The sequence below is a fragment of the Gordonibacter massiliensis (ex Traore et al. 2017) genome, from assembly GCF_019731765.1.
Taxonomy (GTDB): domain Bacteria; phylum Actinomycetota; class Coriobacteriia; order Coriobacteriales; family Eggerthellaceae; genus Gordonibacter; species Gordonibacter massiliensis.
On record NZ_JAASIO010000004.1, the window covers coordinates 255,085 to 312,022 of the forward strand.

General features: G+C 59.4%; 52 protein-coding genes, 1 tRNA gene and 1 other RNA gene (2 of these 54 running past the window's edge). 38 read left to right on the forward strand and 16 right to left on the reverse strand.

The genetic code is table 11. The features are described 5' to 3' along the window. From HCH03_RS07085 to HCH03_RS07095, 3 genes are all read right to left on the reverse strand, one after another. On the reverse strand, positions 1-30 hold the beginning of the coding sequence (locus HCH03_RS07085) for a hypothetical protein (RefSeq protein ID WP_221688924.1). 198 nt of this gene lie to the left of the window's left edge; 30 of the gene's 228 nt are visible here — the first part of the coding sequence; the start codon lies at positions 28-30; its stop codon lies off the left edge, out of view. Between the two features lie 12 nt (positions 31-42). After that, positions 43-261, reverse strand: coding sequence for a DUF4332 domain-containing protein (locus HCH03_RS07090; protein WP_221688925.1), 219 nt, complete (start codon positions 259-261; stop codon positions 43-45). A gap of 162 nt (positions 262-423) precedes the next feature. Next, entirely contained in the window at positions 424-2,652 is a 2,229-nt protein-coding gene (locus tag HCH03_RS07095; RefSeq protein WP_221688926.1) for a molybdopterin-containing oxidoreductase family protein, read from the reverse strand. 430 nt (positions 2,653-3,082) lie between these two features. On the opposite strand from HCH03_RS07095, the gene HCH03_RS07100 reads away from it, so the two are divergent. The 3 genes from HCH03_RS07100 to HCH03_RS07110 all read left to right on the forward strand — a co-directional run bounded on the left by HCH03_RS07100 (position 3,083) and on the right by HCH03_RS07110 (position 8,256). Beyond that, positions 3,083-6,160 (forward strand): type I restriction endonuclease subunit R, encoded by a 3,078-nt coding sequence (locus HCH03_RS07100; RefSeq protein ID WP_221688927.1) that lies wholly within the window; start codon positions 3,083-3,085, stop codon positions 6,158-6,160. Between the two features lie 8 nt (positions 6,161-6,168). Further along, a complete protein-coding gene (locus HCH03_RS07105) occupies positions 6,169-7,677 on the forward strand; it encodes a type I restriction-modification system subunit M (protein ID WP_221688928.1) in 1,509 nt (502 codons plus the stop codon). A gap of 123 nt (positions 7,678-7,800) precedes the next feature. Further along, the gene (locus HCH03_RS07110; RefSeq protein WP_246599867.1) at positions 7,801-8,256 is read left to right on the forward strand and encodes a restriction endonuclease subunit S; all 456 of its coding nucleotides are present in this window, start codon (positions 7,801-7,803) and stop codon (positions 8,254-8,256) included. Here HCH03_RS07110 and HCH03_RS07115 read toward each other — a convergent pair. From HCH03_RS07115 to HCH03_RS07125, 3 genes are read right to left on the reverse strand one after another with little or no spacing between them, the layout of a single operon-like run. Beyond that, the gene (locus HCH03_RS07115) at positions 8,222-9,337 is read right to left on the reverse strand and encodes a restriction endonuclease subunit S (RefSeq protein WP_221688930.1); all 1,116 of its coding nucleotides are present in this window, start codon (positions 9,335-9,337) and stop codon (positions 8,222-8,224) included. The genes HCH03_RS07110 and HCH03_RS07115 overlap by 35 nt on opposite strands. Continuing rightward, positions 9,334-10,305, reverse strand: a complete 972-nt coding sequence (xerA, locus tag HCH03_RS07120) for a site-specific tyrosine recombinase/integron integrase (RefSeq protein WP_221688931.1) — start codon at positions 10,303-10,305, stop codon at positions 9,334-9,336. The genes HCH03_RS07115 and xerA overlap by 4 nt, the downstream gene beginning before the upstream one ends. Then, entirely contained in the window at positions 10,302-11,081 is a 780-nt protein-coding gene (locus HCH03_RS07125) for a restriction endonuclease subunit S (protein ID WP_221688932.1), read from the reverse strand. The genes xerA and HCH03_RS07125 overlap by 4 nt, the downstream gene beginning before the upstream one ends. 47 nt (positions 11,082-11,128) lie before the next feature. Between HCH03_RS07125 and HCH03_RS07130 the strand changes: the two genes are divergently transcribed. Beyond that, complete coding sequence (locus tag HCH03_RS07130; protein WP_221688933.1) at positions 11,129-12,274, forward strand: hypothetical protein; 1,146 nt, start codon at positions 11,129-11,131, stop codon at positions 12,272-12,274. A gap of 45 nt (positions 12,275-12,319) precedes the next feature. On the opposite strand, the gene ade is transcribed toward HCH03_RS07130, so the two are convergent. Then, positions 12,320-14,125, reverse strand: coding sequence for an adenine deaminase (gene ade / locus HCH03_RS07135; protein ID WP_221688934.1), 1,806 nt, complete (start codon positions 14,123-14,125; stop codon positions 12,320-12,322). Between the two features lie 419 nt (positions 14,126-14,544). Here ade and HCH03_RS07140 point away from each other — a divergent pair, with 419 nt between their 5' ends. From HCH03_RS07140 to HCH03_RS07160, 5 genes are all read left to right on the forward strand, one after another. Continuing rightward, a complete protein-coding gene (locus HCH03_RS07140; RefSeq protein WP_221688935.1) occupies positions 14,545-15,183 on the forward strand; it encodes a thermonuclease family protein in 639 nt (212 codons plus the stop codon). Continuing rightward, entirely contained in the window at positions 15,174-15,656 is a 483-nt protein-coding gene (locus HCH03_RS07145) for a GIY-YIG nuclease family protein (protein WP_221688936.1), read from the forward strand. Before HCH03_RS07140 ends, HCH03_RS07145 begins: the two co-directional genes overlap by 10 nt. Continuing rightward, positions 15,653-16,189: a hypothetical protein gene (locus HCH03_RS07150; protein ID WP_221688937.1), complete on the forward strand. Its 537-nt coding sequence runs from the start codon at positions 15,653-15,655 to the stop codon at positions 16,187-16,189. Before HCH03_RS07145 ends, HCH03_RS07150 begins: the two co-directional genes overlap by 4 nt. Positions 16,190-16,336: 147 nt before the next feature. Further along, complete coding sequence (locus HCH03_RS07155) at positions 16,337-16,792, forward strand: YhcH/YjgK/YiaL family protein (protein ID WP_221688938.1); 456 nt, start codon at positions 16,337-16,339, stop codon at positions 16,790-16,792. Further along, positions 16,789-17,385 carry a hypothetical protein gene (locus tag HCH03_RS07160; protein ID WP_221688939.1) on the forward strand — a complete coding sequence of 199 codons (597 nt, stop codon included), beginning with the start codon at positions 16,789-16,791 and terminating at the stop codon, positions 17,383-17,385. The genes HCH03_RS07155 and HCH03_RS07160 overlap by 4 nt, the downstream gene beginning before the upstream one ends. Positions 17,386-17,406: 21 nt before the next feature. Here the strand turns inward: HCH03_RS07160 and HCH03_RS07165 are convergent, their stop codons facing one another. Beyond that, positions 17,407-19,716: a bifunctional alpha,alpha-trehalose-phosphate synthase (UDP-forming)/trehalose-phosphatase gene (locus tag HCH03_RS07165; protein ID WP_246599815.1), complete on the reverse strand. Its 2,310-nt coding sequence runs from the start codon at positions 19,714-19,716 to the stop codon at positions 17,407-17,409. Positions 19,717-19,927: 211 nt separating this feature from the next. On the opposite strand from HCH03_RS07165, the gene HCH03_RS07170 reads away from it, so the two are divergent. From HCH03_RS07170 to HCH03_RS07185, 4 genes are all read left to right on the forward strand, one after another. After that, the gene (locus HCH03_RS07170; RefSeq protein ID WP_080143407.1) at positions 19,928-20,209 is read left to right on the forward strand and encodes a hypothetical protein; all 282 of its coding nucleotides are present in this window, start codon (positions 19,928-19,930) and stop codon (positions 20,207-20,209) included. A 183-nt stretch (positions 20,210-20,392) separates the two neighbouring features. Next, positions 20,393-21,559, forward strand: coding sequence for a M42 family metallopeptidase (locus HCH03_RS07175; protein ID WP_185906348.1), 1,167 nt, complete (start codon positions 20,393-20,395; stop codon positions 21,557-21,559). Between the two features lie 5 nt (positions 21,560-21,564). Continuing rightward, positions 21,565-22,029 carry an SsrA-binding protein SmpB gene (gene smpB / locus HCH03_RS07180; RefSeq protein WP_080143405.1) on the forward strand — a complete coding sequence of 155 codons (465 nt, stop codon included), beginning with the start codon at positions 21,565-21,567 and terminating at the stop codon, positions 22,027-22,029. Between the two features lie 50 nt (positions 22,030-22,079). Beyond that, positions 22,080-22,820, forward strand: coding sequence for a hypothetical protein (locus tag HCH03_RS07185; RefSeq protein ID WP_221688941.1), 741 nt, complete (start codon positions 22,080-22,082; stop codon positions 22,818-22,820). A gap of 149 nt (positions 22,821-22,969) precedes the next feature. Here HCH03_RS07185 and HCH03_RS07190 read toward each other — a convergent pair whose 3' ends face one another. Further along, the gene (locus HCH03_RS07190) at positions 22,970-23,389 is read right to left on the reverse strand and encodes a winged helix-turn-helix transcriptional regulator (RefSeq protein ID WP_221688942.1); all 420 of its coding nucleotides are present in this window, start codon (positions 23,387-23,389) and stop codon (positions 22,970-22,972) included. 120 nt (positions 23,390-23,509) lie between these two features. On the opposite strand from HCH03_RS07190, the gene HCH03_RS07195 reads away from it, so the two are divergent. Beyond that, positions 23,510-24,040, forward strand: coding sequence for a nitroreductase family protein (locus HCH03_RS07195; protein ID WP_221688943.1), 531 nt, complete (start codon positions 23,510-23,512; stop codon positions 24,038-24,040). 165 nt (positions 24,041-24,205) lie between these two features. On the opposite strand, the gene HCH03_RS07200 is transcribed toward HCH03_RS07195, so the two are convergent. The 3 genes from HCH03_RS07200 to ssrA all read right to left on the reverse strand — a co-directional run bounded on the left by HCH03_RS07200 (position 24,206) and on the right by ssrA (position 25,408). Next, positions 24,206-24,481, reverse strand: a complete 276-nt coding sequence (locus tag HCH03_RS07200; RefSeq protein ID WP_221688944.1) for a type II toxin-antitoxin system RelE family toxin — start codon at positions 24,479-24,481, stop codon at positions 24,206-24,208. Continuing rightward, positions 24,482-24,703 (reverse strand): type II toxin-antitoxin system RelB family antitoxin, encoded by a 222-nt coding sequence (gene relB / locus HCH03_RS07205; protein ID WP_221688945.1) that lies wholly within the window; start codon positions 24,701-24,703, stop codon positions 24,482-24,484. A gap of 336 nt (positions 24,704-25,039) precedes the next feature. Then, positions 25,040-25,408, reverse strand: a transfer-messenger RNA (tmRNA) gene (gene ssrA / locus HCH03_RS07210). 361 nt (positions 25,409-25,769) lie between these two features. Between ssrA and HCH03_RS07215 the strand changes: the two genes are divergently transcribed. Next, on the forward strand, positions 25,770-27,455 hold the full coding sequence (locus tag HCH03_RS07215) for a L,D-transpeptidase family protein (protein WP_246599816.1): 1,686 nt from the start codon (positions 25,770-25,772) through the stop codon (positions 27,453-27,455). A gap of 93 nt (positions 27,456-27,548) precedes the next feature. Here HCH03_RS07215 and ybaK read toward each other — a convergent pair whose 3' ends face one another. Further along, a complete protein-coding gene (ybaK, locus tag HCH03_RS07220) occupies positions 27,549-28,037 on the reverse strand; it encodes a Cys-tRNA(Pro) deacylase (RefSeq protein ID WP_221688946.1) in 489 nt (162 codons plus the stop codon). Between the two features lie 223 nt (positions 28,038-28,260). Further along, complete coding sequence (locus HCH03_RS07225; RefSeq protein ID WP_080143398.1) at positions 28,261-28,497, reverse strand: helix-turn-helix domain-containing protein; 237 nt, start codon at positions 28,495-28,497, stop codon at positions 28,261-28,263. A 309-nt stretch (positions 28,498-28,806) separates the two neighbouring features. On the opposite strand from HCH03_RS07225, the gene loaP reads away from it, so the two are divergent. Genes loaP through HCH03_RS07290 form a run of 13 tightly spaced genes read left to right on the forward strand, consistent with a single transcriptional unit; the run spans position 28,807 to position 42,666 of the window. After that, positions 28,807-29,319, forward strand: coding sequence for an antiterminator LoaP (gene loaP, locus HCH03_RS07230; RefSeq protein ID WP_221688947.1), 513 nt, complete (start codon positions 28,807-28,809; stop codon positions 29,317-29,319). After that, positions 29,319-30,113: a sugar transferase gene (locus HCH03_RS07235; protein ID WP_246599869.1), complete on the forward strand. Its 795-nt coding sequence runs from the start codon at positions 29,319-29,321 to the stop codon at positions 30,111-30,113. Before loaP ends, HCH03_RS07235 begins: the two co-directional genes overlap by 1 nt. Before the next feature lie 46 nt (positions 30,114-30,159). After that, on the forward strand, positions 30,160-30,975 hold the full coding sequence (locus tag HCH03_RS07240; protein WP_221688948.1) for a glycosyltransferase: 816 nt from the start codon (positions 30,160-30,162) through the stop codon (positions 30,973-30,975). Next, complete coding sequence (locus tag HCH03_RS07245) at positions 30,972-32,345, forward strand: sugar phosphate nucleotidyltransferase (RefSeq protein ID WP_221688949.1); 1,374 nt, start codon at positions 30,972-30,974, stop codon at positions 32,343-32,345. Before HCH03_RS07240 ends, HCH03_RS07245 begins: the two co-directional genes overlap by 4 nt. Continuing rightward, complete coding sequence (gmd, locus tag HCH03_RS07250) at positions 32,342-33,388, forward strand: GDP-mannose 4,6-dehydratase (RefSeq protein ID WP_221688950.1); 1,047 nt, start codon at positions 32,342-32,344, stop codon at positions 33,386-33,388. The genes HCH03_RS07245 and gmd overlap by 4 nt, the downstream gene beginning before the upstream one ends. Continuing rightward, positions 33,385-34,578, forward strand: a complete 1,194-nt coding sequence (locus tag HCH03_RS07255) for a DegT/DnrJ/EryC1/StrS family aminotransferase (RefSeq protein ID WP_221688951.1) — start codon at positions 33,385-33,387, stop codon at positions 34,576-34,578. Before gmd ends, HCH03_RS07255 begins: the two co-directional genes overlap by 4 nt. Before the next feature lie 4 nt (positions 34,579-34,582). Then, a complete protein-coding gene (locus HCH03_RS07260) occupies positions 34,583-35,521 on the forward strand; it encodes a GDP-L-fucose synthase family protein (protein WP_221688952.1) in 939 nt (312 codons plus the stop codon). Continuing rightward, on the forward strand, positions 35,518-36,741 hold the full coding sequence (locus tag HCH03_RS07265) for a polysaccharide pyruvyl transferase family protein (protein WP_221688953.1): 1,224 nt from the start codon (positions 35,518-35,520) through the stop codon (positions 36,739-36,741). The genes HCH03_RS07260 and HCH03_RS07265 overlap by 4 nt, the downstream gene beginning before the upstream one ends. After that, positions 36,738-37,949, forward strand: a complete 1,212-nt coding sequence (locus HCH03_RS07270; protein ID WP_221688954.1) for a Coenzyme F420 hydrogenase/dehydrogenase, beta subunit C-terminal domain — start codon at positions 36,738-36,740, stop codon at positions 37,947-37,949. Before HCH03_RS07265 ends, HCH03_RS07270 begins: the two co-directional genes overlap by 4 nt. Before the next feature lie 58 nt (positions 37,950-38,007). Next, complete coding sequence (locus HCH03_RS07275; protein WP_221688955.1) at positions 38,008-39,180, forward strand: hypothetical protein; 1,173 nt, start codon at positions 38,008-38,010, stop codon at positions 39,178-39,180. Then, positions 39,140-40,234: a glycosyltransferase family 2 protein gene (locus HCH03_RS07280; protein ID WP_221688956.1), complete on the forward strand. Its 1,095-nt coding sequence runs from the start codon at positions 39,140-39,142 to the stop codon at positions 40,232-40,234. The genes HCH03_RS07275 and HCH03_RS07280 overlap by 41 nt, the downstream gene beginning before the upstream one ends. Further along, complete coding sequence (locus HCH03_RS07285; RefSeq protein ID WP_221688957.1) at positions 40,231-41,292, forward strand: glycosyltransferase; 1,062 nt, start codon at positions 40,231-40,233, stop codon at positions 41,290-41,292. Before HCH03_RS07280 ends, HCH03_RS07285 begins: the two co-directional genes overlap by 4 nt. 3 nt (positions 41,293-41,295) lie before the next feature. Further along, entirely contained in the window at positions 41,296-42,666 is a 1,371-nt protein-coding gene (locus HCH03_RS07290; RefSeq protein ID WP_221688958.1) for an MATE family efflux transporter, read from the forward strand. A 270-nt stretch (positions 42,667-42,936) separates the two neighbouring features. On the opposite strand, the gene HCH03_RS07295 is transcribed toward HCH03_RS07290, so the two are convergent. Continuing rightward, on the reverse strand, positions 42,937-43,095 hold the full coding sequence (locus HCH03_RS07295; RefSeq protein ID WP_246599817.1) for a hypothetical protein: 159 nt from the start codon (positions 43,093-43,095) through the stop codon (positions 42,937-42,939). Between the two features lie 251 nt (positions 43,096-43,346). On the opposite strand from HCH03_RS07295, the gene HCH03_RS16365 reads away from it, so the two are divergent. After that, the gene (locus HCH03_RS16365) at positions 43,347-43,520 is read left to right on the forward strand and encodes a helix-turn-helix domain-containing protein (protein ID WP_281421094.1); all 174 of its coding nucleotides are present in this window, start codon (positions 43,347-43,349) and stop codon (positions 43,518-43,520) included. A 56-nt stretch (positions 43,521-43,576) separates the two neighbouring features. Beyond that, the gene (locus HCH03_RS07305; protein ID WP_221688960.1) at positions 43,577-44,137 is read left to right on the forward strand and encodes a VanZ family protein; all 561 of its coding nucleotides are present in this window, start codon (positions 43,577-43,579) and stop codon (positions 44,135-44,137) included. A gap of 279 nt (positions 44,138-44,416) precedes the next feature. Here the strand turns inward: HCH03_RS07305 and HCH03_RS07310 are convergent, their stop codons facing one another. Next, positions 44,417-45,031 (reverse strand): flavodoxin family protein, encoded by a 615-nt coding sequence (locus HCH03_RS07310; protein ID WP_221688961.1) that lies wholly within the window; start codon positions 45,029-45,031, stop codon positions 44,417-44,419. Positions 45,032-45,151: 120 nt separating this feature from the next. Here HCH03_RS07310 and murI point away from each other — a divergent pair, with 120 nt between their 5' ends. The 8 genes from murI to HCH03_RS07350 all read left to right on the forward strand — a co-directional run. After that, positions 45,152-46,084: a glutamate racemase gene (gene murI / locus HCH03_RS07315; protein ID WP_221688962.1), complete on the forward strand. Its 933-nt coding sequence runs from the start codon at positions 45,152-45,154 to the stop codon at positions 46,082-46,084. A gap of 55 nt (positions 46,085-46,139) precedes the next feature. Next, positions 46,140-46,742, forward strand: a complete 603-nt coding sequence (gene rdgB, locus HCH03_RS07320) for an RdgB/HAM1 family non-canonical purine NTP pyrophosphatase (RefSeq protein ID WP_221688963.1) — start codon at positions 46,140-46,142, stop codon at positions 46,740-46,742. A gap of 91 nt (positions 46,743-46,833) precedes the next feature. Beyond that, positions 46,834-50,958, forward strand: coding sequence for a hypothetical protein (locus tag HCH03_RS07325; RefSeq protein WP_221688964.1), 4,125 nt, complete (start codon positions 46,834-46,836; stop codon positions 50,956-50,958). 216 nt (positions 50,959-51,174) lie between these two features. Further along, positions 51,175-51,251: transfer RNA gene (locus HCH03_RS07330), tRNA-Pro, on the forward strand. A gap of 301 nt (positions 51,252-51,552) precedes the next feature. Beyond that, complete coding sequence (locus HCH03_RS07335; protein ID WP_221688965.1) at positions 51,553-53,814, forward strand: molybdopterin-dependent oxidoreductase; 2,262 nt, start codon at positions 51,553-51,555, stop codon at positions 53,812-53,814. Then, on the forward strand, positions 53,787-54,158 hold the full coding sequence (locus HCH03_RS07340; protein WP_246599821.1) for an oxidoreductase: 372 nt from the start codon (positions 53,787-53,789) through the stop codon (positions 54,156-54,158). Before HCH03_RS07335 ends, HCH03_RS07340 begins: the two co-directional genes overlap by 28 nt. 429 nt (positions 54,159-54,587) lie before the next feature. After that, the gene (locus tag HCH03_RS07345) at positions 54,588-55,823 is read left to right on the forward strand and encodes an MFS transporter (RefSeq protein WP_221688966.1); all 1,236 of its coding nucleotides are present in this window, start codon (positions 54,588-54,590) and stop codon (positions 55,821-55,823) included. Positions 55,824-56,331: 508 nt separating this feature from the next. Next, a protein-coding gene (locus HCH03_RS07350; protein ID WP_221688967.1) for a molybdopterin-dependent oxidoreductase crosses the window boundary here: on the forward strand, positions 56,332-56,938 show its 5' end (the start). 1,838 nt of this gene lie beyond the right edge of the window; 607 of the gene's 2,445 nt are visible here — the first part of the coding sequence; it begins with the start codon at positions 56,332-56,334; the stop codon falls past the right edge of the window.

Consider the following 56,938-nt stretch of genomic DNA (forward strand, 5'->3'; position numbering starts at 1 on the left):
CGCTTCCGCCGTGGGTGGTCTGAAGCACATGGCGCTACCTCCTTACCATTCGCAGTTCGACATGAGGATGAAGTTGCCGGCCGTCGAGGACCATTCCTCCAGCTTGAAGGGGTCGACGTCGATCTTCTCCGCGAGCTCCGCGCGGGAATCGGCGTGCTTGGCCACTTCGTAGAAGTCCTCGATGGTGTCGATGCCCAGGTCCTTGAGCTTCGCCACTGCGTCGGGGTCGATACCGAACAGCTTGTCGAGATCGGCAGCCATGGAGATCATCCGCCTTTCTTGGTCGTCCGCGCGGCGGAGCGCCGCGCGGGAATCGTCAACATGCCAGCGCGCCCGCCCCCGATCCTCGTCGGACGGGGGCGGGCGATGGCGCGCGCCGCGCGGGCGGTCGAAACCGGCCCGACCCGCTGCCGCGTCGTTTTCCTACCGGTCCTGCTCCTCGCACTTGTACACCCTTGCGGCCACGCCGGTTTGCTGCCAGGCGCCGATGAGCTGGTCGAGCGTTTCGGGGTCGTCGTCCAGAAGCACGTTCGCGTTCGACTCGAACGCTCCGAACAGGCTCGGCAGGGCCTCCTCCTTCTCCGGGAACCACCAGTCGTGCTGCACGCTGATGACGCGCGGGTCCACGATGGACGTCTTGCGGGCGCGCTGTTTGATGCGGCCCATGTGCGTTTCTATCCAGCACCAGTCGCCGTCGCGGATGCCCAGGTCGATGGCCGTGTCGGGGTGGATGTCGAAGATCGGGTCGGGGTGCAGGTCGCGGTACGGCCCGGGCTGGCGGTGCTCCGAATGGTAGAACGGCATGAAGCGCGCGCCGGTGATCATGACGAGCGGGTAGACGCCTTCCCATTCGGGGTGCTTCTCCACGCTGAGGCCCGGGTACTCGAAGTGCGGCAGCGGGTCGAACGGCAGCCCTGTTTCCGCGGCCAGCTTCTCCACCACGCTCGACTTCAGCTCCACCTTGCCCGAGGGCGTGAGGAACTTGTAGCCGGGCTCTTTGTACTTCTCGAACTTCTTCTGGCCGGCCATGTACTTCACGTCGTTGTAGAACTTCTCGTGCGTCATGCCCATGGGCGCCAGCTGGAAGTCCAGCATGCCCTCGGTGGTCGGTCCCCACCACTTGTCCTCCTGGCCCAGGCGGCAGGCCAGGCCGTAGAAGAACTCGTAGTCGTCGCGGAAGTCCACGTCGGCGCCGCCCTCGAACCGCTCGATCACGCGCGCCTGCGCGCCGAAGTACATGGGACGGTGGTTCATGACCGCGTAGCAGTTGTCGGGGCGCTCGAGCCAGGTGGCCGCCGGCAGCGCGTAGTCGGCGAGCGCCGCGGTGGGCGTGAGGAAGTAGTCGTGCACCACCAGAAGCTCCAGGTTCATGAGCGCTTCGACCACGAGCTTCGTGTTCGAGAACGCCATGACCGGGTTGTCGGCCTGCACGATGAGCGCCTTCACGGGGTAAGGGTCTCCGTCGCGCATGGCGCGGAACAGAAGCGGCGCGTTGCTGTACGGGTAGAACGACGGGTACGCCTGCGAGATGACGTCCCAGCCCTTGAACGTGAGGCCGGGGAAGCGGTCGTTGCCGATCATCTTGTCGCGCTGCTCCTGCGAGAGCGCGTAGTGCTCGTAGAACGCCGGGGGGAAGCGCGACGGGGGCGCCAGCTGGTCGCCGCCCTTCTTGTCGATGTTGCCCGTGATGGCGCGCAGGATGGCCTTGGCTTGGATGGCGCTGGAGGCGTTGATGCCGCTCGCGTCGCCGCCCTTCTGGCCCCAGGGCAGGCAGGCCGACGGCGCGGTGGCGTACAGGCGCGCCGCCTCGCGGATCTTGTCGGCGGACACCCAGGTGATCTCGGCCACCTTCTCGGGAGGGTATTCCTTCGCGCGCTCGCGCAGCTCGTCGAAGCCGATGCACCACTCGTCCACGAACTCGTGGTCGTAGAGGTTCTCTTCGATGATGACGTTGATGAAGCCGAGCGCGAGCGCCGCGTCGGTGCCGGGGCGCAGCTGCAGGAACAGGTCGGCCTGCTGGGCCACCTCGCTGAAGCGCGGGTCGATGACCAGCAGCTTCGCGCCCCGCTCCTTGCGGTTCGTGTCGACCCAGTGCCACAAAAGCGGCTCCGACGCGATGGTGTTGCGCCCCCACAGCACCACGAGGTCGGCGTTCACCCAGTCGGCCTTGTCGGAGCAGAAGCCGCCGTAGGTGCAGGGCTCGAGCCACATGTCGGAGCTGTAGCAGATGGTGCCGTTGCCGCCGGTGTTCGGGCTGCCGAACAGGTTGGTGAACTTGTAGTGCAGCCAGCTCCACGTGCGCGCCGTGCCCTCGGTGAAGGCCAGCGTTTCGGGGCCGTACTCGTCGCGCAGCTCTGCGAGTTTCGCGGCTATCTCGTCGAACGCCTGGTCCCACGAGATCTCCTTCCACTGCCCGCCGCCGCGCTCTCCCTTGCGCTTGAGCGGCTTCTTCAGGCGGTTCGGATTGTAGACGAACCCCTCGAGGTAGCGCTCCTTGTCCAAGCGGGAGCACGTGTAGCCCTTGTTGTGCGGGCAGTCCGGGTCGCCCTCGATGTTCGTGATCCTGCCGTTGACCTTCGTCACCAGCACGCCGCAGCGCACGTGGCAGAAGAAGCAACCTGCTCGCAGTACCTCCACCTTGTCTTCAGCCATGAGTCCTCTTCCTCTCGTCTTGTCGGTCGACGATTGCGGATGATCGTTTCGCCTTCGGTCCACTCCTTTCCGAACGGGGCTTGCCATGCCGTGTGCCCGCTTCGCGGTGCCTGCGGGCGCCTACCTTCGAAAAACGTGCGACGTGCGGTCGATCTGAGGTGCAGCTAGGGGAATGACGTTAGGGACAGTATGGCCGGCGGAGGATGGCGGCACCATGTCCAAAAGCGCGCGGGAGGATAGTTTTGGGGGAGGGGATTGAGCGTTTGAGGCTGTTGGGGGTTGTTGTGCTGATCAGATATTTGGTCTTCAGATGGTCGGCCATGCGCAGATCATATGCAATATCGGGAAATAGGTGATCAGGCCACATAAGGCGTTGCGGACACGATGATCTATAATCATTATTGTCCAGAATCGACGTCGAAGGATCATTATGGGCACATACGAATATGGTGTGATCAGCATGAACGAGGATTTTTACGAGCAGGTCATTATAGATTACCTGGTTGATCGCCTTGGCTATTCATTTTTGCACGGTCCGGACATCGAGCGTACTACAAGCGAATACCGGGATGTTTTCCTTCCTGGGGAATTCCCCAGAAGCCTTCGTCGAATTAATCCCCGTTTGCCTCAACAGGCCATAACCGAAGCTGTTCTTAAGCTGAATAATCTCGAGAATGGGCCGCTTGAGCAACGCAACGAAACGTTTGCGGAACTGCTGCAGTCGGGTGTCGAGGTCCGCTATTTCGATGGGGTAGAAGACCGCGACGACATTGTCTACCTTCTCGATTACGACGTTCCGGACAACAACTCCTTCTATGCTGTCAATCAATGGACTTATGTCGAGTATTCGGAAAAGCGGCTTGATCTGGTCGTGTTCGTGAACGGTATCCCTCTTGTCGTATTCGAGTTGAAGTCGCCGTCACGGGAGGAAACGGATTCTTCTGACGCTTATTTGCAACTGCGAAACTATATGAAGCAGGTACCGTCGCTTTTCGTGCCGAACGCTTTTTGCGTTATGAGCGACATGTCCGATACGCGGGTTGGGACTATTACCGCCTCCGAAGACCGCTTCAGCGAGTGGAAAAGCGTCGACGGCGATTACTCAAACACGAAAAACGCCACATGGGAGACGATGATGGAAGGCATGTTCAGAAAAGATCGCCTTCTCGATATCGTTCAGAATTTCCTCTGCTTCAACGATGCTTCGGATAGAACCGTGAAGATACTCGCCGGCTATCATCAGTATTTCGCAGTGAGGAAGGCGGCCGACCGCGCTGTCGAAGCCATCGCTGGCGATGGGAAGATTGGCGTGTTCTGGCATACTCAGGGAAGTGGAAAGTCGCTCTCGATGGTGTTCTTGGCTCATCTCATGCAGCAGAAACTCGAAAGCCCCACGATTGTGGTAATCACGGATCGAAACGATCTGGACGATCAACTCTACGGGCAGTTCTGCCGATGCAAAATGTTCTTACGGCAGACTCCCGAAAAGGCAAAAAGCAGAGAAGACTTGAAGGGTCTTCTTATGGGCCGCGAGGCGAACGGCATCGTCTTTACCACCATGCAGAAATTCATGGACGGCGACGAACCGCTGTGCGAGCGCAACAACGTCGTTGTTATGGTGGACGAGGCTCATCGCGGCCAATACGGGCTTACCGAGAAGATGGATGAAAAGGGCAACGTCTCCATTGGGGCGGCAAGACTCGTTCGAAAAGCTTTGCCGAATGCTTCGTACATAGGTTTCACGGGTACGCCTATTGCGAAAGAGGATAAGAACACGCGGGAAATATTCGGCGATTATATCGACGTGTACGATATGACCCAAGCAGTAGAGGATGAAGCAACGCGTCCAGTCTATTACGAGAGCCGTGTGGTCGCCCTGCATTTGGACCAGGAGGTGCTTGGGCAGATCGATCTCGAATATGCCGAGTTTGCCGAATACGCCGATGAAATGAGTATCGAAAGGAGCAAGAGATATCTTGCGGGACTCGACGGTGTGCTATCCGCTCCTGAAACGATCGATTCGCTATGTCGGGATATCGTTGCGCATTACGAGGAAAATCGGGAAGACGTTCTTACCGGCAAAGCGATGATCGTGGCTTACTCGCGTCCGGTTGCCATGAAAATCTACTACAAGCTGCTTGAGCTCCGTCCGAACTGGAAAGAAAAGCTCGGCGTGGTGATGACCATGAGTAATCAGGATCCCGAAGATTGGTTCGATGTGGTCGGCGGCAAGGATCGTAAAAAAGAGATGGAACGTAAATTCAGGAATGACGACGATCCCCTTAAGATAGCCATAGTCGTCGATATGTGGCTTACGGGCTTCGATGTTCCTTCGCTTGCGACCATGTACGTGTTCAAGCCCATGAAAGGCCATAACCTCATGCAAGCCATTGCTCGCGTCAACCGCGTCTACAAAGGCAAAGAAGGAGGCTTGGTCGTAGACTACATCGGTATTGCCGGCGCGTTAAAAAGGGCGATGAAGGAGTACACGGATCAAGACCAGCGCAATTATGGAAACATGGACATCGCGCAGACCGCGTATCCGAAGTTTCTGGAGAAGCTCGATGTCTGCCGAGATCTGTTGTACGGATTCGATTACGCCGATCGAATATTCACCGACAGTAAAATGGAGCTTGCTCGCGCGATTACCGACGGGACGAACTGGCTGCTTGATCTGGCGCGTCAAGACGTTTGCGAGGATCTGCTGAAACAGGCTCAGCTTATGGGCCAAGCTTTGAGTCTGTGCAAGAGCTTAGTCAACGAAAGGGATCAGCATGAAGCTGCTTTCATAAGTGTCTTGCGTGTGCAGGTGCTACGTGTAACAGGGAAAACGAACCCCGGCGGCAACCGCATGGCTTATGCCGAATTCAATAAACGCGTCTCCTCTATTCTTGAGCAGACGGTCAAATCGGATGGGATCATCAATATTTTCGACAAGGACGAAGTCGAGATATCGTTGTTCGACGAGGCATTTCTCGAAGAGCTTTCGAAGATGGAGCAGAAAAACATTGCCCTTGAAACCCTTAAACGTCTGATCAAAGAGGCCGTTCGTTCGTATCAGCGCACAAGTGTGGTGAAGGCTCAGAAGTTCAGCGACATGCTTCAAAAATCCGTCAATGCGTATTTGAACGGGATGCTGACCAATGCCGAAGTCATCGAAGAGTTGTTGGACATGGCCAAGGAGATGATGGGAGAGAGGGAGGAAGGCCAAAAGCTCGGATTAAACGAGGAAGAGTTAGCATTCTACGATGCCTTGACCAAGCCGCAGGCCGTCAAGGACTTCTACGATAACGATCAATTGGTGGCGATTACCCGTGAATTGACGGAAGAGATGAGAAAGAACTCTACAATTGATTGGCAGCGTAAGGAGAGTGCTCGTGCTGGGATGCGTCGTGCGATCAAACGCCTGCTGAGGAAATACAAATATCCGCCAGAAGGCGTTGAGGATGCGATGGAAACCGTTATGGCTCAGTGTGAACTCTGGGCCGACACCAAATTGTACGATTAGGAAACCACATGGCCAAGAAAACCGAAAACACCGCGGAGATTGGGTTCGAGCAGCAGATTTGGAAAGCAGCCGATAAGCTTCGTGGCAATATCGACGCTTCCGAATACAAGAGCGTTGTTCTCGGATTGATCTTTTTGAAGTACATCTCGGACAAGTTCGAGCAGCGTTATCTTGAGCTCGTGAGCGAAGGGGAAGGCTTCGAAGAAGACCGCGACGAGTACACGTATCAGGGTATCTTCTTCGTTCCTCAAGAGGCTCGCTGGAACGCCATCGCGAAAGCAGCTCATAATCCTGAAATCGGCAAGGTCATCGATAACGCTATGCGCCAGATTGAGGCCGAGAACGACAAGCTCAAGGGCGTTTTGCCTAAAAATTTCGCACGACAGGAATTGGACAAGAGACGCCTAGGCGATGTCGTAGACCTGTTCACCAACGTGAAGATGGCCGAGAAAGGCGATACGCGCGACATTCTGGGCCGCGCCTACGAATATTGCTTGTCAAAGTTCGCGGAACAAGAGGGGAAGAATGCAGGCGAGTTCTATACGCCAACATGCATCGTTAAAACGCTGGTCGAGGTCATTCAGCCTTTTCATGGCCGTGTGTACGATCCGTGCTGCGGTTCTGGGGGCATGTTCGTGCAGTCGGCGGAGTTCGTGAAGAATCATGCGGGCAATATCGGCGATCTATCTATCTTCGGCCAGGAGAGCAACCCCACTACCTGGAAGATGGCGACGATGAACCTGGCTATTCGCGGGATCGATGCCGATCTGGGTACTTTTAATGCCGATACGTTCTTTAAGGATTGCCATAAAGACAAGCGGTTCGATTTCGTCTTGGCGAATCCTCCGTTCAACTTGAAGGATTGGGGCGGCGACAAGCTTAAAGATGATCCGCGTTGGGAATACGGCACTCCTCCGGAAGGCAATGCTAACTTCGCGTGGCTCCAGCACATGATTCACCACTTGAACGAGCATGGGCGCATGGGCATGGTTTTGGCCAATGGGTCGCTTTCGTCTCAAACGAGCGGCGAGGGCAACATACGTAAAAACATAGTGGAAGACGATCTTGTCGAGGGGATTGTCGCAATGCCTCCGCAGTTGTTCTACAGTACGGGCATTCCGGTGTCTCTGTGGATTATCAACAGGAAAAAGAAGCAACCTGGCAAGACCCTGTTTGTTGATGCCCGCGCGATGGGCACCATGGTGACTCGCAAATTGCGCGAATTCACTACGGAGGACATTCAGAAGGTTGCGGAGTCCTTTAATAAGTTCAGGGAAGGTACGCTGGAGAACGAGAAAGGATTCTGCGCCGCTGTTGAAACAGCCGAGATCGCCAAGCAAGATTACATCCTGACTCCTGGCAGGTACGTCGGAATAGCCGATCAAGAGGAAAATGACGAGCCGTTCGAGGAGAAGATGGAGCGGCTGACCACCGAGCTAGGCAAGATGTTCGAAGAATCGAATCGCCTGCAGGAGCAAATCAAGAAGAACATGGAGACTATCGGGTATGGGTTCTGAAATCGCTCCTGCGCAATTTGGCGATTCATTATCTGTGAGCGTGATTGCCTTGAGGGGATCAGAATGGTGCAGTAAAACTGGAGGGCGAAGTTGAATAAAAGCGGTCAATTTAGCGAGTATGAGTTGGGTGCAATTTGTTCTCGGCTGAGCAGCGGTAAAGGAATTCGGTCGGAAGATGTTTCGTCATCAGGGTATTATCCCGTTTATGGTGGGAATGGACTACGTGGCTATACGAATAAGTCAAATTTTCGAGGGGAATGCGTTGTTGTAGGTCGGCAAGGCGCATTCTGCGGCAATGTGAGGTATTTTCAGGGCGAAGCTTATATGACTGAACATGCTGTTGTTGTTTGTGCTGATGAGCGACATAGTACGAGATATTTGTCTTATTTGCTTTCAACAATGAGTTTGGGGCAGTTGTCTGGGCAATCTGCTCAACCAGGATTGTCGGTTAAAGCGCTTTCAAAGCAAATTGTCGCATTGCCGGATCTTGGATTTCAGAATAGGGCTGTAGCCGTTCTTTCCGCGCTTGACGACAAAATCGCTCTCAATAATCGCATAAATGATTATTTAGCTGCGTGATATCAACATTCGAAACATCGATTTCACCAGACATGAATTTGGGAAGGAGCGAGTCGCGCAGTTCCTCAAGCTTTCGAGCTTCGATTTTACGAGCAATCATTTCATCCACAAGTGGTTGCATGCGTGCAGTGAGTTCAACCATAACAGCAGCAGGCGGAATAAGCACTTTTGCCTCCGCAAGCGCAGAGCGTTTAATATGCCCCATTGTTGTTGCTCGATCTTTGGCAAGAGCTATGAACCTGCGCATATGATATTTGGTCCACATGTAATAAAACCAACTAGGATATGCGTCTGATGTAACTTTAAACAGATGCTGATTTAGCCCCGCTTCACCACCCGTCCAGAAATCCAGCAATAACGTACCTGACCACGAAAAGACTAAGTCACCATCTGCAATGCACACAGCGGAATCTATGTCACTTTTGCAGCGTTCGGAATCCGCCCCGCAAAAACCTTGATTCAATTCTTTAATTTTCAGAACTGGAAGCCCTCTATCGTTTTCTTCTGGGCGAAATTTTTGCATAGCTAAGCCGTTTTTGTAGTTCGCAATCTCAAGCAGTGTTGCTTCCGACCAGTCGTTCGTATCTTCAACTGAGCATGCAAATAAGACGTCGAGTATTTCAGCTAAATAATCATTTATGCGATTATTAAGTTTGATCTTATGATCAAAGGCTTCAAGAAGAACCACTGCTTTGTCTTGCTTCTCGAGTGGGGGGACGGCGATCTCAACTTCATTGAGAATCGCTGTGGTTAAACTTGGCACCGCAGTACCAACGTTTAGCTCTGCTAAATCTTGTATTTTCAGGCTATAGTAAAGAAAAACAGGGCGAATTATATCCTCGTCTACCTTGGTCCAAAAGAGTGTGTCTACCGTCCAGAAGGGCCGGTCAACATAAAAAAGGTTTTCTAACGTGCCTTTTCGGGGAATAAGAACTGAGGGTCTGGAGTGAATTGGCGTATCCACAAATCGCATAATTCCGCCTGAGCCATAGCACGGTATTGAGCCATTCGGTAGACGCTTGTGGTCTTTACCATATCGGATTGAGCAAACATCCTTGAGCTTTAGTATTGCCGTTTTCATCCCAGATACTTTCTGTGCGATTGTTTTACGTTGCTCTGGCTCACTAACGCGTAATGCATGGTGGTGTCTATTCTCGCATGGCCTAGAAGTTTTTGCACCTGCTCTATTGGCATTCCTTTATCTATAGCGCTGGTTGCGAGTGTTCTTCGGAACTTATGAGGATGGACTCTTGGCAGCAGTAGAGATCGTCCCAAAACTCGAAGTCGCAACTCAATGCCCCCAATGCTAATTCGATTGTGCGGCGAGTTTAGCGATACAAAAAGGGCGGGGTTGGCATCCGTTCTTGAAGAAAGGTAATCTTGCAAATGGAGTTTGGCTCGAGCGTCAAAATAGACTTGTCGCTCTTTGTTCCCCTTGCCAAGCACAATGCATTCGCGTTCAGCGAGGTTTATGTCACTTTTGTCGAGAAGCACGAGCTCTCCGATTCGCATTCCCGTGGAGGCCAGGAGATCTACGATAGCGAGGTCTCGTTTTGTTCGACAACCGTCACGTAGCGCTTCCAGATGTTCGTCCGATAGCACCTCTTTGATCGTCAACGCGGTCTTGATCTTGTGAATCCTTCTGACGGGGCTTTTTACGATATAGTCTTCGTCTTCGAGCCACGAGAAAAAACTTGAGAATATCCGACGGATGTTGTCGATAGTGACCCTGCTTGAGCCATTTTGTTCTTGGTACTGAGTCAGGTATTCACGCAGGTCATCTGTGTTGATTTGCGAAAACGGCTTATTAACTTTGTTGATCATTTTCTGAATGGTTGTTTCATAATACACAAGAGTTTTTGGCGAACATCCCTCTACTTCCTTTGCGGTAAGAAAGGCGCTAAGAAGGTCGTTGCTTTCGCTGGTCATAGAGATTTGCTTTTCGTGCAGCAAAGTGTTTTTCAACACATTGTTGAGCTGTTTGAGCTGTTGACAAGTTAGAATGGCCGTCATTTTGCTTGAGATCTCCGCTATCAGCATTTCATTCATGAGGGCTCCTTTTCTAAAATGAGAAATGCGAAGCGTTGTGCAATTGAACTGTATTTGCCGACAGAAAGCATGGCATATTCTAAAAGATCATCTAACAAAAGCCGGCCGGTCTCTTCTAAATGATTATTTAGCAGCGTGAGGTCAACTTGTGAAACATCGATCTCGCCGGACAGGAGTTTTGGTAAAAGGGAATCTCTAAGCTCTGCTAACCGAACGTTTTCCCGCTGCTGCGAGAGCAGCAGTTCGTAGAGAGGTCTTACCTTACTTGCGAAATCTCTGAGAACGGCATCATCTGGGGAGCAAAATGGCATCGCTTTGATGGTCTTAGAGTTTACCGCTGTAGCGATAGAAGACGTATTCCCGAGTTTGCCATAGTCAAAACACATGAGGTATGGGTATAGGTAATCGAGCAAATCTTGGTCAATTGATGAAAAAGTCGCGATTGCTTCGTTCGTCGTCATTTCGCAAGCAGCTATCTTCACTCTGCCGACAGTCAATTTGAAACTGAGCATTATGGATCCCGGCCTAGTGATACGAACGTTCTTGCTTTCTACCGCTTCGGGGGTCAGGTACTCCGACGAATCGAGCGAGTATACGCCTTTGTCGGCCATGTCTCTGATCGACAGCCACTTTATATTTCCTGCTGCAGATTCCGAGAACCATTCTGGTTCTTTCCGAGGCGGTGTTTTGCCAATTCCGATTTCAAAAAAATCGTCGACCTTTCCCGAACGCCAGCTTCCATTAGGTTCCAAACGCTTGTATTCGACTGTGATCATCTCGGCTAAATAATCATTTATGTACTAGGCTTCATCGGATTCCTAATATGTCAAAGGATGTTCGATGCTATCATCATGTGCTGATAGGCTGGACGTCTTTATTGGGGCAGATTGGATGGCGCAATATGCGTATTGATAAGCTCAATTCGGCAATACGGAAATACTCAGAGCTTCGAGATGCTGATCCTGAGCAATTCGCTAAGGATATTGAGGAGCGAAACGAACGAGCACGGCACTACCAATCTTTTGATGCGAAGGCGATCAGGTCATTTGATGAAGAGGCAATGATCGAGTATCTGGGCAAATTATGGGCGCTTCGAATGTGGGGTAATAAACGCTACAAGGTTCTTGAAGTCATCGAGGGGACTGGTTTTGAGAACTTGAAAAACGAGCTCATTGATTTGTTGTACGGAGTCGCGTCGTTGGACGTGCGCTGGGATGCGTTTCTGACGAACGTGAAAGGACTTGGCTATGCGGCAGCATCTGAACTCCTTGCTTACATCAGCCCTTCCGAGTGCATGATTTACAACGGAACCACTAATTCGGCATTCGAGTATTTCGATATCCCCTTAGTGTCCAAATATGCTTATCAGCGGACGGGAAAACTGTATCTCGAAGTGTGCGCGGCGGCAAAAGACATCCTCGGCCATTTGGCAAAAGCGAATCTTCCCGCAGAGGATTTGCTTGCGGTCGATTATTTCTTTTGGGATGTCGTTCGTTTGGAGCCCATGCAGAGCGCCGCTCCGGCAATCTCGGAAGCCGAGCAGCCCGTTTTACGGTCGAAGTCTTTGCATAATGAGGTCCGTGATTCGATTGTGGAAATAGGAAAGCTCCTTGGCTTCGAAAGTCGCTCTGAGGTCAAAGTCGCATCGGGAGCGGTGGTCGATGCTGTTTGGGAGGCCAAGATCGGCAACATGGGAAGGGCGATGTACGTTTTCGAGGTGCAGGATAGTGGGTCGATCGATAGCCTCATACTCAACCTTATGAGAGCGCAGAGCAACGCTGCGGTTCAAGCTATCGTTGCCGTGTCCGATGCGCAGCAATTGGAAAAGATTAGGATTGAAAGTGAGAGTATTTTTTCTGATGGTGTGCTGAGAGCTTGGGAATCCGATGACGTTTTGAATACGTATAATCACCTTGCTCTTGCACACGACTCTATCAATGCGCTGAATCTGGTTCCCGAAAGCTTTTAAAACAACCGGGAACCAGATTCAGATTTTGGTAGGGGTGGTCGCAGTCTACTCCTCAACCACCAGCTCTACGAACCCGAAAGTCGTGCAGTCCACCAGCCCCCGGTTCGTCAACCTCAGTTCGGGTAGGCAGGCCAACGGGATCAGGGCCATTGTCATGAACGGAGACGGCATGGTGCAGCCGATCTCGGCCCAGGCGCCCTCAAGGGCGTGCACCTTCTCGCTCATCTCCTCGGCGGGCAGCGCGTCCATCAGGCCGGCTATCGGCAACTCCACCAGCCCCAGCACCTCGCCGTCGGCGACGACCGCCATGCCGCCTCCGCAGGCGGCCAGCGTGTTGGCGGCCAGGGCCATGTCCTCGTCGTTCGTGCCAACCACCAGTAGGTTGTGCGCGTCGTGCGCCACGGTGGACGCCATGGCGCCGCGTTTGATGCCGAAGCCCTTGACGAAGCCGCAACCGAACGCGCCCGTCTCGTGATGCCGCTCGAACACGAACGTCTTGAGCACGTCCTGCTCGATGTCGGACTCAAGGCGACCGTCTGACACGGGCATGTCGACGTGCGTTTCGAACGTGCCCACCTTGCCGGGGATGATCTCGATCGTGCGCACGCGCACGGCGCCCTCGGCCCCTTCGGGCGCGGCGACGGCGAACGACTCGGGCGCGATGTCGCGCCCGAGGTGCATGGAGTGCGTCACCCACGCGGGGAACGGGAACGGCGGAAGGTCGAACGTGGCCCGTCCGTCCTCGGCCACCACCTCGCCGTCGATCAGCACGCGCGTGACCTGCAGACTCTCCAGATCATCCAAGAACACGATGTCGGCGCATTTGCCGGGCGCGATGGAGCCCAGGTCGTGGTCCATCTGGAAGCACTGCGCGCAGTTGATGGTGACCATCTGGATGGCGGTGATCGCGTCGATCCCCAGCTCCACGGCCGTGCGCACGATGTGGTCCAGGTGCCCGTCGGCCACGAGCGTGTGCGGGTGCGTGTCGTCGCTCACCAGCATGGCGAAACGCGTGTCGATATCGTGCGCAAGCACCGCCTCGGCCAACACGGGCAGGTCCTTCCACGCCGATCCGTAACGCAGCTGCGCGTACATTCCCAGGCGCATCTTCGCCAGCGCGTCCTCGGCGCGCGTGGACTCGTGGCAGCAGCGCACGCCGGAGGCGACGTAGGCGTTCAAGCCCCGATCGGTTTCCGGCAGGGAGTAGTGGCCGGTCACCACCTTGCCGGCGCGCAGCGTCTCGGCGACCTCGCCGTGCGCGTGGTCGGTGCCGCCCAGGATGCCGGGGAAGTTCATCATCTCGCCCAGCCCCACCACGCTCGGCCACGCCATCGTCTCGGCCACGTCCTTCGGCCCCACGAACGACCCCGTGTCCTCGAAGCCGGGCACGGCCGGCACGCACGACGGGGTGGTTATCATGGCTTTGAGCGGCGTGCGCCGGGCGTCTTCCTCCATTACCTTCACGCCCTCGAGGCCCAGCACGTTGCATATCTCGTGGGGGTCCCAGTAGATGCCCGTGGTCCCGTGCGGCACGACGGCGCGCGCGTACTCGCCCGCGCCCATCATCGACGACTCCACATGGATGTGCCCGTCCAGGAACCCGGGCGCGATGCACTGGCCTTCCGCGTCGATGACCTGCGTGTTCTCGCCGATGCAGTGGTCGGCGTCGCCGAGGTAGGCGATGCGCCCCTCGGCGATTGCCACGTCCATGTCCTCCTGGATCTCGGCCGTGCACACGTTCACGAGCCGCGCGCCCCGGATGACCGTGTCGGCGGGCTGCCGCCCCTGCGCCACGGCGGCGAGCGTTTGCGAGCATTCCCAGAGAGGCTTCTTGCAGAAGTTGTTGATCATGCCGAGCTCCTTCGAAAGGACGGCGCCGTCGGGCGCCCATGGGCTGCTTGCGCCATTCTCGCCGGGAAGCGCGCGGCTGTCGAGGGAACCGCGCCCGGTTCCGCACAATTGCCACGCGTGGGAGGGGGGCGGAGGCGGCTTGGGGCGGGGAGGGCGAACGCGGAAGCGAAGGCGAAGGCGTCCCGGGCGGACGAAGGCGGCCGGCGGGCGAATACAGTCGCGCATGCGAACGGGGGCGGTCGGGACGGTGGAAGGCGCGAGGCCGAATCCGAGGCTCGGCGCAGAGGATTGTGGCACGGCCCGAGGGAGCTGCGGGCGCGGCCGTCCCGTTCAGCCGGCCCGGTTCAACCAAGGGTAGAGGTCCTCTTCCTTCGCTTTGGGCTATAATGCATCCTCGCGAACAGGTCGAGGGAGGGTGCATGGCGTCGGAACGGCAGCAGGCGGAGCGCGCGTTCAAGCGGCTGGCGCGGAAGCGCCCGCTGGTCGCGCTGCTGTTGGCGGTCGCGCTGCTTGCGGCGGGGGGCCTCGGATGGTGGGGAGCTACCGGCACCGGTGATGAGAGCGGAACGTCCGCGGACGGAAGCGCGCAGGCGACCGCGTCGGAGGAGGCGCTCGAGCAGGCCGAGGTCGTGCGGGTGGTCGACGGGGACACGATAAAGGTGAGGATGCCCGACGGCTCCGAGGAGCGGGTGCGGCTCATCGGCATGGACACGCCGGAGAGCGTCGCCGCGGAAGAGGCGCGCAACTGCGAGGAGGGCGTCATCGCGGCCGACTACACGAAGTCGCTCGTCGTGCCGGGGCAGACGGTGTGGCTTTCGCGCGACGTGTCCGACACCGACCGATACGGGCGCCTGCTGCGCTACGTGTGGCTCGAGCGGCCGAGCGACCCGACGAGCGAAAGCGAGATCGCAGACAAGATGCTCAACGCCGTCCTCGTGCGCGACGGCTATGCCCAGGTCAAGCGCTACAAGCCCGACACCACGCTGTACGACCTGTTCAAACGCTGGGGCGACGAGGCCGCCGCCGAGGGCAAAGGGGTGACGCGAAAATGGGCGTGAGGGTCGAAGAACCCGCCGACGCGGGCGCGTCCCGCCCCTCGGGCGAAGAACCTGCCGAGGCCCGGGACGCGCGGCGCGGGCCTTCCGAGGAACCCTCTTCCGAGGGGCTTTCGCCCGACGAGCAGCCTGCCTTCTTCGTGTACGTGCTGGCCTGCGCAGACGGCACGCTCTACACGGGCTACACCAACGACGTGGAGCAGCGGGTGCGCACGCACAACGCCGGCAAGGGCGCGAAGTACACGCGCGGCCGTACGCCCGTGGAGGTGGTCGCCCAGGCTCGCTTCGCCACGAAGCACGAGGCCATGAGCGCCGAGTTCCGTTTCAAGCGCCTGACACGCACGGCGAAGGACAATCTGCTGGCCCGCGCTCGCACGGTGGGGTTCGCCGATGCGCTCGCCGCGTTGCAGCCCGGCCCCTGCGACGCCGAGCCCGCCGACGCGGGGGCCGATCCGGGCGAGGGGGCGTCTCGATGAAGATCGCGGTCATCGGCTACAGCGGAGCGGGGAAGTCGACGCTCGCGAGGCAGCTGGGCGAGGCGTTCGGCGCGCCCGTGCTGCACCTCGACGCCGTCGGCTGGTCAGCGGGCTGGCGGCTGCGCGACGTGGACGAAGCCCGTTCGATCGTAGCGGCCTTCCTCGGCGCGCACGACGGCTGGGTGGTGGAAGGCAACTGGCGCAAGCTCGACCGGGGCCGCCGGTACGCCGAGGCGGACATAGTCGTCATGCTGGACTTCCCCCGCGGTCGCTGCCTGTGGCGGGCGTGGAGGCGCTATCGTTCGAACCGGGGCGCGGAACGCGAGGACATGGCGGCCGGCTGTCCGGAGAAGTTCGACCTCGCCTTCGTGCGATGGATCCTGCGCGACGGCCGGACGCGAAGCGAGCGCGATCGCTACGAGCGCGTGGCCGCCGATTTCCCCGACAAGATGGTCGTGCTCAAGAATTCGCGCGACGTCGCGGCCTTCCTCGAGTCCATGCGGGAGCACGCGCGTGCGGAAGCGGAAGCGTAGCCGGCTCGAGTTTGGCTGCCGGAGCCCTCTCGTATCGGGTTCGAGAGCGGCGGGGCCGATGCCCGTGCGGGTGCGCTTGTTGCGACGTCGAACGTCCGTTGCTGCTAGAATAGTCGGTAGCCGCACCCTCCGTCGAAAGGACCTCCCGTGCTCGTCACCCCGCTTCCCACCGCCGATCGCAACGACTACCTCTCTGCACGCATGCGCGCCGCCTATTCCTTCCTGCGCGAGGCCGACCTTGCGGGATTGCCGTTGGGGCGCGTCGACGTCGACGGCGACGAGGTGTTCGCGAACGTGCAGGAGTACGACACCGTGCCCGCCGACCAGAAGCAGATGGAGGCCCATCGACGCTACTACGACGTGCAGTACGTCGTGGAAGGGGAGGAACTGCTTCAGTACGCGCCGCTCGAAGGGCTCGCGCCGGTCGGGGAGTTCGACGAGGCGGCCGACTTCGGCCTCTTCGCCACGCCGGAGGCTCCGAGCTCCGTCGTGCTGCGCGCGGGCGACATGGCCGTGCTCGCGCCGGAGGACGCGCACAAGCCGGGATGCGCCGTGGGCGCCCCGGCGCGCGTGCGCAAGGTCGTGGTGAAGGTGCTGGCTTGACGGCCGGCGCGCCCGACGTGGCGGGGCGCCTCGCGCGCCTGATCCTCGCGGAGCGCGCGCGTCTGCACCCGCGCGACGCGCTGGAGGTGCTGTCGCTTCTTTTGGGGGACCGGGTCCAGGTGGGCGACGCTTCGCGCTACGTCTACGAGTACGGCCGCCGCGCCGGTTACGAGCTGCCGCCGTATCCGCTGGCCGGTTGTGGGGAGATCCGGGAGTTCTTCGCCGATCAGGGCGTGCGCAACGTTCCCGAATGGTACGAGAGGAAGCTCGGCGTGGGGCCGCAGCTGTACGCCCAACTGGCCGCGCGCACCGTCGTGGTGGTGCGCGACGGAGGGAACCGCCGCAAGGCGTTCGTCCTCGACGCCGTGCGGCATTGCCAGGACGCCGGGTTTGCGAACCTGTCGGAGAGCGGCCTTGCGCGCACGCTCGCGCCCGACGGGTTGGCCGAGCTGCTGGACCGCATCATGGCGTTCTTGCTGGGCGAGGGGGCTCCGGCCGGCGAGCCGGTCGCAACGGCGGAGGGCTCGCAGGGCGGCGACTCGGCGCCCTGCGAGGGTGCCGGCACCGTGCGGTTCGAGTCGCCCTTGTTCTAGCCGCCCAACCTGCCTGCGGGCCTACGCCCGTGCGAGCGCCCGCCCGCGCGACGGCGTCGCCGCGGCCGCGCGCGACGCGCTTCGTCCCGCGGCGGCCGGAAGGGCGGCGGCCGCGGGCTCCTCGGCGCACGCGACGGCCAGCGCCTCCAGCAGCTCGCGCATCTCGCCCGCGTTCTTCAAGGCGAACCGCGCCCGGGTGGGACCGTCGCCTATCTTCACGGTCCAGGCGCTCGCGGGCGCGGCCTCGAACACGTCCTCGTCGGTGCGGTCGTCGCCCGCGGCCAGCACGAAACCGTAAGAGGGGTCGCGGAACCACCGGTGGGCGGCATGGCCCTTGTCCACGCCGCGCGGCTTCGCCTCCACCACCTTGTTGCCGTCCATGAGCGCGATGCCGCGATCCTCCAAGCCGTCGCCCAGGGCGTTCTTCACCTCCACCACGCGCCGTTCGGCCAGCTCCTTGCTGCACATGCGGTAGTGCCATGCGAGCGAGTAGTCCTTCTCCTCGAGCATCGATCCCGGCGTGCGGTCGACGAAGTCGGCTAGCACCGGGCGCACCGCGTCCTTCCACTCGGCGCTCAACGGCTCCTCCAGCGTCCACGTGCGCTTGCGGCGCCCGCGGAACCACACGCCGTGCTCGGCCACCAGGTCGACGGGCAGGTCGCCCAGCCACGCCTCCAGCGTGGCGCGGTCGCGGCCCGACACCACGGCCACGTCGGTGCGCGGGTTCGAGCCCAGTCGCCGCAGCAGCTCGCGCAGCCGCTCGTCGGGGGCCACGCAGGCCGGGTCGTCGGAGAAGGGCATGAGGGTGCCGTCGTAGTCCAGCAGCAGCACCCGCCTGCGCGCCGCCTCGAACGCCGCGAGCAGGTTGCGCGCCGACGTGGGGCCCAGCAGGTGCGCGCTCAGGCCGGCCTGGCGGCGCTTCACCTCGTCGGCCGCGTCCAGGAACTCGCGCGCCCACTTCTGGGACGTGTAGCGCGCCAGGCGCTCCTGCATGGGGGCGTTGCGGCGGCGCTGCTCCTCGGGCGGCATCTCCAACGCCCGGCGCATGGCGTTCACCACGCCTTCCAGATCGAAGGGGTTCACGGTGAGCGCCTCGTGCAGCTCGTAGGACGCGCCGGCCATCTCCGACAGCACGAGCGCGCCGCCGCCCCCGTCATGGCAGGCCAGGTACTCCTTGCACACCAGGTTCATGCCGTCGCGCAGCGGCGTGACCAGCATGACGTCGCTCGCGGCGTACAGGCTGACCAGGCGGTCGAACGGCAGCGAGCGGTAGTAGTAGTCCACCGGCGTCCAGTCCATGGTGGAGTGCTTGCCGTTCACTAGGCCCACCAGCTCGTCGACCTGCTTCTTCAGCGCGGCGTACGACGCCACGTTCTCGCGCGAGGGCACCGTCACCAGCACCAGCACCACGCGGCCGCGCCAGGCGGGGTAGCGGTCGAGGAACGCGTCGAAGGCCAGCAGCCGCTCGGGGATGCCCTTGGAGTAGTCCAGCCGCTCCACCGACAGCATGACCTTGCAGCCCTCGTGTCCTTTCTCCTCGGCGAACGCCGACACGAGCCGCCGCACCTCGGGCTTGCGCGCGGCGGTGCGGTACCGCTCGTAGTCGATGCCCAGCGGGAAGGCGTCGGCCCGCACGAGCCGGCCGTCCGCGAACAGCGTGCCGCTCTCGTTCTCCACGCCCACGATGCGCCGGCAGCTGGACAGGAAGTGCCGCACGTAGTCGTAGGCGTGGAAGCCCACGAGGTCGGCGCCCAGCACGCCGCGCACGAGCTCGCGCCGCCACGGCAGCATGCGGAACGTCTCGTAATCGGGGAAGGGGATGTGCAGGAAGAAGCCGATGGAGGCGTTCGGCAGCGCCTCGCGCAGAAGCGACGGCAGCAGCATGAGGTGGTAGTCGTGCACCCACACCGTGTCGCCGGGCCGCGCCAGCTCGAGCACCGCGTCGCGGAACCGCTCGTTCACGCGCACGTAGGCCTCCCACGCCTCCTCGTCGAAGCGGGTGTGCTGGGGGAATCCGTGGAACAGGGGCCACAGTGCGGAGTTCGAGAAGCCCTCGTAGTACAGCTCCGCGTCGCGCTCGTCCAGGCGCACGGGCGCGCAGGAGCGCTCGGCCAGGGCCCGCTCGAATCGCGCGCGCCCGGCCTCGTCGAGCCCGGCCGGCTCGTCGGCCCAGCCCAGCCACACGTTGCCCGCCTGCTCGTGCAACGGCTCCAATCCCGCCACGAGGCCGCCCACCGTGCGCGTGAAGGCGAAGCCCTCCCGCTCGTCGGGCTCGATGCGGTAGGGGAGGCGGTTGGATACGATGATCAGACGGTTGCTCGGATTGTCCATGCGGTCCACCTTACGTTTTCGCTCGTTTTCAGCCATTGTACGGGCGCTGCGCGCGCGTCCGCCCAGCGGTTGCGGGGTCGTTGCGGGGCCGTAGCGCTCTCGTGACCGCGAACGCGGCGAGGCGGCGCGCGCCGTCGGCGGGCGATTCGGCGGCATGTCGTGCTATGATGCCATGATCGCCTGAAACGCCGCTCGACCGTGAAGGAAGGACATGCAGACCTACATCGCCCACTACCGCTCGCCAGCCGCCTCCGACGCACGCGCCACGGGGCTGTTCGAATTCGAGAGCGACGCCCGCGCGGGCTCGAAGGGCAACCTTCGGGACGCCCGCCTGAGGATGCTCGAGCTGTACGGCAAGGACGCCGTGTCGTGGACGGTCGACCGCGTCGAGCGCAAGAAGGCCTCGGAGGCCCATCAGGACGGTCAGCTGGAGCTGGATTTCCGCCCCCCGAAGAAGCAGCGCACCCGCGCGAAGAAGAAGGAATGGTGGTAGGTTCCCCTTCCCGTTTCGTGATGGGCCGGTGACGGGCGCGCGTCGTCTGCGCGAAAGACGACCGCTCGACCTGCGCGAGGCGCTATAATGAGGCCCGATATCATTGGATGCGCGCCGCCCGGCGCGCGGCGGGCCCTGCGGCTCCCGCGCGGCCGCGCGGTGCGCGCGAAAGCAGGGAGCACCATGAAGAAAAAGCAGGTGAAATTCCTCAAGAAGCTGCTCGAGACGCCCTCGGCCACCGGCACGGAGATCGCCGTCGCCCGGCTCGTGCGCGAACGGCTGGGCTCCACGGCCGACGAGGTCGAGACGAACGTCATGGGCTCGGTGCACGCCACGTTGAAGGGCTCCGGCGCGGGTCCTTCGCTCATGCTGTCCGCCCATATGGACGAGATCGGCCTCATGGTCACCTACATCTCCGACGAGGGGTTCCTCTCGGTGGCGTCCGTGGGCGGCGTGGACGCGGCCGTGCTGCCCGGCATGCGCGTGGACGTGCACGCCTCGGAGTCGGTGGAGCCGCTGCGCGGCGTGGTGGGCCGCAAGCCCATCCACCTCATCGAACCCGACGAGCGCAAGAAGGTCACGCCGCTCGACAAGCTGGTCATCGACCTCGGGCTGCCCGCCAAGAAGGTCAAGAAGCTCGTGCGCGTGGGCGACGTCATCACGTTCGGCGTGGGCTTCGAGCGTTTCGGCGCGGGCATGGCCGTGTCGCGCGCGTTCGACGACAAGGCCGGCGTGTGGGTGGGCGTGCGCGTGCTGGAGGAGCTGGCGCGCGGCGAGCGTCCGGCCGGCGACTTCGTGTTCGCCGCCACCGTGCAGGAGGAGATAGGCGTGCGCGGTGCCGAGACCAGCGCGTACTCCGTGTTCCCCGACGTGGGGATCGCCTTCGACGTGACGCACGCTACGGACTACCCGGGCATCGACAAGACGAAGCACGGCGACATCGTGTGCGGCGGCGGCCCCGTCATCGCGCGCGGCCCCAACATCAACCCCGAGGTGTTCGAGCGCCTGGTGGCCGCGGCCGAGGCCGAGGGGCTGCCGTACCAGGTGGAGGCTGAGCCCGGCGTGACGGGCACCGATGCGCGCGCCATACAGATGGCCCGCGGCGGCATTCCCACGGGCCTCGTGTCCGTGGCGCTGCGCTACATGCACACGCCCACCGAGGTGGTGTGCCTGGACGATCTGGAGGCCACGGTGAAGCTCGTCGCGCGTTTCGCGCGCGACCTGGACGAGGACGCGTGCTTCGTGCCGGGCATGGCCGGGGCGGGCGCGACCCTGCTCGACCGCCAGGATGGGCCCGCGGACGACGAGTCGGCCGCCCAGGCGCAGTTCGACGAGACGGGCGTGGAGTAGCCGTCATGAAACGCGAAGCCTCCACCATCGCCAAGAACAAGAAGGCCTTCCACGAGTACGACATCCTGGAAACCTACGAGGCCGGCATAGAGCTCACGGGCACCGAGGTGCGCTCGCTGCGCGAGAATCACTGCCAGCTCACCGATTGCTTCGCCATCATCCGAGGCGGAGAGGTGTGGCTGCACAACGTGCACATCCCGCCGTACGCGAACGGCAACATCGCCAACCCCGACCCCGACCGCAAGCGCAAGCTGCTGCTGCACAAGCGGCAGATCCGCTCCTTGCAGGAGCAGGTGAAGGAGAAGGGCATGGCGCTCGTGCCCATCAAGATGTACTTCAAGGAGAACTCGCTCGTGAAGGTGGAGCTGGGCGTGGCGCGCGGCAAGAAGCTGCACGACAAGCGCGCCAGCATGGCCGAGCGCGACTCTCGCCGCGAGATAGAGCGCGCGCTCAAAGAGCGCAGCCGCTGATACGTGAATTCGCGCCGCCGCCGCGGCGCCCGACTCGAAGGAGGCCTGCTATGGGCTTGGACGAAGAGCTTGAAAGCATGGAGGACGGCGCCGAGACGGAGGCCGAGCAAATCGACGAGGAAACCGAGATCGAAGATCTCGAAGAGTTCCAAGACGACGAGGAGTTCGACCCTCAGTCCGAAGAGAGCGACCTGGAGGAGGCCTACGAGGGCTTCTTCGCCGAAGAGGGCCCGGACGGCGAGGGCGAGACGTCGCTTTCGGGCGACGACGGCGGCCTGGCCGCGGTGGTGGAACGCGCCGAGAGCCTCGACCTGTCCGAAGAGGGCTTCCATATCGTGGACGGCGACACGGGCGACGTGGACGCCGAGCTGGGCGAGGAGGGCCTCATCGACGGCTACGACGGCGAGGAGCTGGCCGACGACACCGAGGACGTGACGGTGGTGGAGCCGGCCGACAACGAGGACGGCTACGAGCTGGTGGAGCTGGAGCTGGACGAGGACGACATCGTGCGCTACCTGGAGGACGACGACGGCAACCGCATCGGCTTTGTGCTGATGGAAGACGGCGAGGAGGCCGAGTACCTCTACGTCGAGGACGACGAGGACGACGATGCCGACGACGAAGGCGACGAGGACAACCCGTACGACCTGGGCATCACCAAGGAGGGCGTGGCCGAGGCCACGAACGACATGAACGCCATCTACAAGGACGGCATCGCGGTGGCGGCCGAGCTCAAAGAGGCGTTCGACGACATCAAGGGCGCCTTCGACTTCTCGTTTTTGAAGAAATAGGCGGGTTTTCGCGACGAAGTCCCTGCGGGAGCGCTTTCCGAAGCGTCCTTCCCGGCGGGGGCGTGGTCGCAGGTTCCGGCTAGGCGCGTTTAATGCCTCCCATCACATGTGCGATGGGAGGCCTTCTCAGTCCCGCTTCGATCACGTCCTCAATTTTTGTCGGCAGACCGTTCACCTTGGCGTTCGCCCATCGGGAAGTGCTTCGCCGACCAGCTTGCCACCGCGATGAACACGGTGTACAGGTCCTTGCCGGCCTCGGACAGCGAGTACTCCACGTGCGGGGGTATCTCGTTGAACTGCCGCCGTATCACGAACCCCTTCTCCTCGAGGTCCTTCAGGGTGCTCGAGAGCATGGCGTTGGTGATGCCGCCGATCCGCTTCTGAAGGCTGCCGAAGCGCAGGGAGTCCTCCTTGGTGAGCTCGTAGAGGACCTTCAGATTCCATTTTCCGCTGAACAGGCCGAGCGCCCTTTTCACCGGGCAGCTCGCATCCTCGGGATCGGGGTTGAGGGCCACGACGAGCTCCCGGTACTCCTCGAACGTGAGGTTCTCCAACTTCGCGGTGTCCATGATCGCCTCCTCGGTACGCTCGGCCGAACCAGGTACGGCAAAACATAGTACTTGATTTGTATTTCGTATATAGTATGGTTTCCATATTGATATTCGTCAACCGCTCGGAGGGCAGAATCTATGGAAACGATGAGCACCATCACCAGCAGGAGGTCGATAAGGAGTTACACCGGTGAAAGCATCTCGGACAGCGACCTGCAAACCGTGCTGAAGGCCGCCAACGCGGCGCCGGTGGGCATGGGCAAGTACGAGAACGCCCACCTGACCGTGATTCAAGATCCGGAGTTGCTGAGAGAAATCGAGGCAAGCGCGGCCGAGGCGCTCGGACGTCCGGGTGCCAGCATCTTCTACGGCGCGCCCACCTACATCGCGATTTCCGCCAAGCCCTACGGCGACGCCCTGGGGAACATCGACTACGCCAACACCGGCATCATCGTCCACAGCATGGCGCTGGCCGCGACGGACCTCGGCGTCGGCAGCTGCTACATCTGGGGCGGCACGATGGCGCTCGTCGCGAATCCTGCCCTGGTGGCGCGGTTGAACCTGCCCGAGGGTTTCGTTCCCTGCGGCGGGATCGTGCTGGGCGTGTCCGACGAGACCTACGCACCGCGCGAGATACCGCAGCGCATAGGCACGAACTACGTGGGGTAGGGCTTTTCCCGTAACGAGCGGGCGTTCGCAAAAAGGCCTCTTGTCGCACACGCGGCGGGAGGCCCTGATCGTGGTTGGCGGAGGCGCGAAAATCTTCCGATTCTTCAGTTGGCGCTATCGAGGAACGGAGGGTTTCGTCTGCATGCGCGTAGTTCCTTGCTTTTCTCACATGCTTCGGTAGACGTCTCGCCTGTGGCCGATTTTGAACAGCTCCACGACCACTCGGCCATCGTCCACCGTGCCGAGGATGCGGTACGTTCCGACGCGCCAGCGCCAACCGTTGTCAATGCCCTGCAGCTTCTTCGCGCTCGGCAGCGCGCACGGATTGTCGCATCCGTCGAGGTTCTGGTCGATGAAGCTCGACACGAGGAGCAGCGTTTTGCGGTCGAGGGCAGCGAGCTGTTTCTGCGCGCGCTTGGTGAGCTCTACGCGATAGCCCATCTACAATCCTAGCTCTCGCTTAGCCTCGTCCCACCCGATGCGCTCGCCGCCGTCTTCTGCGATGGCTTGTGCGAGGTCACGTGCGTCCATCTCGTCCTCAAGCCGTTCCAGCGCCCATTGCCTCACCTGCGCCGAAAACGTGGTTCCGTTCATTTCGGCAAAGGACGCGATCCACTCCTTCTCCTCCGGCGCGAACCGGATGGCCGATGCCGTCATAGCCATGCTTGCCTCCTCAAATGGGTTTACGTTGTAAACTTATTATGAACGCTAGAGTGTACATTGTCAACTTGCTGCACGCACCGTGATGGCTATCTGAACGACGAGAGGCTATATCAAAAGCCTTCGTAACGTGCGCCCTTCTTGATCGCTCTGCAGAGCACTTGCCCTGCAAGACAAACGGAATGCGCTTTTGATGCAGCTCTGCCTCATTGCCATTTCATTACCAAAAACGCCCAATCGCTACCGAAATTGCCAGATTCCAATACAAGCTATGTGGATGCATATACACAAAAAAGGGCTTTCTATCAGGTAAAACCGATAGAAAGCCCAGATGGTGATTGGTGGAGGCGCGGAGAATCGAACTCCGGTCCATACTACATCATCCATGAGGCTCTACAAGCTTAGTCGGTGGTCGAGGTTCGGAGGCGCCCGGTCCACTGACAAACGAGACGCATCCTAGCCGGTTCGATCTTTGCCTGAGCCATACCGGCTACGTGCCCAAGCGCATTCCCCTGAGTTGATGCCGGACCGAGGGGCGGGGAAGACCCAAGGCCGACAGCCAGGCGCTATTAAGCAGCCATGGCGAGCGCCGGAGCGCTCTGAGTGTTGTTCTTGCCAATTAAATTGACGTTACCCCTGTTTAACGTGGCGAGGAGACCACGACCTGCTCCTCATTTCAAACGTACCATGTCGAAACCAGTCGCCCCCGGTTGCAAGGCGGCGGTGCCCGTGGCGGGCTGCCGCAGCCGTCGGGAGGGGATGGCCCCACCTTTTCAAGGATCTCGCCCTGCGAAGGGCGCCGCTGCACCAAGGCGTTGCGGAACGTTTATTCTATCCCGCTCGCCCCGTTTGTCAAGCACGGCGTTCGGCGGAAGGCACCCGTTACCCTCATCCGCGCGTTGAGGGTGGCGGCCGAAATTCGCCGCCGTCCATGGCGAATTTGTGACGAGTGTAACCTTAGGGCACGATGAACCGTTTTGTTTACAAGGGAATGACGCTTCTCTTGGTACAATGCAACGGATTAGACGAGAAGCGAACGCCGTGCCGTCCGAGTGTATGAGAGCCGCACATGAACGATAACAAGAACAGCAAAGCCAAGCACGCCCGCCATGCCGCCCCCTCCGCTCCGGAGGGCGACGGCGCGACGTCGGGAGAGACGAAGCCCGCCGGGCAGGCAGCGAAGCCGGCACCGCCGGCACCCAGCCAAACCGCCGTCATGCCGCAGGCCGTGCGCCCCGCGATGCCGCACGGTGCCCCTGTGGGCGCGCAGGGCGGCCAACCCGGGTTCGCGCCCGGCGGCCCCATGCTGCCGGTGGACGTGAGCGAGGCCGATGCCAAGGGCCGCCGCAGGCCCGCCAAGGTAATCGGCATCGTGCTCGGGGTGATCGTGGCCGTTCTGGCCGTGGTGTACCTGGCCGGGGCCTTCGTGTTCATGGACCGCTTCCTGCCGAACACGACGGTGGGCGACCTCGACCTGTCGTTCAAATCGTCCGTCGAGGCGCAGGGCATGCTCTCCGACGTGGTGGACGACTACAAGCTCAAGGTGGACGGGCAGGGCTTCGCGCTCACGCTGTCGGCCAGCGATGCCGGCATGAAGCTCGACGCGAAGGCCGTCACCGACGCCATCCACTCCGACGCGAACCCGTGGGCATGGCCGTTGGAGATCGTGAAGACCCACGACGAGACGGAGAAGCTGGCCGCCTCGTACAACGAGAGCGGCCTGGGCGCTGCGGTGCGCACCGCGGTGGACGAGTTCAACAAGACCGCCACGGCTCCGGTGAACGCGACCGTCGGCTACAGCGAGGCCAAGAGCGCGTTCGTCGTGGAGCCCGAGGCCGTGGGCACGGCGCTGGACTACGACGCCGTTCTCAAGGTGGTGGACGACGCCGTCCTCGCCATGCAGCCCACGGCGAAGCTCACGAAGGACGAGCTGCAGCAGCCCACCGTGCTGTCCACCGACGCGAAGCTCACGGCTGCCGCCGAGCAGGCGAACACCATGATCAAAGCCGATCTCGTGCTCACGATGGCCGGCTCCACGGCCGGCGAGGTGAACGCCGACCTCGTCTCGCAGTGGGTGCACCTGGGCGACGACCTTGCGGCCACACTCGACGAGGGCGCGCTCACGGCTTGGGTGGACGACCTCGCTGCGAAGTGCGACACCGTGGGCACGACGCGCACGTACACGCGCCCCGACGGCAAGGTGATCACGGTTTCCGGCGGCATCTACGGCTGGTCGGTCGACAAGGACGCGCTGCTCGCCATGGTGAAGGACGGCGTGGCGAACGGCACCGTGGGCACGTTCGACGTTCCCGCCTCCACGACGGGCACGGCCTACAACGGCGCCGGCGCGCAGGATTGGGGCGCGCGCTACTGCGACATCGACCTGGCCGAGCAGTACGTGCGCTTCTACGACGAGTCCGGAGCGCTGGTGTGGGAGTCGCCCTGCATCTCGGGCATCCCCGACGGCGTGCACGACACGTCGGTGGGCGTGTACTGGCTCAACCAGAAGGCAAGCCCCTCGAAGCTCATCGGCTACGAGAACGGCCAGAAGATATACGAGTCCACCGTGCAGTACTGGATGCCGTTCGTGGGCAACGCCATCGGCCTGCACGACGCCGACTGGCAGCCCGGCTTCGGCGGCTCCATGTACGCCAACGGCTACGGCAGCCACGGCTGCGTGAACCTGCCGCCCTACAAGGCTGCCGAGCTCTACGGCATCATCCAGGCGGGCGACGTGGTGGTGAGCCACTGGTAGGATCGGCCCGACTTGCCAATCGAACGACCCCGCAACCCTCGAGGGCTGCGGGGTCGTTTTTTCGTTCAAGCGCGTTTTGCCGGGCGGCCGGCCTCACACCACCGTCAGGTCGGCGCGGGAGAGCGGCTCGACCACGCGGCCGAGGTCGCCCGGCGCCATCTCCACCTGGCATCCTATGCGCCCGCCCGAGAACGCGATGCGCTCGTAAAGGTCCGCCGTCTCGTCGATGACGGTGGGGAACTGCTTCAGCATGGCGATGGGGGAGCAGCCGCCGTGCACGTAGCCGGTGAGCGGCAGCAGGTCGCGCGACTTGACCATGGCCACGGCCTTCTCGCCCACGGCAGCGGCGGCCTTCTTCAGGTCCAACTCGCACGCCACGGGGATCATGAACACGTAGTGCTCGCCCGACTTGCCCTGCGTGACCAGCGTCTTGAACACGCGGTCCTGGTCGAGGCCCAGCAGGCTCGCCACCTCCGTGCCGGAGAGCGCCCCCGGGCACTCGAAGAACCGCGCCTCGTACGGCGTTTCCGCCGCGTCCAGCACGCGCATGGCGTTCGTCTTGTGGTCGCGTTCCTTGGGCATGGTCGGATCCTCCGGGAGACGATGGCTTGTTTCCCGAACAGCGTAGCACAAGGCGCGGGGAACCGCATTCTCCTGATGTTTCTGCTGCTGCGGCGGAGGAGGGAACGTGTTTTCGCTGGTCTTTCCCCCTACCGCTTGCCTGCGACTCTGTTACTCAATTGTTGCTTTTATACAACTGTTTATCTATAATCGATACGCCGAGTGCGAAACGCGGCGCGGTTTGCTACTCGTTCGGAGCGATACGGGGAATGCCCTCGAAGAACTCCGACAGGGTCATATCGAAGCCGTTGGCGATTTTTGAGAGGTTCTGCAACGTGACGTTGCGGTCGCCGACTTCGATGGAGGCCAAGTACGTGCGGTCCATGCCAATCTTCAAGGCGAACCGCTCTTGACTGAGCCCGGCGGCTGCGCGCAGGTCCTTGATCCTAAGGCCCACTTTTGTTTGCAGTAAGTTTCGCATGAACGCAGACTACGGGTGTGTTGTATGTATAACAACGGACTATATACAACATTGCCGAAGTCGTTGCCCAATTGAAAGGCGCCCTGCGCCTTTTCTTTGGCCCTCGTATGTTGTGTAAATACAACATACGAGGAAACGAACATATCTTGAGATGACGCAATCGTCGCGAAGCGCGTTCCGTCGATCGACAAGAGGATGAATAGGTGCAGGCGATTTCCCTTCCGGCCGAGGGCCGGGAAGAGAGAGGCGTGCAGCTGTTCATCCTCTTTTCTTTTGGCGGAACCTCGGGCGACGGGAAAGGAGCAGGCGATGTGGTACGTGGCGCAGGTGCAAGCGGGACGCGAAGCCTCTACGCGCGACCTTTGCCGCTCCTTGGTATCCCCGGACGTCTTGGAGGAGTGCTTCATACCCGAATACGAGACCATGTGGCGCATCCGCGGCGAGTGGCGGCTGGTCAAACGGCTGCTGTTCCCCGGCTACCTGTTCTTCGTCACGAGCGACGCCGAAGAGCTCAACAAGGAGCTCTTGCGGGTGCCCATGCCCATCCGCCTGCTGGGCAACGAGGAGAACTCGTTCTTTCCGTTGACGGAAAAGGAGCAGGACTGGTTCCTGTCGTTCATGGACGGCGAGCACATCGTGCGCATGAGCGAGGGCTATATCAAAGGCGACAAGGTCACGGTCACGCGCGGCCCGCTCATGGGCTTTGAGGCCGACATCCGCAAGATCGACCGCCACAAGCGCCGCGCCTATTTGGACGTGACGCTGTTCGGTCGCACCGTCCCCGCCAGCGTGGGCCTGGAAGTAGTGAGGAAGACCGCGTGATGCAGTCCCACCGCCCGACGGGGGGGGGGGGTGCTGACCGCTGCGGTCGCTACTTCATGCAGGAGATGGAACCAACGGATGAACTTGCTGTGGACGAGGGCGCATTGCCGTGCGAGGTAGCCGCCGAGCCGCTCGCGTGCGGCGGCGAGGTGGACGGCGCGCATGCGAAGGGACGCATGGGCTATCGGATTGCGAAGCGGGCGTTCGACATCGTGTTCAGCGCTACGGCGATCGCGTTGCTGCTCGTTCCTTCGATCATCCTATGCATCGCCATTCGCCTGGAATCGCCGGGCAGCCCGATCTACTCCCAGAAGCGCGTCGGCCGCATTGGCGCCGACGGCAAGGTAGTGACCTTCGACATGTACAAGTTCCGCAGCATGTACGCCGACGCTGATGAGCGTCTGCCGGAGCTGCAGGAGATGAACGAGGCCGACGGACCGCTGTTCAAGATCAAGAACGACCCGCGCGTGACGCGCATCGGCCGTTTTATCCGCAAGCACTCCATCGACGAGCTTCCCCAATTCGTGAACTGCTTTCTGGGCCAGCTCTCGACAGTGGGCCCCCGCCCGCCTTTGCCGAACGAAGTTTCCCAGTACGACGAGCATGCCATGCGTCGCCTGTCGGTGAAGCCCGGTCTCACCGGCTACTGGCAAACAAGCGGCCGTAGTGACACCTCATTCGATGACATGGTGGATCTCGACCTCAAATATATTCAAGAGTGCGGTGCGCTCACCGACTTCAAGGTAATAGCGCGCACAGTGGCGGTCGTGTTCAACGGCAAGGGGGCGTGCTGACGTGGACGCATGTCGTTCGAGTGGACCCGTCCGCATAGCTCACGTTATGGGCAAGATGCTCGGAGGCGGTGTAGAGGCTGTCGTGATGAACTACTACCGCCATATTGACAAAAACCGGGTTCAGTTCGACTTCCTTGTGGATTCGGACTCTATATTCGTTCCGCGCGAGGAAATAGAAATGCTCGGAGGCCGTGTGTTTGAAGTGCCGCCCTACCAGCATCTGCACGCCTATATGAGGCATATCGAGGCCATCTTCGCCCAAGAGGGGTGGCCTATCGTTCATTCGCACATCAACACGCTGTCGGTGTTTCCTCTGCGCGCGGCTGCCCGCGCGGGCGTTCCTGTGCGCATAGCGCATTCGCATTCGACGGCAGGCAAGGGCGAACACGTTAAAAACGCACTCAAGTACCTGTTGCGCACGCAGGCAAACCGCTACCCGACACATCGTATGGCATGCTCTCGGTATGCCGGCGAATGGCTGTTCGGCAAAGATGCCAAGTTCGACGTGCTCTACAACGCGATAGAACTTGACAGGTTCTCCTTCAACGCGGAGGTGCGCGCGCAAGCGCGCGCCGACCTGTGCCTCGTCGGTGTCGAGGCCCAGAGAGCTGGCGTGCCGTGTTTCCTATCCGATGCGATCACTCGTGAGGTGGATGTCACGGGAGGAGTCGAGTTTCTGCCTATCGACGACCCCTCCGTGTGGGCAAATGCGATAAGTGCCATAGAACCTGGCAGTCGGATTCCCGTGCAGTCCGAGAACTTCTCGGACTATGAAATCGTTTGCGCCGCCGAAAAGCTTGCAGGTCGTTATGCGGACTTGACGGCAAGGTCGCGTGCTGCGACGCCGAAGGAGTGCAGATGATTCACCTCGTACTGCTTTCAGGGGGTTCTGGCACGCGTCTCTGGCCGCTCTCCAACGGAGCGCGCTCAAAGCAGTTCCTCAAGGTGCTGCGCGACGACGAGGGAAACCATGTGTCAATGGTGCAGCGCACTATCTCTCGCATCAGTAAGGTGCCGGCTGCTATCGACGTGACGATTGCGGCCTGCGCTTCGCAGCAGGGTAGTATCGAGGCGCAGGTCGAGGGGTCCTATTCTATCGTGCTTGAACCTGAACGTCGCGACACCGCGCCTGCCGTAATGCTCGCTTGCGCGCACCTCGCTTTCGAGCAAGGAGCGAACGAGGGCGACACGGTGGTCGTGATGCCTATCGACACCTACACCGACCAAGCTTACTACAACCGCGTGGGCGACTTGGATGCGGCGGTTCGCGCGCGTAGCGCTCGACTCGTGCTCATGGGGGTGAAACCGACGTATCCCTCTGAGAAGTACGGCTACATCATTCCGCATGCGCGCGAGGGCGCCGTCTGGCCCGTCGAATTCTTTAAGGAGAAGCCTTCTGAAGCAGAGGCTATAACGCTTCTTGCAAAAGGCGCTCTATGGAACTGCGGCGTGTTTGCGTTTGAACTGGGATACCTCATCGAAATCCTGCGCGGCTACGTCAATGCGGATAGTTTTGGCGAGGTGATGATGCACTACTCCGATCTCCCTAAGACCAGCTTCGACTACGCGGTGGTTGAGAAGGCTCCCTCGGTTGCCGTTGTGCCCTACGCAGGCGCATGGAAAGACCTTGGCACGTGGAACACGCTCGCCGAAGAGATGGCTGACGAGCGCGCGGGGCGCGTCGTCGTTGACGATGCCTGCAGCAATGTCCATGTGGTGAACGAAACAGGGTTGCCTATGGTGATAGCGGGCCTTGCGAACGCGGTGGTTGTGGCTACGCCCGACGGCATCCTCGTATCGAGCAAGGAGGCGAGTGCACGCCTTAAGCCACTTGTGGCCCAAGCTGCTGTTTCGCGCCCCATGTACGAGCGACGCCGTTGGGGCGAGTATCGCGTGCTCGATTCGAGCGTTTATCCCGATGGGCGTAAGTCTCTCACCAAGGAGCTCGTGGTAGAACCCGGCAAGCAGCTTTCTTACCAGAGACACGCCCAACGCTCCGAGGTTTGGACGGTTGTTTCAGGTGAGGGCGAGGTAGTGCTTGATGGGAATGTTCAAACCGTAGAACCCGGCTCGATGATCTCGATAGCGCCGGGCTGCGTGCATGCTGTGCGAGCTTGCGTCGAGATGCGCATCGTTGAAGTGCAAATGGGCGACGTCCTCGTGGAGGAAGACATAGAGCGATTCGGTTATTGGTGGAACGATGTTGATGCAAGAGTCGGAGGAAACGGATGAAACGAGCGTTTATAACGGGAGTTACCGGGCAGGATGGTAGCTACCTTGCGGAACTGCTGCTGGCCAAAGGGTACGAAGTGCATGGGCTCGTGCGACGAAGCTCGGTCGATTATCGTGAAAGAATCGAGCACCTGAGAATGCACCCAGAGTTTGTTCTGCATTACGGTGATATGACAGATTCGATATCGCTTATCAAGGCAATAAAGGCGATCAGACCCGATGAGGTGTACAACCTCGCCGCGCAGAGCCATGTGCAGGTTTCGTTCGATGTTCCAGAATATACGGCCGATTCTGATGCCATCGGCGCTCTGCGTATTTTGGAAGCGATTCGCCTATGCGGTTTGGAGGGTTCGTGCCGTATTTACCAAGCGTCAACATCGGAGCTGTATGGAAACGTGCAAGAAGCTCCTCAGAACGAGGAAACTCCCTTTCATCCTTATAGTCCCTATGCCGTAGCCAAGCAATACGGATATTGGATCACGCGCGAATATCGTGAGGCATATGGAATGTTCGCTTCAAACGGAATACTTTTCAATCACGAATCGGAGCGGCGCGGTGAAACGTTCGTGACGCGAAAAATCTCGTTGGCGGCGTCACGTATCGCGCAAGGATTGCAAGACCGCCTTTTTCTGGGAAACCTCGACAGCCTGCGAGATTGGGGTTATGCAAAGGACTACGTCGAGTGCATGTGGCTGATGCTGCAGCACGACGAACCGGGAGATTTCGTCATTGCCACCGGAGAGCAGCACTCTGTCCGGGAGTTCGCAACCTTGGCGTTTCATTACGCCGGAATAGAGTTGGAGTGGTCTGGCGAGGGCGTTGACGAGAAGGGCGCCGACGCGAAAACCGGCAGAATCCTCGTCGAGGTGTCTTCTGATTTCTTTCGACCCACCGATGTGGTGAACCTTTGGGGCGACCCCGCGAAAGCGAAGCGGCTTTTAGGGTGGACTCCCACGAAAACGCCCTTTGAAGATCTGGTTCGACTCATGGTGGAGCACGATTTAAAGTTGGCCGAAAAGGAAGTCGAAGGCGCGGTGCGATGAAGAAGAACGGCGTTGGATACGCTTCTGTCACCGACCTGGAGAAACGGTACGTGCTTGACGCGCTCGATTCTCAACGGCTATCGCAAGGAAAGTACGTCGCGCAGTTCGAAAAGCGCTTCGCGGAAATGCACGGGCAATCGTATGGCGTGATGTGCAACAGCGGCACGGGAGCCCTCCATCTTGCGTTGGAGGCCTTGAAAGAAGTTGAAGGCTGGGACTCTGAAACCGAAGTGCTCGTTCCCGCGATCACGTTTATCGCCACGCCCAATGCCGTGTTGCACGCAGGCATGAAACCGGTTTTCGTCGATGTTGACATGACGACGTACAACATGGACGTTGAAAAGATCGAGCAGTGCATCGGGGAGCATACCAAATGCATAATCCCCGTCCATTGTTTTGGGTTGCCATGCGACATGGATCGTATCGTCTCGATCGCCAAGAAGCACGACTTGAGAATCATCGAAGATTGCGCGGAGTCCCACTTTGCCTCCATCAAGGGAAAGACGGTCGGAAGTTTCTCCGACATCATGGCCTGCAGCACCTATGTCGCCCATACGATAACAACAGGTGTTGGCGGGATCATGTGCACAAGCGATCCTCGCTTGGCCGAGATACTGCGATCGCTCGTCGCGCATGGCAGGGCATGCACGTGCGAACGCTGCATTGCCTCGGATGGGGAGCAGGTCTGCCCTAAACGAATGCAGACGGACATAGATCGAAGGTTCATGTTCGTCCGCCTTGGCTATAGTTATCGCGTGGGCGAATTGGAGGGTGCCCTTGGCCTCGCGCAACTCGAGCGTTCCGATGAAATCATGGAAGCGCGCAAGCGCAATGCCGAGCACCTGATTCGGGGCCTTGAGCCGTTCGAGCATTTGGTTCAGCTTCCGCGTCATGCGCCGGATATGGAGCACACCTACATGATGTTTCCTGTTCTCATCAAGGAAAAGTCCGGATTGGAGAGGGACGATTTCGTTCGATTTCTTGAGTCTCGCAACATCGAAACACGGCCCATGCTGCCATTGCTCAATCAGCCGATTTACAAAGAACTGTTCGGCGATAAAGAGAAAGACTACCCCGTTGCCTGGTACATCAACGCCAACGGATTCTATGTCGGCTGCCATCACGGGTTGACGCACGAGGATATCGATCGTCAGATCGAAGTGTTCGCTGATTATCTTGGAAAGAGGTAGTCGCATGGATAAGGACTCGAAGATTTACGTTGCGGGGCATCGGGGCATGGTCGGATCGTCCATCGTGCGAAGGCTTTATGAAAACGGTTACGACAAGGTGATCGTCAGAACGTCTGCCGAACTCGATCTTCGGAACCAGAGCGAGGTCGATCGATTCTTTGAACGGGAGCGTCCCGACTACGTATTTCTTGCCGCAGCGAGGGTTGGTGGAATTGCCTCTCATTCTGCAGATCCGGCAGGTTTTTTATACGACAACGCCATGATCGCTCTCAACGTGATTCATGCCGCTTATCAAACAGGAGTGTCTAAACTGCTCTTCGTGGGTTCCTCGTGCGTTTATTCGAAGTCGGCCTCGCAGCCGTTGAAGGAGGTGAACCTGCTTGCAGGACCGTTGGAAGGGACTGATGAGGGATATGCTCTCGCGAAGATAATCGGGTTGAAATACTGCGAGTATCTTCACGAGGGATGCGATGCGCGTTTTATTAGCGTGATGCCCTGCAACGTGTATGGACAAGGAGATAAATATGATGTGGTTTCATCGCATGTGGTGGCGGGGCTTATAAGAAAGTTTCACGAAGCGAAAGCATCGGGTGCTTCGAAGGTGTCGGTATGGGGTTCGGGGAAAGCCTACCGGGAATTCATGTACGTTGACGATTTATCCGACGCCTGCCTTTTCCTCATGGATCGCTACGACGCTTCTGGTTTCGTAAACGTGGGAAGCGGAAGAGACGTCACGATAGCGGAACTCGCTCAGCTTATTGCCCGAATAGTTGGATTTAAAGGCGAGATTGAGTTCGACGCCTCGATGCCCGAAGGCATGGCTAGGAGACTGCTCGATGTTTCCAAGTTGGAGGCTTTGGGGTGGACGTGCTCGATCGGTCTTGAGGACGGACTCCGTCTTGCGTATGGGGATTATCTCGAACGGGAGGGCTGTCTCGAATGACGGGTTCCCCCAAAGTCGCCGTGGCTTCGTGCTACGACAAAAAGAACTACGGTAGCGTCTTGCAGGCGTACGCAACGCACCACGTCATCGATCGGCTCGGCTGCGAAGTTCTGACCTTGGACAAGTCTGGACTGTCAGGCGCTATCGCCCAAGGTCGGAGAAGCTACTATCGGGAGCACGCGGCCGATCTTTCCCTCTACAAAGCGAAACTCGGATTTGCGCTCCATCGCATCAGGCAGAAGGCCAATCGGGATTTCGGCGCTAAGATGAAAGAACGCGGTGCGGCTTTCGACCGATTCGTTGCAGATCGCTTTGCTTTCTCACGCAAGGTGAATAGTTTCGAGGACCTAACCGACTACTGCCGGCAATTCGACGATGTTGTGGTAGGTAGCGATCAGCTTTGGCTTCCGGTCAACATTTCCGGGAACTACTTCACGCTCTCCTTTGTCGAGCCTCCCACGAAGAAGATTTCCTACGCGACAAGTTTCGGCGTGTCGTCTCTGTCGGAGAAGGAGCTCGAGCGTGTAGGGGGCTTCCTTTCCTCGTTCGATTCGCTTTCGGTGCGCGAGACAACGGGGGCGCAACTCGTCAAGGAGGCGACTGGAAGATCTTCTGCCGTTGTGTGCGATCCGACTATGCTGATGACGCGCGACGAATGGAACAAGGTTGCCGATAGGGATTACCCGCGCCCGGAAGGGGGCTATATCTTTTGTTACTTTCTGGGTAAAAACCTCTGGAATCGAGAGTGCGCCGAGAAGCTGGCCCTCTCGTGTGGCTGTCCGATTGTCGCGATGGCGCATCTTGATGAATATGTGAAATACGATGACCGTTACGCCGACGTGTACCCCTACGATGCCGGGCCCGATGCATGGATCGGCCTTTTAGCAGGGGCGAAGTACGTTTGCACGGATTCATTTCATGGGACGGTGTTCGCCTCGCTGTTCAATCGACCGTTCTTCACCTTCCGGCGGCATGAAAACGTCGGGCAGCAGTCGACGAATTCGCGACTCGATACTTTGCTGCATGAGCTTGGCCTAATGGATCGTTTATGCGAGACGAGGGAGGCGTTTGAGGCTGCTTGCGATCATGGGATAGATTTCGTCGAAGTTAATAGGCGGATAGACGCCTATCGCCGAGGGTCGGAATCCTATCTGAGAAAGGCTCTCGGCGTCGGTAACGATAGCGCGGCGAATGACGAAAGTCGAGACGCGGAATCATGATCGAGATTAAGAATAAAGCCCGTTGCAGTGGGTGCGCCGCCTGCGCGAATGCGTGCCCGAAAAACTGCATTGCTCTCGAATTCGACGAAGACGGATGCGAGTATCCGGTCGTTGACGTCGAGCTTTGCGTTGAATGCGGGATGTGCGAGCGCGCGTGTCCGGTACTTGCCCCCGTGGTGGAAAAACCGCATGCCCAGAGGGCGTTCCTCGTGCAGCATCGCGATGCGGATATTGTGCTGCAAAGCACGTCGGGCGGAGCGTTTACGGCGCTGGCCGAGGTGATGCTTGACGCGGGCGGAATCGTGTACGGCGCAGGCTATCGTGACGGCACGCCGGTAGTCTCGCATTTCGGCGTCGAGCGAAAGCAGGATCTGGCTGCTTTTCGCAACAGCAAGTACGTTCAGAGCATGATCGGGCTCATGTTTCGCGAAGTCAAAACGCAGCTTGACGAAGGCAGGGAGGTTCTTTTCAGCGGTACGCCGTGTCAGGCCGAAGGTTTGGTCGCTTTCCTTGGAAAGGCGTACCCCAACCTCGGCGTGGCAGACGTCGTATGCCACGCCGCCCCGCGCCGCCCTGTTTTCACGGCGTACTTGGAGTGGCTAGCGGCTTGCTTTGGGGTGGAAGCCTCACAAGTGAGATTTCGAGACAAAGCGAGATTCGGATATCGCTACTCTAGCATATGCGCCTTCGAAAAAGGTGTTGAACAGCCATTTTATTCTGCGGGAGTCGAAAGCGATCCGTACTTGCGCGCCTTTTTCAACAACTTGTCGGATCGAGAGATATGCTACGCCTGCCCTTTCAAAAAGCGTTATAGGGTGAGCGATGTGACGCTGTGGGATTGCTTCGACGTAGGTAAGTTCTTACCAGAATTGAACGATAACAAAGGAGTGACCCGCGTGCTTGTGCAGAGCGAAAAGGGCCAAGCTCTGGTGGATTCTGCTCGGACGCGGGCTAAAGTCGTAGAGATCGATGCCGATAGGGCGGTCGATGGCGTTCGCGAGATGACCTGCTCTGTTTCAAAGCCTGAGCAATGGCAGTCGTTTGCCGCAGACGTGCGAGCTCTCGGCGGCTATGAGCTTTTCGAGAAGTGGTTTCCCGATACGGCGGTGATCAAGCTAGAGCGATGGACTCGCTTGGGCTGCGAGCGATTGGGAATATACGACGGCGCCAAAAGGATTGCAAAAGGGATCTTGGGAAGGCGCTCTTAAATTGAGCGCGCATCAAAAGACCGTCCGTCTTGTCGGGGAGTGCTGCAAGGAGGCTCATTTGGGGCGGACGAACGATTGGTCGAAACTCGTTGTGGGATTGGCGATCTTGCTGTTTGTCGTCGGATATCTCGTGAGGCCCGATTCCGTTACGAATGGGCGGGTCGGATATCTCATCATGTTTGATATTCAGGGGTGCCATTCGTTCGACACGTGGTTGACGTTGGATTTTCCGTCAAAAGTCTACGCTGCCTTAGCGTATGCTCTTCCGCTCGACCTAACCACTTTAGGAGCGTGGGACATCCTGATCGCGTTTGTCGGAGGAGCCATTCTTCTTGTTCTGCTGTCGTTTTTTACCAGCAAGGAGAACTATACCCTTATAGAGGCCGGCCTTGTTCTTGCAGCTGTTGCGCTCTGCGGCGTGTACATCTTCATGCTGAACAAAGATTTTTTGCAGTTCCTCGTTTTTCTAGGAGCCTTTTTCATAATCGCGTCGCGCCTTTCGGTTCGAGGGAAGCTGATAAGTTGCGCGGTACTGTTCGCTCTCGAATTTTTTTGGTGGCGACAGTATTACCTCATCGTGGCGGTGTTTTTGGTGGGACTGTATTTTGCGCTGGGGCACGCTTGCTCTAAAGCGCGGAATACGCGCGCTAGAGTAACGATGTTCGTTGTCGTGGCCATTCTTGGAATGCTTGCTTTTTCGACCGTCCTTTATCTTGCCTCCCCAGAAAACTACGCGGCAATCGTGGGAAAGCATGGTGTGGACCGGGAGGAATACACGGTCATGATGGCTGCTTCGGGCATCGCTTCGCTTATCGACGTCACCTCGTCGTCCCCGCCTTACTTGTTTGTGGCGAATTGGGTGGTTAATACGACGAGGCTTTTGTTTCCCGTGGAGTTGTTTTTGAAAGGTCCCTATTATGCCGTATTTGCCGTCTATCAACTTGGCATCAGCTTTTTTGCGGTTCGCGCTTTGCTTCACGTGAAGCGCTGCGACCGAGAATCGCATCTGGTGCTTGCTTTGTATTTTGCCTTCGTGCTCGCCTCGGCAACGTTTGAGCCTGATTTCGGTTCGTGGGTAAGGCATGAAACAGCTTGCTTGCCCGTGATGCTCTTGGTTGTTTCCATAGGTCGAAGGGGAACTCTTTCGGGCTTGACAGGGCAAGAAAAGAAGGAAGGGAAGCGGAGTCCGTATGGCTCGTCCGTTGGTTTCAGTAATCGTTCCAGTTCATAACTCCGTAGACACGTTGGGGCAATGCGTTCGCTCGTTGCTGTCGCAGACGTATGAACGCTTGCAGATCGTTCTGGTCGAAAACGGTTCGCAAGATGAAAGCTATCAGATGTGCTTGCGACTTGGGCGCCAATCGTCGAAGGTCGCGGTTTACTCTACGGGCGAAGCCGATGTCATGCACGCGCGAAACCTTGGCATTGAAGAATCGAAAGGATCGTTTGTGGCGTTCTGCGACGCAGACGATTGGTATCGTCCGCATGCTATCGAGCGGCTTGTCGAAAAGGCGCAAGAACACGATGTTTGCATCGTGAAGGCGGGGTACGACAAGGTTGTGGCTCCGGGAATTCCTGTAGAAATGCATCGATCTTTCGTGTCGCGCGATACGGTCGTGCGGCGAGATGAGTGGCGCTACGAGGATTATGCTCGATTTTACAATCCACATAGATACCCGTTTTCGAGCAGTCTCTGGGCATCGCTTTACGAAAGGGGTCTCGTTCTTGCCGCGCCACTGGAGGCAAGAAACAACGGCTTGCGTCGGGGCGAAGATATGCTGCTCAACGCGTTCCTTTACGAAAGCGCCGAGACGATCGTCGATATCCCCGATCGTCTTTATTGCTACCGTCTTGGCGGTGTTACGTCAAGCAATGAGCGCTTGATAGACGATTTGTTTCTCTATCGGGATAAGTTAAATAGGATTTTTGCGGACAAAGTGCCCGTTTCCGGCGAAAAACTCAACGCGGAATTCGATTCTTATCTTTTGGCAATCGCGCTTAAAAGATATCAGAATTGTTCGTTCCTCACGAAGCGGGACATGGTCGAGTTCTATCAGACTTTGGTTGACGATGAGCGCGTTTCTCGCGTTGCGCACCGCGTTTTGGCCCGATTAGGCAGTGGGGACGATCTCGTAGACTCAATCGCTCGTCTGCTGAACGATTGCGATGCAGCTGGTTTGTTTGAGCTTGCCAAAAGCACGTACGGGAAGCGGCGAATTGTCTTGAAAACGGGAAACAAAGCAAGCAAGTTGCTCGTACGTGTCATGAAGGGCTATGTGGAATGAAGACCGTTCTTTTGGTTGACGACAGTGCAGTCGGGCATCATCTTTCCTATATGCGGGGGATTGCGGGTATTGATTCTGACACCATTCATCTTGCGGCGCTTGCCCCCAAGGGTTTTGAGATTTCGGAGATCGAAGTTTTTGAATCGAGGTGGGCGCCTGTCCATCGAAACTTTTTGCGTTATGGTATGTGGCTTCGCGAGATACATGACACTGCTGTAAAAATCAACGCCGACATAATTCATTTCGTTAATGCGGATGCTTTGCGCCCCTTTTTTGGTGTTGGGTTGGAGCTGTTTACACAGGCAACGATGGGCACGTTTCACAACGTCCAGCACTCTTTTATAAGGGAAGCAAGCTTGACGAGGAATTTAAATGGTCTCGATGTTGCTTTAGTGCATGCTCGGTTTCTGGCAACTCACTTTAGATACATCTCCGACACTTCGGTCAAAATTGTCGACTACCCATCATTCGAGATCGAAGCTGCCGACAGAGAAAACGTATTCAACGACATCGGATGGGGGCTCGATAAGGGCAAACTGACGATTGCTTGCCTCGGGGCTACTCGCATGAACAAGGGGATCGACATTTTGCTCAGGGCGCTTCAGCGGGTTGACATGCCCTTTAATCTTTTGATTGCCGGTCAAGAAACCGGGGTGAGTGAGGCACTTATCCGCGAGCTATCCGACTCATATGAAGATTCAGTCTATCTGCATCTCTCGCACCTGTCTGAGAATGAGTTGGTTTCTGCCGTGTGGTCTGCGGACTATCTAGCTTTGCCTTACCGAAAGACGCACAACGGAATAAGCGGGCCCTTGGCTTTAGGGGTTGCGGCAAAAAAAGGTATTATCGGGCCAGATCACGGAAGCTTAGGTACTGTTATTACCGATAACCATCTAGGCTATGTTTTCGAGACTGAAGACATAGCAAGTCTTGCCAACGCCATCAATAGGGCTTTGGTGAGCAAATTCGAATACGATGAGGTGGCGAATGCCTATAGAAATCGATTGACCGTTTCAAACTTTAGACGGAATATGCTCGATTTGTACGAATCGCTCTAGCGTATGAAAGATATGTTCGGCAAAGCGGTTGCTATTGCGAAAAATAATAGAGCGTTGCTTGGCAATATCAGCGGGATGTTGTTGGTGAAGGGAGCGGCCGCGCTCGTCGTTTTCTTTGCGCTCCCCGCTTACATTCGCTATTTTAACGATCAAGCCGCCCTTGGAGTTTGGTACACGCTTCTTGCTGTTCTCAACTGGATGTTCTTCTTTGATTTGGGGATTGGAAACGGACTGAGAAACAAGCTGGCCTTCTCCCTTGAAAAGGGAAGCGCAGCAGAGTCGAAGCGTTACATTTCGTCGGCGTATGCGCTGATCGGGGGATGCGCTTGCCTGCTGTGCGCAGGAAGTTTCTTCTTTCTTCCTATTGTTCCTTGGAGCGTCGTCTTCGGTATTTCTCAACAAGCGGTTGACCAGACGACGCTTTACGTCAGCGTTCAGATCGTGTTCGTCGGCGTGCTGCTGCAGTTTGTGCTGAAGCTCATATCTTCGGTGCTCTATGCAATGCAAAAGTCCGCCATGCCAAATGTTATGGCTCTGATATCGAACGTTGCTATCTTGGTCTATGTGGTATCGAATCCCGAAGGCGGTCTTGATTTCAAGCTGATAAGCCTTTCGGTCGTAAGCGCGATCGCCAACAATGCGCCCTTGCTTGTTGCTTCGATCGTTGTTTTCGGGAATCGGTTGCGAAAGGCACGTCCGAGTTTTCGATACGTGAGCGCATCGTATGCGAAAAGCGTTCTGTCGCTTGGCGCGGTTTTCCTGCTCTTGCAGATCGCTTCCTTGGTGCTTGGCTTTACCAACGAGTTTCTGATTGCATGGTTGTCGGGGGCAAGTGATGTCGTTGAGTATCAAGTATATTTTCGCGTGTTCTCGCTGTTCAGCACAGTGGCCCTTTTGGTGTACACGCCACTTTGGTCTGCGGTAACGCAGAAAATGGCACAAGGCAATTATGCATGGGTGGATAAAGCCCATAATGCGGTTTTGCTTCTTACGCTTGTGATGTTCGCGGTGATGCTGCTAATGATTCCTCTATTGCAGGCAATCGTCGATATATGGCTGGGGTCAGATTCGATCCACATGGTTTTGAGTTATGCGCTTGCATTCGCCGTTTCGACGGGGTTGGTGATGTGGAATAACGCGAATTGCTACATTGCAGATGGCCTTGGTTGGCTTAAGCCGCAGCTTTTTTTAATGACGACGGGCGCCTTGCTGAACATTCCTCTCGCATGGTTTTTGACTGACGCGACAGGATCGTGGATCGGTGTAGTGCTCGCGAACTGCATTTCTCTTGTGCCCATTTGCGTCGCGCAACCCGTCTACATCAAAATACGTCTCAAAAAAAGCCGCATGTATCATTCCGGGTTCAAATCGTAATGCTGCACCTCTCGATATGCTTTTAGAGCCGTTTGCTTTCAATGTATCATCTTCGTGCGCTCGTTATCGAATCAGTCATCTCGATTCGAAAATTTCTTTCGCTCTTTTCAGGGCAAGTGCGTACCGGGCCGGAGGAAAAGGCATGAGGCCAGTCGCATGCCTTTTCATCGACAGAAGCAAACACCAGGCGCTCGTTGGTAAGGCGGTGGTGGGATGGCTCGCAATTGCAGAATGAAATTCGTGAGGGAACATTCACCGAGCTAGGCAGCTTTACTGCTGCTCGCTGCAAATGAGCTCGCAGGCGCTTTCGACGGTGAGGGAGCAGTAGTCCAGCAAGCAGGATATGAGCCTGATGGCTTCCGGTTCGGCCGCGTCGCTTTGGGCTAGAGCCAAAGTAAGTGCGGACGCTCCCGAGAGCGTCATTTGCACATCGCGGATTTCGTCAAAGGCTTCGAGCGGGGTGTCAATCTGTGGCTTTCGACGAAACATGAAAATCCTTATCATAATCTAAATTTTAATATTTATAGTCTGAATATTCAGATATTATATCGTATATTCAAACGAAAATGAAGTAGCAATATGGATATCGCCTTCTTTCGCCTTCGATCTGGCATAATTTGTTCGTAATCTGATTGGAGGGTGGTCTGTTGGCATCCATTCGCTACTACAAGCTTTTCGATATGCTTGCTCGAAGGGGCTATAAAAAGACTGACCTCAAAGCGGAAGTCGGTTTGTCTTCGACGACGCTTGCCAAGCTCTCCAAAGGCGAGTCCGTCACTACGGACACCATCTTGCGCATCTGCGAGCGGTTCGACGTGCAGCCGGGCGACATCATGGAATACGTTCCGGATTGATGCGCTCGCTGTTTTTGCGGATCCGTGCGCCGCGCGAAGGGCGTCGGGTGTAGGCGATGGCGGTCCGAAAGCCCGCATTAAGTTTCGTTCTGAAATCGGTCTGCGTTGTCGGGCTCGGAGCGACGCTGGTCGCCATATTCTTGCTGACCGAGCAAACACCTGAGCAAACCTCGTCTTTGTCCGGGCTGGCTGTCCGCTTCATTGCCGACGGAGTCGCCTCGCTCGAGGCGGCGGTGGCCCGCATCGGCTCCGATGCGCTCAGCGGCGCGTTCGTCTGGCTGCAAGCGGCTGGCGTGAGGCGTTGGGCGCATACGGCCGAGTTCTTCGCGGTTGGGTTGTTCTCGAGTCTTACGTCGCTTGCGGTTTTCGGGAGATCGAGGCGGCTTGCCCCTCTTGCGATCGGGTCGCTGGCGTTCGGCGCCGCATGCTCCCTGTTCGATCAGACGCACAAGCTTTTCGTTCCTGGGCGCGAATTCGACGTGCAGGACCTGCTCTTCGACGCGTTCGGCTACGTTGCCGCCGTCGCCATCGTCTTCGCCGTCGGGGGAGCATGCAGGATGGTGCGGCGACGACTGTCGGCGCCTCCACCAGGTCGGCATCTGCGCGATCGCGACTAGCGCATGCCCGCATTGCACCGCCAGCAACGCTTTGCGCATAAGGGACGCGTACGAAGCGGGGAGGGGTCCAAGGAGAAGCTGAAACAGCAAAGGCCGGGAAATAATCCCGACCTCCCGGTTACCTGCGCCGCCCGACCTGGATGGCGAAGCCTCGAAGCACGCCGTCCTGGGCACCGCCGGTGATTCATATGATGCGAGGCGCACAGCCCGCGCGCAATAGGATCGACCTTGCCTTTCGTCCGGATTCCAGCGGTTCGCGCACGGGCTTCGCAAGCCCCTCTACCTGATGAAGTTCGTCATCACCTTCGGTTCCACGTCGGGGGCGGGCACGTTGGCCGTGGCCTTCAGCAGCCAGGCCATGTTCCGGCCCAGCACGCGCATGATCTGCAGGCCCTCTTCGTCCTGCCGCACGTCCTCGGCGCTCTTGCCGTGCACCATGGGCCAGTAGTTCGACGACACAACGGGCATGCAGTTGATCTGGAAGTACTTGTTCACCTGGTCGATGGCCGGCGTCGTGCCCGCGCGGCGAGCGGAGGCCACGGCCGCTGCGGGCTTGAAGCGCAGGTTGGCCGAGGCGGCGTAGAACATGCGGTCGAGCACGGCCAGTAGCGCCCCGTTCGCGCCGGCGTAGTACACGGGCGTTCCCACCACGATGCCGTCGGCGGCCTCCGCCTTCTCGATAAGACCATTCACCACGTCGTCGTCGAAGATGCAGCGGGCGTCGCCGCGCTTGGCGCAGCCGCCGCAGCCGATGCATCCGCGAACGGGATCGCGGCCTATCCAGGCCATCTCGGTTTCGACGCCCTCGGCCTCGAGCGCGGCCGCCACCTCGGCGAGCGCGGTGTGCGTGCAGCGTTCCTCGTTCGGACTTCCGTTGATCAGCAGAACCTTCATGGGCATGCCATCCTCTCGTCTTTGACGCTTCTGTTCCTCTTGTATTTCAGATTAGCAGATGCTATGGCAGCCCGACACCGATTGTAAACAACGACCAGATCCATACGCTATACTGGCCGTATGGACGACACGCAGACAAACCCCCTCCCGCCGGAAGCGAAACCGGCGCAAGAACCCCCGGCAAGCGCCTCGCGCACCTTCGACGACGCGCCCATCGGCGTGTTCGACTCGGGCTTCGGCGGCCTCACGGTGGCGCGCGAACTGGCGAAGGCGCTCCCGAGCGAATCCATCGTTTACCTGGGCGACTCGGCGCGCTGTCCCTACGGCCCGCGCACGCTGCAGGAGGTCGACGGCTTCGTGCAGCAGATCGGCGGCTGGCTGGTGGATCGCGGCGTGAAGATGATCGTCATCGCCTGCAACACCGCCACGGCGGCCGGTCTCGCGCATGCGCAGCGGACGTTCCCCGTGCCGGTTATCGGTGTGGTGGAGCCGGGCGCGCGGGCGGCTGCCATGGCCACGAGGAACAACCGCGTTGGCGTCATCGCCACGAAGGGCACGGTGGAGTCGAACGCCTACACGTCGGCCATCCGCCACCTCGATGCGGGCATCACCGTGTTCTCCACGGCCACGCCGCGCTTCGTGGAGATAGCCGAGCAGGGCATCCGCATGGCGGAGGGCCCGCTGGAGAACTACACGTCGCTCGCCTCGAAGGTCTACATCCGCCCGGCGTTCGAGGAGATCGCCCGCGAGTACCTGGAGCCGCTGCGTCGCGCGGGCGTGGACACGCTCGTGTTGGGCTGCACGCACTTTCCGTTGCTCAAAGCGCTCATCGGCGGCGTCATGGGGCGCGAGGTGGAGCTCATATCGTCATCGACGGAGGCCGCGCGCGACGTGGCCGAGATCCTCGGGCGTCGCGGCGCCTACGCGCGCGACGGTCACGAGGCGCGCTACGAGTTCTTCACGACGGGCGACGACGTGGAGGAGTTCCGCAGCTTCGGCAGCCGTGTGTTCCGCGAGCCCATCGACACGGTGGCGCACGTCGACTTGGTTTGAGAACGGCGCGGCGCAGGCCCGCTGGCAGAACGTATCGAGGGAAGGGAAGACCTGCATGAAAACGGTGGTGTTGGCCACGAACAACGCGCACAAGGTTTCCGAGATAGCCACGGCGCTCGATTTCCCCGGCTGGGAGTTCCGCACGCTGCGGGAGCTGGGCATCGAGTCGGATCCGGCGGAGGACGCCGACACGTTTGAGGGCAACGCGCGCATCAAGGCCCGCGCGGCGCACGAGGCGTCTGGCGGGCTCGCGGCGTTGGCCGACGATTCCGGTTTGGAAGTGGACGCGCTCGACGGCGCGCCCGGCGTGCATTCGGCGCGCTACGCCGGCGAGCCGTGCGACGACGCCGCGAACAACGCCAAGCTGCTGGAGGCGCTCGCCAACGCGCCTGACGCCGAGCGCGCGGCGCGCTTCGTGAGCACGCTCGTGTTCGTCGACGAGGACGGCTCCGAGACCGTTGCGCGCGGCACCATCGAGGGCCGTGTCGGCCGCGAGGCGCGGGGGAGCGAGGGCTTCGGCTACGACCCGCTGTTCCTGCCCGACGTGTTCGGAGGCGACCGCACGCTCGCCGAGGTGAGCCAGGACGAGAAGAACGCCGTGTCGCACCGCGGCAACGCCCTGCGCGCGCTCAAGGACAAGCTGGTCTCGATCGTCTGATTGCGACCGTCCGAGAGTGCGCAAGCGCATAACATGATATAAGGAGATATAATTAGGGCAACGAAATCCCCAACCGAAAGGGGTGCGCCCTATGCCCGATGGAACCGCCAACGCCACGAGCATCAGCACGTTCGTGGACATGCTCAACAGCGTCACCTCCACGCCCACCTCCTCGCTCACCGCCTACCTGCACGCCGCCGTCGTGCATGGGGGCGTGCTCACGAAGACGGCGCTCTTCTCTTCGGACGAGGCGGCGAATCTCTACGACGATCTCGCGGTTCCATCGGTGCGTGACGCGCTGCAGGACTTCTCCCTGCTCATGGTGGCCTACTGCGCCTCGCACACGGCTGGGACCATCTACGGGGACTGCTTCAACAAGCTCAACGGCAACACGGAGCTGGATGCGTGGTTCGCCGCCCACGGGCAGGAGGTGGGCAACGCGCTCGCCGTGCAGCACCTGCTGAAAGAGGTGACGTGGGACGATCCGCTGGCGTCGGGTGCGACGGTGACGTGCCAGCAGCTCATCGCCCGCGACGGCTTCACCGCCGAGCTCAAGGAATGCTTGGTCGACGACCGGTTGCTGGGCGCTTTGGTGGGGGCGGCTCCTTCCGGTTCGGTCGTTGTGCCGGTCAAGCTGCTCATGCTGCTGTTAGAAACGTGGTACGCCGCCGATGCCGAGATCCAGAAGCTGCGGCTCAAACTTCTCGACGCCACAAAGAACCCCTACTATTCGTTCGTCGCCGGCTACGACGAATACGACTGGCTTGCCGGCATTGCGGCGGCTTTCAAGACCGAGGGAGCGGAATACAAGACCCTGCAACCGTCCGTGCGCCTCGCCATGGTGAGCGTGAGGACGACGTCCTCGCCGGACAGCGTGCCCCATGAGACGTACTACAACGAGTACGGTCCCATCATCCCCTATTCCGGCGGCACGACCACCACCTACATCGGTGAGGATATGAAAAGCTGGCTGTCCAGCAACTCGTCGGACTACTTCGTCAACACGAACCCGAACAACACCACGAGCGAGCACCACGGGGGCTGCGTCAAGGCCGGCACGCTCATCATGGTGGCCCCGAACGTCTTGGTTCCCATCGAGGACATCGCCGAGGGCACGCCGGTCTACAGCGTGGGCGGCGCGGTGAGCTTCACGTCGGCGGAGCTCGTGCGCAACGACACTGTCACGGACTTCTACGCCGTCAACGACGACGAGCCCTTCCTCTCTTTCGAGCACCCCATCCTCACGCAGGACGGCTTCAAGTGCCTTGACCCCGATACGGCGCGCATGATCTCGCCCGACGCCCCGGTGTCGCTTCTGCGCGTGGGCGATGTGGTCAACCGCGCTCGCCTCGACGCGGACGGGACCGTCGTCTATTCCACCGAGGTGGTGCGCCGCATCCGAACCGAGCACGTGGAGGGCGTCGTCAGCTACGACTTGCATTTCAAGGAAGGGTACAACTCCTACCATGCGAACGGGTACGCCTGCCTGCTCAACTACCCCGCGCTCACCGTGGCGAGCGCCGAGGAGCGTTTGTCGTACCTGTTCAACCGCGAGGAGCGCCGGGGCATCCTCAAGCGGCTCGCCGCAGACGACGCATTGCGCCGCATCGTGGGGGACACCACGGTGGCCTATCTCGAGCAGATGGTCGCCAACCCCATCCCCGAGCTCAAGGTGGCGGAAAACGGCCTGCTGGAGGACGGCGAGGCGCCTCGCCTGCGCTTCCGGCGCGTCGTGTTCGACGACGGGCCGGCATGCTCGTCTCCGTCGCCCTCCGTGGCGGACGGCCTGTCGCTATATCGAAACCGCCTGTTCGGGTCTCGGGACGCGGAACCCCTCGACATGGAGCGGCAGGGGCGCCGCGTGTTCTTCTCGCTGCCGTCGTCGTCTGACGGGCAACCCGGGGCGGGCGTGTTGAATCTGGTGCACGACGGCCTCATGGCGAAGGGCGCGCTCATGGAGAACGGCACCGTGCGCCGGTTCACGGCCTTCAACGACGATCAGTTCGCCCTTCGGGCGAACGGCGAGCTTGTCGGCAAGCTGGCCATCGAGCACATCGAGGACGCCGAGCGAGCGGCTTCGGCTCCGGCGGTCGTTCTGTACCTGCTCGATCCCGACACCGGCTCTTACGCGCGCGCTGCGGGGTGCACCTGCTCCATCGGCACGAGGACGCTCGCAAGCTCGTCGGGAACCGTGACGCATCGCCGCTGCATCGACGTGAACATCCCGGTGCTCGGCACCCAGCTGCTAGGTTGCGCGCGCGTGCCCCTGCCGAACCACGTCTATTTGCTGTTCGACGCCCTGTTCATGACCGCCTGCGAGGACGGCCGCCTGGGCGAGACCCACGGCATAACCGCCGAGCTGATAGAGGACGACGACCTCGAGCGCTTCGACGCGGCCATCACCTGCCAGGGTTGCGCGGAGCCGCCGCTCGCGCACCGTCTGTACGGCCTGCCCAAGCCCCTGCTCGAGGCCCGGCAGGAGGAGGACCTCGTGAGCGCGCTCGGGCTGTGCGTCGAGGAGCTGTACAGCCTGCCGGCGCCCGAGTCGCTGTCGGCCATCCACCAGAACAGCTTCGCCTCGCTCATGAACATGATGTACTACCGGGCCGACGATGCCGTTCTGGAGATATTCGGCCGCACCCGCCCCACCGTGGGAAAGGGCGGGGAGCTGAGCCCGGAGGAGGGCGCCCTGGCCGACGGGCACGGCGATTTCCTGAAGGACGATTTCGCGGTTGGCTATACCTGCAACTCGCTTCAAGCGTGGGACGACGAGTACCTTAAAGATCTGTTCGCCTCCATTCCCCAGGCATCCGAGAAGCTCGACTACTACCTCAACGGCGACGACGACCCGGCCACGTTGGGGGCTTCGGCCGATTACGGCGCCATCATGTCGAAGCTCAACGTCATGCACTACCGAACCTGCATTCCCGATCTTGCCAAGTACGCGAACGACTCGTCTCGCAACTGGGGTGCGGAGCTCTACGCGTACGGCCTGCGCGAAGAGAACAAGAACAACCGCGGTTTGCTCTGCAGCTTGGAAGATCAGGCGAATGGCGACGTGAAGCACGTGTCCAACATGCTCGACGTGCTGGACGCCGCTTCGCAGGTGCAGGTGGGCGAGCGCACGGTGTCCTATGCCGCCGCGTACGAGTCGGCGATCTTCGACTGTCAAGCGACCTGCGCGGCGCGCATGTTCAGCTCGCTGCCCAGCCACCTCGCGCCCGACGATTTCATGCCCGCCGCACGCGATTTGGCGGGGCAGCTGTACGACGCCGCCTTCAAGGGTTCGAGCTACTGCGGCTCGCAGCTTCCCGACGCGCTGGCCGCCGAGGTGCGCCAAGAGGCCGAAGGCATGAGCCGCGACGACTACATCGAAGGCTCGGCCTCCACCATCAAGGCCGGTTTGATGGCCACGCAGCTGGGAGAGGACCAATGGTTCCGTTGGATGAACACGAGCGGCACTGCCAAGGTCGTCGTGTTCATGGGCCTGCTGAGCGCGGCGTCCATCGTCGCGCTCATATACTCGACGCCGGAGTCTTTGAACGGCAAGGAGCTGACGAACATCATCGCCACCGTTTTGGAGACCTTGGGCGGCGCGGCGGACGTGTATTCGCTCTACAGCTTGCACAAAATCGTGAAGGCGAGCGATATGACCGTCGAGGACGTGCTGCAGGCGCTCGAGTACGCGGAGAGGGGCCTGCCGCCCATGAGGCGTTTCGCGGACGGCGGCGGTGATCTTGTGTTCGACGACACCGTGGACAACATCGTGAAGGTCAAGGGCTTCAAGCTGACGAGAGCCTTCCTGAAGCTGTTGAACGTGGGGCTTTCGGCCGTGTTCGCGTACCTTTCCATAGTCGACGTCATCGACGGGTGGGAGAGCGACACGCCGGCACGCCGCGCGTTCGCAGTTATCGACGCCGTGGCGAACACCGTGTTGTTCGGGGTGGCCCTCATCGAGCTCGTCGGCCTCGCCTGTCCTCTGGTTTCCGCGATTGGCGGGGTGTGCGTGGTGGTGAGCATTATCTGCCAGGTTTTCCTGCTGTTCCTGCCCAAGAAGCACGAGCCGTCCACGTCGGAAAAGTACGTTGCGAACGTGGGCAGGCCTTTTATCGAGCGGCTTCCGGCACCGTCGCAGTTCTACTTGGAGAAGAAAAAGCTTCTGGACGATTACGCCAAGGCTTCCAACCTGGCCGGCATGAGGCTCGTCGTCGCATAGGGAGGGAGGAAGGTTCGGGCCTGCGCATTCCGTTGACTGCCGACATCGGGATGGGCGAAGGGTTTGCGGGAAACGTTTGGTCATGCAGCGAGTCGCCGCTGCGGGACGTTGCACGGATGCCGTAGGGCTGCTGGGATGCTGTGAGCGGGCCGTCGCTGCAAGAATTCTCTCGCAGCGACGGCTGTTCTGCTATAATACCCGTTGCTGTTTCGGCGTCGGGGCGTGGCGCAGCTTGGTAGCGCGCCTGCTTTGGGAGCAGGATGCCGCAGGTTCAAATCCTGTCGCCCCGACCATGATGCACTCGCCAACGACGGTAAGGGCTTTGTGCGATATGCGTTTCGCTTAGATACTACTCACCGTCTAACAGATCCTCCCTTGTCAACAACCTTGAATAGCCGCCTAGATGTGAATGGGTTAAACGGTTAACCTATCTGCGGTTTTTGTCACGCTGTTTAAATCTCTTCCATCGTTTCGCGCACACTGCCCCATGCTATCCGCTCGTTCGGTGCATAGAATCTGGCCAGCGGGGAATGCGTGGTTGACGTTGCTCGCCAAGATGATGCCCGAGCGAGAGCGGTGTGCAAGGAGGAGAAAGTGAGCGAGAATTTCGAGTGGAAAACGGTTACCGACGAAGAGACGATCATCAGAACTCATGCGTGGTCGCCTCCGGGGTGCCATCCGGTGGGGTGCGGACTGCAGCTCCATGTGAAGGACGGCGAAGTTGTGAAAGTCGAAGGAGATCCGTCCCATCCCATCACGCGGGGCGCGCTTTGCCCCCGTTGCTTGGCGCTCAAGGAGTTCATCTACCACCCCGACCGCATCGTCCACCCTATGAAACGTGCGCGCGAGGATCGCGGCAAGAACAAATGGGAGCAGGTCACGTGGGATGAGGCGTACGACATCATTGTCACGAACGCAAAGAAGATCATCGCCGAGCACGGCGAGGAGTCCATCATGGTGTTCGGTGGAACGGGTCGGCAGGCGAACACCTACTATCCTCTCATGGCGTTCATGGTGTTCGGCTCTCCGAATGCCTGTTATGCGCAGAGCGGCTGGTCGTGCTACGGTCCCCGCGCTACGATCACGGCCCATCTTATGGGTGGGGGCTATCCCGAGATCGACAACGCCTGCCGTTATCCGGATCGCTACGACCATCCTGGTTGGGAGGCTCCTAAGTATATCCTGATGTGGGGAAAAGAACCTCTCAAGTCTAATCCCGACGGGTTCTGGGGGCACTCTGTCATCGATCTCATGCGCAGGGGAACCAAGCTCATCGTGGTCGATCCGCGCGTGCATTGGCTTGCCAGTCGCGCCGAGCAGGTTGTTCAGCTGCGTCCGGGCTCCGATACCGCTCTGGCTCTTGCCATGCTGAACGTGGTCGTTGAGGAAGACCTGTACGATCATGATTTCGTCGATAAATGGTGTTACGGGTTCGACGAGTTTGCCGATCGGGTGAAGCAGTACACGCCGGAATGGGCGGAGCCTATCACGTGGGTCAAAAAAGAGCAGATCGTCGATGTTGCCCGGAAGTTCGCAACCAGCAGGCACTCCGCTTTGGGATGGGGGCTCGCGGTGGATCAGAACCCCAACGGCGTGCAACTTGCGCAGTGCCTTCTAAGCTTGATGGCGATTACGGACAACCTGGACGTTCCTGGTGGATGCACCTTGGGAACGCCTATCGCAGGGGATGATGATCCTGCGCGCGATATGGCCACGTGGGGCTTCGAGTCGGGAATCCTGAAGCCCGAAGTATGGGAGAAGCGTCTCGGCGCGAAAGAATATCCGGGATTCAGCATGATCATGAATCAATGTCATCCCGACTTCACCTTGGACGTCCTCGAGTCTGGGAAGCCCTACAAGATTCACATGGCCTATTTCCACAGCTCGAACGTCGTGTCCGGCGCAATCGCTGCGCAGCCCGATCGCTGGTACGAGGCTCTGAAGGACATCGATTTCGGCGTTGCCCAAGAAGTGTTCATGAACCCGACGGCCATGGCGCTTGCAGATGTGTTTCTGCCTTTGACGACGTTCGCCGAACACGATGGGCACGTTCAGCCTCATTACGGGTTGAACGCTGCATTCGAGGCTGCCATCAACAAGGCCGTCACCGTCGGGGAATGCAAATGCGATATCGAGATCATGATGGATCTGGGCAAGAGGATGCACCCTGAGTACTGGAACCAGTACGAAGACGTGGTGGATTACCTCGAGAAGCGAGTTATTCCGAAGGGCATGTCTTTCGATGCGTTCCGGGAGGCGGGGGTGCTCCAGCCGCCCGAGGTCTACCGTAAGTACGAAAAAGGGATGCTGCGCCCCGATGGCCAGTTGGGCTTCCTGACCAGCACCGGTCGCTTCGAGCTGTATTCGACGGCATTCGCCTCGTTTGGCGAAGATCCGTTGCCGTATTACAAGGAAGGCCCCTTTACTCCGATCAGCCGTCCGGATCTTGCCGAGGATTTCCCCCTTATCCTTACCACGGGTGCGCGCACCTACGTCTCGTTCCATTCAGAGCATCGCCAGATCCAGAGCCTGCGCGATATGGTGCCCGACCCATTGCTCGACATCAACCCCGAAGATGCCGAGAGGCTCGGGATCAAAGACGGCGATTGGGTGCTCATAGAGAACCAGTTCGGCGGCTGCAGGCAGCGGGCGAATGTAACGTCGACCATTCTGCCAGGTGTCGTGCATGCCATGCACGCCTGGTGGTATCCCGAGAAAAACCCCGAGGCGCCCAGTCTGTACGGCGCGTACGAATCCAACATCAACACGCTTCTTCCGAACGGCTACATTGGCAAACTTGGATTCGGCGACACGTTCAAAGCCAATCTTTGCAAAGTGACGAAAGACGAGAGGTAGGGGGAGCTATGCTGGAAGGATATGCGCTGTACGTTGATTACGAGTTTTGCTCCGGCTGCAAATCGTGCGAGCTGGCATGCAAAAACGAGCACGGCTTTGGACGCGAGGAATGGGGTATCAAGGTTTTAGAAGACAAGCCTTGGAAAAAAGAGGACGGCCATTGGAATTGGAACTATATCCCCGTCCCGTCGGATCTGTGCGATCTGTGCGTTGAACGGTTCGAGAAAGGGCAAGAGCCTTCGTGCGTGCAGCATTGTCAGGCGAAAGTCGTTGAGTTCGGAACCTACGAGGAGCTGGCGGAAAAGATGGCCGGCAAGCGAAAGAGCCTCATCTTCCGTCCGTAGGGCATAGATCGCCTTCGTCGTTGGATAGCAAGGGAAGAAGGGCGGGGCTAAGCGGGAAGCCGCTTAGCCCCGCCCTTCGGTGTGTCATCGCAGAACCATGCGCGAGGCGCGTGCGGCAAGAGCGTGCTTGGAAGCCAAGGCCGAATTCCCCTGGCGGCAAAACCTCAATTACTCTGATACCCCAGATCAGATATTGGTCAGGTCGCTCAAATAGTGCACGATTCGTGAACGCGTTGACGGATGAAACCGCGCGCTCGCCTTTTTATAATCGCCTCAGTTGGACCGTGTGCGCATTGCGGCAAACGAGATTTGCTGAACCCTGAACCAAGCGTATCGATTGCCGGCGCATAGACGTTTTCAACATTGCGAGGAGATGGGATTTTGCTCGAAATCCAGCCCGTCTTACTAGTCATTGAATCGAGGGGTATTATGGCAGAAGCTAAAGTGTACGGTTATCGCTGGGTTATTCTTGCTCTGGCTTTTCTGGTGCATTGCGGATTGCAAGTGGCGATCCTCATCACCATGGGTATGGGCTCTTTGATGATGGGGCCCGATGTCGGTTTGAGCGTCACGGAGTTCTCGATGATATCGACGATGCCGTATTTAACGGGTTTCCTGTTCGGCATCGTCGGTGGGGCTTGGGCCGACCGCAAATCTATTCGCGTCGTGATGATATCCGGTTTGTCGGTGGCGGTGGTCGGCGGCCTAATGCGTACGGTGAGCATGTCGTTTCCGGTTTTGCTTCTCGCAAGCTTCCTATTGGGATTCGCCCTCGCTGCGCTCAACGCGAACTCCGCGAAGCTCTTCAGGCTGTGGTTTCCTGGAAAGTGGACGTCCATTGCCATGGGTATCTATATCTTGGGCGCGACTGCGGGCGGCGGCGCAATTGCGATGAAGGTCGGCCCGATGCTGACCGATCCCCATACCGGGTTCATGATCGGTGCCGGCTGCGCGATTGCCTGCTTGGTCCTGTGGATATTCCTCGGCCGCACGTATCCAGGCGGGGAAAACGGCGGCGAAGCGGCGGAGCCGATGACCAAGTATCTGGGCGTTGTCCTGAAGAACAAGTACGTGTGGATCATCTCGTTCGTCATGTTCTGCGCGTTCGGCGCGAGCATTGTTGAGAACAACTTTCTGACGGCTGGGCTGGTCGAGTACACGGGCGATCCCGGCGTCGCCGGATCCGTGTCCGCGGCCAACATGATCGCTGTTGGCGTGGGCGGCGTCGTCATGCCGATCCTGCTTGGCAACGTCAAAAAGCTCAAGCCCGTGTTCTTCGTTGCAGCACTGCTCATGGCGGTCACCGACGTTTTGATTTTTTGGCTGCCGTTCGGTGCGATAACGTGGGCTATGGTGATTCTGCAGGGCTTTTTCATGGGCGTTATCTTGCCGATGGGAAAGACGCTCCCTGCGCTCATTCCCGGGGTCAGGCCCGAGCATCTCGGTGCCGTCGGAGGCATCCAATCCAGTTTCCAGAACCTGGGCGCATGGATTCTTCCCGCGTACATCATTGCTCCCGTTGCGACTTCGGTAGCTGGTGGAACGCCGTTGTCTCTGATGATCGGCGGGGGCATCGCCGTTGCTCTTGCGGGGGTGTTCATCCTGTTTCTCCCGAGCGACACGGGAACAGTTGTCAAGCTCGAGGAAGGGAAGGTGTCGGAATAGCGCGAATCGGCTTCTAGTTTCTCAAGGATCGGGCCCGGCCGTGCAAGCACGTTGCCGGGCCCGATTGCTTCCGGTTCTACCTGCCAAGTTGGCGAGCCTAGGAGAGATCGACCCGATCCTTTCCCCTGGCGGGGGCATTTGGATCGAGCGTCATCTCGCCTGTCCGCAGGTTTCCTGCGGTCTCGGCTTTGCAGTTCGGGCAAGTTCCCGCTCCTGCCGGAACCTCGCCGCCGCATGATTTGCAGAAAATGGCGGCTCGATAAGAGAACTTGCCGCATCGGTTGCACTTTGAGCATTGGTAGCACATGCCTGCTCGCCCCTCCTTTCGAACGGTATCGAAATCGATGATCATGCTAGAGGAGCGACAAGGCGCGTTCATTAGACAACTTGCTCAAAGTCCGCCGTTTTTTCTACCAGGGCGTTCGTTGTTCGGCGAACGCGCGTTTCCTAGAATTCAAGGTAGGGTTCAGCACAATGGGCAAAAGACGAGAGTTAGAGGAGGCTTTGCATGGCGCTTGAATACAACAAGGAGCTTTACCGGGACGATGTGTACCAATGGCAGGAAGGGGAGCTAACCGCTACGCGCACGACCGCATGGGGAGGGCCTGGCTGTCATAACGGATGCGCGGTGATCTACTATACCGACAAGGACGGAAAGCTGGTCAACATCGAGGGCGATCCAAACAGTCCGTTCAGTCGCGGCCGCCTCTGCCTGCGCTGCCTGAACTACGTCGAGCAGATCAACAGCCCGACGCGTTTGCTTCATCCTATGAAGCGCGCTAAGGAGGATCGCGGCAAGGATGCATGGGAGCAGATCAGTTGGGACGAGGCGCTTGACATCATCGACAAGAACGTCAAGCGCATCCAACGCGAGTACGGACCAGAGTCTATTGCCGCTATGATGGGCACGGGGCGCAATGTTTGCTGGCAGTGCCCTGTTATCTGCTATTGGGCCTTCCAGTCGCCGAACTTCTGCCTTGGCTTCCTGTCCGGCGACGCTTGCATGTTGCCGCGCTCGACCCTGAATTTCGCTCAGAACGGCGGGGCGCTGATCGCCGATATGTCGCAGAGCCATCCCCTGCGCTATGAGGACGATCCCGAATACGAGATTCCGA

Coding starts and splice junctions, on each gene's coding strand:
- HCH03_RS07090 (WP_221688925.1), bottom strand. CDS start 261: ATGGCTGCCGATCTCGACAAGCTGTTCGGTATCGACCCCGACGCAGTG.
- HCH03_RS07095 (WP_221688926.1), bottom strand. CDS start 2,652: ATGGCTGAAGACAAGGTGGAGGTACTGCGAGCAGGTTGCTTCTTCTGC.
- HCH03_RS07100 (WP_221688927.1), top strand. CDS start 3,083: ATGGGCACATACGAATATGGTGTGATCAGCATGAACGAGGATTTTTAC.
- HCH03_RS07105 (WP_221688928.1), top strand. CDS start 6,169: ATGGCCAAGAAAACCGAAAACACCGCGGAGATTGGGTTCGAGCAGCAG.
- HCH03_RS07115 (WP_221688930.1), bottom strand. CDS start 9,337: ATGAAAACGGCAATACTAAAGCTCAAGGATGTTTGCTCAATCCGATAT.
- xerA (WP_221688931.1), bottom strand. CDS start 10,305: ATGAATGAAATGCTGATAGCGGAGATCTCAAGCAAAATGACGGCCATT.
- HCH03_RS07125 (WP_221688932.1), bottom strand. CDS start 11,081: ATGATCACAGTCGAATACAAGCGTTTGGAACCTAATGGAAGCTGGCGT.
- HCH03_RS07130 (WP_221688933.1), top strand. CDS start 11,129: ATGTCAAAGGATGTTCGATGCTATCATCATGTGCTGATAGGCTGGACG.
- ade (WP_221688934.1), bottom strand. CDS start 14,125: ATGATCAACAACTTCTGCAAGAAGCCTCTCTGGGAATGCTCGCAAACG.
- HCH03_RS07140 (WP_221688935.1), top strand. CDS start 14,545: ATGGCGTCGGAACGGCAGCAGGCGGAGCGCGCGTTCAAGCGGCTGGCG.
- HCH03_RS07145 (WP_221688936.1), top strand. CDS start 15,174: ATGGGCGTGAGGGTCGAAGAACCCGCCGACGCGGGCGCGTCCCGCCCC.
- HCH03_RS07150 (WP_221688937.1), top strand. CDS start 15,653: ATGAAGATCGCGGTCATCGGCTACAGCGGAGCGGGGAAGTCGACGCTC.
- HCH03_RS07165 (WP_246599815.1), bottom strand. CDS start 19,716: ATGGACAATCCGAGCAACCGTCTGATCATCGTATCCAACCGCCTCCCC.
- HCH03_RS07170 (WP_080143407.1), top strand. CDS start 19,928: ATGCAGACCTACATCGCCCACTACCGCTCGCCAGCCGCCTCCGACGCA.
- HCH03_RS07175 (WP_185906348.1), top strand. CDS start 20,393: ATGAAGAAAAAGCAGGTGAAATTCCTCAAGAAGCTGCTCGAGACGCCC.
- smpB (WP_080143405.1), top strand. CDS start 21,565: ATGAAACGCGAAGCCTCCACCATCGCCAAGAACAAGAAGGCCTTCCAC.
- HCH03_RS07185 (WP_221688941.1), top strand. CDS start 22,080: ATGGGCTTGGACGAAGAGCTTGAAAGCATGGAGGACGGCGCCGAGACG.
- HCH03_RS07190 (WP_221688942.1), bottom strand. CDS start 23,389: ATGGACACCGCGAAGTTGGAGAACCTCACGTTCGAGGAGTACCGGGAG.
- HCH03_RS07195 (WP_221688943.1), top strand. CDS start 23,510: ATGGAAACGATGAGCACCATCACCAGCAGGAGGTCGATAAGGAGTTAC.
- HCH03_RS07200 (WP_221688944.1), bottom strand. CDS start 24,481: ATGGGCTATCGCGTAGAGCTCACCAAGCGCGCGCAGAAACAGCTCGCT.
- relB (WP_221688945.1), bottom strand. CDS start 24,703: ATGGCTATGACGGCATCGGCCATCCGGTTCGCGCCGGAGGAGAAGGAG.
- HCH03_RS07215 (WP_246599816.1), top strand. CDS start 25,770: ATGAACGATAACAAGAACAGCAAAGCCAAGCACGCCCGCCATGCCGCC.
- ybaK (WP_221688946.1), bottom strand. CDS start 28,037: ATGCCCAAGGAACGCGACCACAAGACGAACGCCATGCGCGTGCTGGAC.
- HCH03_RS07225 (WP_080143398.1), bottom strand. CDS start 28,497: ATGCGAAACTTACTGCAAACAAAAGTGGGCCTTAGGATCAAGGACCTG.
- loaP (WP_221688947.1), top strand. CDS start 28,807: ATGTGGTACGTGGCGCAGGTGCAAGCGGGACGCGAAGCCTCTACGCGC.
- HCH03_RS07235 (WP_246599869.1), top strand. CDS start 29,319: ATGCAGTCCCACCGCCCGACGGGGGGGGGGGGTGCTGACCGCTGCGGT.
- HCH03_RS07240 (WP_221688948.1), top strand. CDS start 30,160: ATGGGCAAGATGCTCGGAGGCGGTGTAGAGGCTGTCGTGATGAACTAC.
- HCH03_RS07245 (WP_221688949.1), top strand. CDS start 30,972: ATGATTCACCTCGTACTGCTTTCAGGGGGTTCTGGCACGCGTCTCTGG.
- gmd (WP_221688950.1), top strand. CDS start 32,342: ATGAAACGAGCGTTTATAACGGGAGTTACCGGGCAGGATGGTAGCTAC.
- HCH03_RS07255 (WP_221688951.1), top strand. CDS start 33,385: ATGAAGAAGAACGGCGTTGGATACGCTTCTGTCACCGACCTGGAGAAA.
- HCH03_RS07260 (WP_221688952.1), top strand. CDS start 34,583: ATGGATAAGGACTCGAAGATTTACGTTGCGGGGCATCGGGGCATGGTC.
- HCH03_RS07265 (WP_221688953.1), top strand. CDS start 35,518: ATGACGGGTTCCCCCAAAGTCGCCGTGGCTTCGTGCTACGACAAAAAG.
- HCH03_RS07270 (WP_221688954.1), top strand. CDS start 36,738: ATGATCGAGATTAAGAATAAAGCCCGTTGCAGTGGGTGCGCCGCCTGC.
- HCH03_RS07280 (WP_221688956.1), top strand. CDS start 39,140: ATGGCTCGTCCGTTGGTTTCAGTAATCGTTCCAGTTCATAACTCCGTA.
- HCH03_RS07285 (WP_221688957.1), top strand. CDS start 40,231: ATGAAGACCGTTCTTTTGGTTGACGACAGTGCAGTCGGGCATCATCTT.
- HCH03_RS07290 (WP_221688958.1), top strand. CDS start 41,296: ATGAAAGATATGTTCGGCAAAGCGGTTGCTATTGCGAAAAATAATAGA.
- HCH03_RS16365 (WP_281421094.1), top strand. CDS start 43,347: ATGCTTGCTCGAAGGGGCTATAAAAAGACTGACCTCAAAGCGGAAGTC.
- HCH03_RS07305 (WP_221688960.1), top strand. CDS start 43,577: ATGGCGGTCCGAAAGCCCGCATTAAGTTTCGTTCTGAAATCGGTCTGC.
- HCH03_RS07310 (WP_221688961.1), bottom strand. CDS start 45,031: ATGAAGGTTCTGCTGATCAACGGAAGTCCGAACGAGGAACGCTGCACG.
- murI (WP_221688962.1), top strand. CDS start 45,152: ATGGACGACACGCAGACAAACCCCCTCCCGCCGGAAGCGAAACCGGCG.
- rdgB (WP_221688963.1), top strand. CDS start 46,140: ATGAAAACGGTGGTGTTGGCCACGAACAACGCGCACAAGGTTTCCGAG.
- HCH03_RS07325 (WP_221688964.1), top strand. CDS start 46,834: ATGCCCGATGGAACCGCCAACGCCACGAGCATCAGCACGTTCGTGGAC.
- HCH03_RS07345 (WP_221688966.1), top strand. CDS start 54,588: ATGGCAGAAGCTAAAGTGTACGGTTATCGCTGGGTTATTCTTGCTCTG.